The sequence below is a fragment of the Delftia sp. K82 genome (genome assembly GCF_002193035.1).
Lineage (GTDB): Bacteria > Pseudomonadota > Gammaproteobacteria > Burkholderiales > Burkholderiaceae_C > Comamonas > Comamonas acidovorans.
This window is the reverse complement of sequence record NZ_MYFL01000001.1, coordinates 2999006-3055982: the sequence shown is the minus strand read 5'-3', so window position 1 is coordinate 3055982 and position 56977 is coordinate 2999006. Positions and strand designations below refer to the sequence as shown.

The 56977-nt window shown below is 67.8% G+C and carries 48 protein-coding genes (2 of these 48 cut by a window edge); 21 read left to right on the top strand and 27 right to left on the bottom strand.

What is annotated here, in order from left to right:
• Positions 1 to 1310, bottom strand: partial view of a DNA cytosine methyltransferase gene (locus KDK82_RS13415; protein ID WP_088165177.1) — the 5' portion only. It extends 355 nt beyond the left edge of the window; only the first 1310 of its 1665 coding nucleotides appear in the window; the start codon lies at positions 1308 to 1310; its stop codon lies off the left edge, out of view.
• A gap of 381 nt (positions 1311 to 1691) precedes the next feature.
• Between KDK82_RS13415 and KDK82_RS13410 the strand changes: the two genes are divergently transcribed.
• Both KDK82_RS13410 and KDK82_RS13405 read left to right on the top strand, forming a co-directional pair.
• Positions 1692 to 2108, top strand: a complete 417-nt coding sequence (locus KDK82_RS13410; protein ID WP_088165530.1) for a very short patch repair endonuclease — start codon at positions 1692 to 1694, stop codon at positions 2106 to 2108.
• A 134-nt stretch (positions 2109 to 2242) separates the two neighbouring features.
• On the top strand, positions 2243 to 3529 hold the full coding sequence (locus KDK82_RS13405) for a pitrilysin family protein (RefSeq protein WP_088165529.1): 1287 nt from the start codon (positions 2243 to 2245) through the stop codon (positions 3527 to 3529).
• Between the two features lie 88 nt (positions 3530 to 3617).
• Here the strand turns inward: KDK82_RS13405 and KDK82_RS13400 are convergent, their stop codons facing one another.
• Complete coding sequence (locus KDK82_RS13400) at positions 3618 to 4019, bottom strand: 5-carboxymethyl-2-hydroxymuconate Delta-isomerase (RefSeq protein ID WP_088165176.1); 402 nt, start codon at positions 4017 to 4019, stop codon at positions 3618 to 3620.
• Positions 4020 to 4031: 12 nt separating this feature from the next.
• Entirely contained in the window at positions 4032 to 5012 is a 981-nt protein-coding gene (locus KDK82_RS13395) for a tripartite tricarboxylate transporter substrate binding protein (protein ID WP_088165175.1), read from the bottom strand.
• Between the two features lie 105 nt (positions 5013 to 5117).
• Here KDK82_RS13395 and KDK82_RS13390 point away from each other — a divergent pair, with 105 nt between their 5' ends.
• Positions 5118 to 6062, top strand: a complete 945-nt coding sequence (locus tag KDK82_RS13390) for a LysR family transcriptional regulator (protein WP_230590755.1) — start codon at positions 5118 to 5120, stop codon at positions 6060 to 6062.
• Between the two features lie 40 nt (positions 6063 to 6102).
• Here the strand turns inward: KDK82_RS13390 and KDK82_RS13385 are convergent, their stop codons facing one another.
• Genes KDK82_RS13385 through KDK82_RS13375 form a run of 3 tightly spaced genes read right to left on the bottom strand, consistent with a single transcriptional unit; the run spans position 6103 to position 8591 of the window.
• Positions 6103 to 6402: a putative quinol monooxygenase gene (locus KDK82_RS13385; RefSeq protein WP_013802999.1), complete on the bottom strand. Its 300-nt coding sequence runs from the start codon at positions 6400 to 6402 to the stop codon at positions 6103 to 6105.
• 3 nt (positions 6403 to 6405) lie between these two features.
• Positions 6406 to 7425 (bottom strand): zinc-binding alcohol dehydrogenase family protein, encoded by a 1020-nt coding sequence (locus KDK82_RS13380; protein ID WP_088165174.1) that lies wholly within the window; start codon positions 7423 to 7425, stop codon positions 6406 to 6408.
• 59 nt (positions 7426 to 7484) lie between these two features.
• Positions 7485 to 8591: an alkene reductase gene (locus tag KDK82_RS13375; RefSeq protein WP_088165173.1), complete on the bottom strand. Its 1107-nt coding sequence runs from the start codon at positions 8589 to 8591 to the stop codon at positions 7485 to 7487.
• 220 nt (positions 8592 to 8811) lie between these two features.
• On the opposite strand from KDK82_RS13375, the gene KDK82_RS13370 reads away from it, so the two are divergent.
• Positions 8812 to 9372: a dihydrofolate reductase family protein gene (locus tag KDK82_RS13370; RefSeq protein ID WP_088165172.1), complete on the top strand. Its 561-nt coding sequence runs from the start codon at positions 8812 to 8814 to the stop codon at positions 9370 to 9372.
• A 29-nt stretch (positions 9373 to 9401) separates the two neighbouring features.
• On the opposite strand, the gene KDK82_RS13365 is transcribed toward KDK82_RS13370, so the two are convergent.
• From KDK82_RS13365 to KDK82_RS13355, 3 genes are all read right to left on the bottom strand, one after another.
• On the bottom strand, positions 9402 to 10352 hold the full coding sequence (locus tag KDK82_RS13365) for a LysR family transcriptional regulator (protein ID WP_034398359.1): 951 nt from the start codon (positions 10350 to 10352) through the stop codon (positions 9402 to 9404).
• A 133-nt stretch (positions 10353 to 10485) separates the two neighbouring features.
• On the bottom strand, positions 10486 to 12000 hold the full coding sequence (locus KDK82_RS13360) for a 4-hydroxyphenylacetate 3-hydroxylase family protein (RefSeq protein ID WP_088165528.1): 1515 nt from the start codon (positions 11998 to 12000) through the stop codon (positions 10486 to 10488).
• Positions 12000 to 13148, bottom strand: a complete 1149-nt coding sequence (locus KDK82_RS13355) for a branched-chain amino acid ABC transporter substrate-binding protein (RefSeq protein ID WP_088165171.1) — start codon at positions 13146 to 13148, stop codon at positions 12000 to 12002. The genes KDK82_RS13360 and KDK82_RS13355 overlap by 1 nt, the downstream gene beginning before the upstream one ends.
• 287 nt (positions 13149 to 13435) lie before the next feature.
• Here KDK82_RS13355 and KDK82_RS13350 point away from each other — a divergent pair, with 287 nt between their 5' ends.
• From KDK82_RS13350 to KDK82_RS13320, 7 genes are all read left to right on the top strand, one after another.
• Positions 13436 to 14353, top strand: coding sequence for a branched-chain amino acid ABC transporter permease (locus tag KDK82_RS13350; RefSeq protein ID WP_088165170.1), 918 nt, complete (start codon positions 13436 to 13438; stop codon positions 14351 to 14353).
• Positions 14353 to 15534 carry a branched-chain amino acid ABC transporter permease gene (locus KDK82_RS13345; RefSeq protein ID WP_016452302.1) on the top strand — a complete coding sequence of 394 codons (1182 nt, stop codon included), beginning with the start codon at positions 14353 to 14355 and terminating at the stop codon, positions 15532 to 15534. Before KDK82_RS13350 ends, KDK82_RS13345 begins: the two co-directional genes overlap by 1 nt.
• The gene (locus KDK82_RS13340; RefSeq protein WP_088165169.1) at positions 15524 to 16351 is read left to right on the top strand and encodes an ABC transporter ATP-binding protein; all 828 of its coding nucleotides are present in this window, start codon (positions 15524 to 15526) and stop codon (positions 16349 to 16351) included. Before KDK82_RS13345 ends, KDK82_RS13340 begins: the two co-directional genes overlap by 11 nt.
• On the top strand, positions 16344 to 17042 hold the full coding sequence (locus KDK82_RS13335) for an ABC transporter ATP-binding protein (RefSeq protein WP_013802990.1): 699 nt from the start codon (positions 16344 to 16346) through the stop codon (positions 17040 to 17042). The genes KDK82_RS13340 and KDK82_RS13335 overlap by 8 nt, the downstream gene beginning before the upstream one ends.
• Before the next feature lie 115 nt (positions 17043 to 17157).
• Positions 17158 to 18441 carry an NAD(P)/FAD-dependent oxidoreductase gene (locus KDK82_RS13330; RefSeq protein ID WP_088165168.1) on the top strand — a complete coding sequence of 428 codons (1284 nt, stop codon included), beginning with the start codon at positions 17158 to 17160 and terminating at the stop codon, positions 18439 to 18441.
• Positions 18442 to 18501: 60 nt separating this feature from the next.
• Complete coding sequence (locus tag KDK82_RS13325; RefSeq protein ID WP_013802988.1) at positions 18502 to 18936, top strand: RidA family protein; 435 nt, start codon at positions 18502 to 18504, stop codon at positions 18934 to 18936.
• Between the two features lie 54 nt (positions 18937 to 18990).
• Positions 18991 to 19668, top strand: coding sequence for a DUF1028 domain-containing protein (locus KDK82_RS13320; protein ID WP_088165167.1), 678 nt, complete (start codon positions 18991 to 18993; stop codon positions 19666 to 19668).
• A 67-nt stretch (positions 19669 to 19735) separates the two neighbouring features.
• On the opposite strand, the gene KDK82_RS13315 is transcribed toward KDK82_RS13320, so the two are convergent.
• Entirely contained in the window at positions 19736 to 22705 is a 2970-nt protein-coding gene (locus tag KDK82_RS13315; protein ID WP_088165527.1) for a diguanylate cyclase, read from the bottom strand.
• A gap of 317 nt (positions 22706 to 23022) precedes the next feature.
• A complete protein-coding gene (locus tag KDK82_RS13310) occupies positions 23023 to 23994 on the bottom strand; it encodes a LysR family transcriptional regulator (protein WP_088165526.1) in 972 nt (323 codons plus the stop codon).
• A gap of 118 nt (positions 23995 to 24112) precedes the next feature.
• On the opposite strand from KDK82_RS13310, the gene KDK82_RS13305 reads away from it, so the two are divergent.
• Together KDK82_RS13305 and KDK82_RS13300 are read left to right on the top strand one after the other, a co-directional pair.
• Positions 24113 to 25363, top strand: a complete 1251-nt coding sequence (locus KDK82_RS13305) for a serine hydrolase (protein WP_088165166.1) — start codon at positions 24113 to 24115, stop codon at positions 25361 to 25363.
• Entirely contained in the window at positions 25360 to 26532 is a 1173-nt protein-coding gene (locus KDK82_RS13300) for an MFS transporter (RefSeq protein WP_088165165.1), read from the top strand. Before KDK82_RS13305 ends, KDK82_RS13300 begins: the two co-directional genes overlap by 4 nt.
• A 10-nt stretch (positions 26533 to 26542) precedes the next feature.
• On the opposite strand, the gene aspA is transcribed toward KDK82_RS13300, so the two are convergent.
• The 8 genes from aspA to KDK82_RS13260 form a co-directional block, all read right to left on the bottom strand.
• Positions 26543 to 27961: an aspartate ammonia-lyase gene (aspA, locus tag KDK82_RS13295; RefSeq protein ID WP_088165164.1), complete on the bottom strand. Its 1419-nt coding sequence runs from the start codon at positions 27959 to 27961 to the stop codon at positions 26543 to 26545.
• Between the two features lie 14 nt (positions 27962 to 27975).
• Entirely contained in the window at positions 27976 to 29406 is a 1431-nt protein-coding gene (locus KDK82_RS13290) for an amino acid permease (protein ID WP_179217903.1), read from the bottom strand.
• 120 nt (positions 29407 to 29526) lie between these two features.
• The gene (locus tag KDK82_RS13285) at positions 29527 to 30546 is read right to left on the bottom strand and encodes an amino acid ABC transporter substrate-binding protein (RefSeq protein WP_088165162.1); all 1020 of its coding nucleotides are present in this window, start codon (positions 30544 to 30546) and stop codon (positions 29527 to 29529) included.
• 21 nt (positions 30547 to 30567) lie between these two features.
• Positions 30568 to 31884, bottom strand: coding sequence for a dicarboxylate/amino acid:cation symporter (locus KDK82_RS13280; protein ID WP_088165525.1), 1317 nt, complete (start codon positions 31882 to 31884; stop codon positions 30568 to 30570).
• Between the two features lie 132 nt (positions 31885 to 32016).
• Positions 32017 to 33015, bottom strand: a complete 999-nt coding sequence (locus KDK82_RS13275) for a C45 family autoproteolytic acyltransferase/hydolase (protein WP_256974478.1) — start codon at positions 33013 to 33015, stop codon at positions 32017 to 32019.
• A 22-nt stretch (positions 33016 to 33037) separates the two neighbouring features.
• Positions 33038 to 34495: a biotin carboxylase gene (locus KDK82_RS13270; protein WP_013802977.1), complete on the bottom strand. Its 1458-nt coding sequence runs from the start codon at positions 34493 to 34495 to the stop codon at positions 33038 to 33040.
• Positions 34492 to 37395 (bottom strand): aminotransferase class I/II-fold pyridoxal phosphate-dependent enzyme, encoded by a 2904-nt coding sequence (locus tag KDK82_RS13265; protein WP_088165160.1) that lies wholly within the window; start codon positions 37393 to 37395, stop codon positions 34492 to 34494. Before KDK82_RS13265 ends, KDK82_RS13270 begins: the two co-directional genes overlap by 4 nt.
• Positions 37396 to 37486: 91 nt before the next feature.
• Positions 37487 to 38359 (bottom strand): carbon-nitrogen hydrolase family protein, encoded by an 873-nt coding sequence (locus KDK82_RS13260; RefSeq protein WP_088165159.1) that lies wholly within the window; start codon positions 38357 to 38359, stop codon positions 37487 to 37489.
• A gap of 232 nt (positions 38360 to 38591) precedes the next feature.
• Between KDK82_RS13260 and KDK82_RS13255 the strand changes: the two genes are divergently transcribed.
• Positions 38592 to 40079 carry a PLP-dependent aminotransferase family protein gene (locus KDK82_RS13255; protein WP_353175103.1) on the top strand — a complete coding sequence of 496 codons (1488 nt, stop codon included), beginning with the start codon at positions 38592 to 38594 and terminating at the stop codon, positions 40077 to 40079.
• 35 nt (positions 40080 to 40114) lie between these two features.
• Here KDK82_RS13255 and KDK82_RS13250 read toward each other — a convergent pair whose 3' ends face one another.
• The 6 genes from KDK82_RS13250 to KDK82_RS13225 all read right to left on the bottom strand — a co-directional run bounded on the left by KDK82_RS13250 (position 40115) and on the right by KDK82_RS13225 (position 46441).
• Positions 40115 to 42364 (bottom strand): bifunctional diguanylate cyclase/phosphodiesterase, encoded by a 2250-nt coding sequence (locus KDK82_RS13250; RefSeq protein ID WP_088165158.1) that lies wholly within the window; start codon positions 42362 to 42364, stop codon positions 40115 to 40117.
• 28 nt (positions 42365 to 42392) lie between these two features.
• Positions 42393 to 43133: a GGDEF domain-containing protein gene (locus KDK82_RS13245; protein ID WP_034392248.1), complete on the bottom strand. Its 741-nt coding sequence runs from the start codon at positions 43131 to 43133 to the stop codon at positions 42393 to 42395.
• Positions 43133 to 43534, bottom strand: coding sequence for a DUF1987 domain-containing protein (locus KDK82_RS13240; protein ID WP_012204882.1), 402 nt, complete (start codon positions 43532 to 43534; stop codon positions 43133 to 43135). Before KDK82_RS13240 ends, KDK82_RS13245 begins: the two co-directional genes overlap by 1 nt.
• A 68-nt stretch (positions 43535 to 43602) precedes the next feature.
• Positions 43603 to 44175, bottom strand: a complete 573-nt coding sequence (locus KDK82_RS13235) for a SiaB family protein kinase (protein ID WP_013802972.1) — start codon at positions 44173 to 44175, stop codon at positions 43603 to 43605.
• 9 nt (positions 44176 to 44184) lie between these two features.
• Complete coding sequence (locus KDK82_RS13230; RefSeq protein ID WP_088165157.1) at positions 44185 to 45417, bottom strand: SpoIIE family protein phosphatase; 1233 nt, start codon at positions 45415 to 45417, stop codon at positions 44185 to 44187.
• Between the two features lie 79 nt (positions 45418 to 45496).
• Entirely contained in the window at positions 45497 to 46441 is a 945-nt protein-coding gene (locus tag KDK82_RS13225; protein WP_088165156.1) for a GlxA family transcriptional regulator, read from the bottom strand.
• A gap of 121 nt (positions 46442 to 46562) precedes the next feature.
• Between KDK82_RS13225 and KDK82_RS13220 the strand changes: the two genes are divergently transcribed.
• Positions 46563 to 47363: an SDR family oxidoreductase gene (locus tag KDK82_RS13220; RefSeq protein ID WP_088165155.1), complete on the top strand. Its 801-nt coding sequence runs from the start codon at positions 46563 to 46565 to the stop codon at positions 47361 to 47363.
• 20 nt (positions 47364 to 47383) lie between these two features.
• Here KDK82_RS13220 and KDK82_RS13215 read toward each other — a convergent pair whose 3' ends face one another.
• Positions 47384 to 48715: a PLP-dependent aminotransferase family protein gene (locus tag KDK82_RS13215; RefSeq protein WP_088165154.1), complete on the bottom strand. Its 1332-nt coding sequence runs from the start codon at positions 48713 to 48715 to the stop codon at positions 47384 to 47386.
• An 81-nt stretch (positions 48716 to 48796) separates the two neighbouring features.
• Here KDK82_RS13215 and KDK82_RS13210 point away from each other — a divergent pair, with 81 nt between their 5' ends.
• Positions 48797 to 49555, top strand: a complete 759-nt coding sequence (locus KDK82_RS13210; protein ID WP_088165153.1) for a sulfite exporter TauE/SafE family protein — start codon at positions 48797 to 48799, stop codon at positions 49553 to 49555.
• A gap of 59 nt (positions 49556 to 49614) precedes the next feature.
• Here KDK82_RS13210 and KDK82_RS13205 read toward each other — a convergent pair whose 3' ends face one another.
• A complete protein-coding gene (locus tag KDK82_RS13205; RefSeq protein ID WP_012204886.1) occupies positions 49615 to 49872 on the bottom strand; it encodes a DUF2789 domain-containing protein in 258 nt (85 codons plus the stop codon).
• Between the two features lie 189 nt (positions 49873 to 50061).
• On the opposite strand from KDK82_RS13205, the gene KDK82_RS13200 reads away from it, so the two are divergent.
• From KDK82_RS13200 to KDK82_RS13180, 5 genes are all read left to right on the top strand, one after another.
• Positions 50062 to 51102 (top strand): ligase-associated DNA damage response exonuclease, encoded by a 1041-nt coding sequence (locus tag KDK82_RS13200; protein ID WP_088165152.1) that lies wholly within the window; start codon positions 50062 to 50064, stop codon positions 51100 to 51102.
• Entirely contained in the window at positions 51099 to 52790 is a 1692-nt protein-coding gene (locus tag KDK82_RS13195; RefSeq protein WP_088165151.1) for an ATP-dependent DNA ligase, read from the top strand. The genes KDK82_RS13200 and KDK82_RS13195 overlap by 4 nt, the downstream gene beginning before the upstream one ends.
• A gap of 44 nt (positions 52791 to 52834) precedes the next feature.
• A complete protein-coding gene (locus KDK82_RS13190) occupies positions 52835 to 55723 on the top strand; it encodes a ligase-associated DNA damage response DEXH box helicase (RefSeq protein ID WP_088165524.1) in 2889 nt (962 codons plus the stop codon).
• A gap of 34 nt (positions 55724 to 55757) precedes the next feature.
• Positions 55758 to 56459 (top strand): ligase-associated DNA damage response endonuclease PdeM, encoded by a 702-nt coding sequence (gene pdeM / locus KDK82_RS13185; protein ID WP_088165523.1) that lies wholly within the window; start codon positions 55758 to 55760, stop codon positions 56457 to 56459.
• A 108-nt stretch (positions 56460 to 56567) separates the two neighbouring features.
• A protein-coding gene (locus KDK82_RS13180) for a hypothetical protein (protein ID WP_088165150.1) crosses the window boundary here: on the top strand, positions 56568 to 56977 show its 5' portion. It continues 208 nt past the right edge of the window; the window shows 410 of its 618 coding nt (coding positions 1-410); it begins with the start codon at positions 56568 to 56570; its stop codon lies beyond the right edge, outside the window.

Genomic DNA, 56977 nt, shown 5'->3' with positions numbered 1-56977 from the left:
TCGTAAGGGATGCGCCATGCCGTTATGTAGGAACTGACGTCTGGGTTCCGTGGATCTGTGGACAGCCCGTGCTTCTTGCGGTTGGCCAGCCAAGTAGCGATCTTCTGCTCGACATAGGCATGGACCTGCGGGTACTCCCAGCCCGGCTGGATCTCGGCAAAAATCTTGTAGTCCCTGGGGAGGTATCTGAAGACGTGGCCGGTCGTCGACTTGGTTGCAAATCCCTTCCACTCGCGCATCAGACGTGAGTAGGCTGTTGCCGGGTCTTTTGTCGTGTACTCGACAGGCTCTGCTGGATCCTTGGCACCGCGGCGGATTGTGCCGCTGCTCAGCATTTCTCTAGCAAACAGTGGCGGGAGATCCGCAAGGGCGTCGGATGCAGAGGTGGCGGCGGGAGAGTCGGGTGCCGGGTCCGGGATCCAGCGATGGTGCGCTGAGCCTTCGGCCTTAAGTACGCGGCGTGCGGCGTTCTTTGAACTGGTATAGCCCGAGGGCAGAACGAGGTGGTGCGTCGGCACCGGAAACCGGGGTTTAATGCCGGCAGACCGGTGGATGCCAACAAGAATCATCCGCTCCCGCATCTGAGGAACCCCGTACCAGGCGGAGTTCAGCAGCGTGTAGGCAACGTCGTAGCCCTCATCAGCAAGGCTCTTTGAAACGAGCTCGGCAACGTTGGTGCCGCCATGGTTGAGGATGTCCGGCACGTTCTCCATCAGGAGCGCAACAGGTTTTGTCGCACGGATAAACGCGACGTACCGCTCCCACAAACTCACCCGACCGTCTACGAGGAATGCCTGGTCTGCCGTTACCTCTTCACGCAGGCGCGCCTGTTCGCGGAGCTTGGCCCGACCCACGCGAGCGAACGCCTGACAGGGTGGCCCGCCGACGAGGACATCGATCTGGCGGTCCGTGGCGCCCTGCAGTCCGAGATCGCCGAAGACGGTTTCTGCAGTTTCGGTGACCGCATTGCGCGGGGCGTGGTGCGCTTCCTTGTCACCTCCGACAGAGCGCGAGCCGAAGTTGGCGCCGTGTGACTTTGCGGCCCATGGGTCCATCTCGATGGATGCCACCGGCGTGAAGCCGGCAGTCAGGAAGCCCAATGAGATGCCGCCACATCCCGCGAACATGTCCATGTAACGAATCTCTCCGCCGTGCTGTATGCGCTGCAACTTGTCGTAGATCAGCTTGTCGTCGGATGTCGAGGCGCGGAAATTCTTGCCAGTCGAGGAGGGCAGGTCGGCAGCCGGGGTGCTTTGCTTTTCGTAGGTCTTGCTGGGCTGCGACTTTCGCAGCTCGGTTTGGATGGACATCCGGTATCTCTCATATGGAACATGCGCCAGGACCACCTGTACAGAGCGCAGGGCGACGGCGTCTCAGGCCTGTTCATCCCACGCACTGCAGCCCGGTTTGACGATTCGTCAATCGGGCGCCAAATGTTGCGTCGTGTCAGAGTGTAATGTAGCCGTCGACAAGTCTTGCCTGGACGCCGTCGAGGGTCAGGTTGAATGTATGCTCATGGCTGCATGAATTTTACCCGGATATATATTCTCCGTTTTCGGGAGGCGTTTGGTAAGCTCGACTGAATCAACGAGGATGGTGCTGATGACGAAATTGATCAAGGAACGGCCGCCCGGCAGCATCAGGGATTTCGCACCGATATCTTCGGATATGTGGTGTCGGCAGAGGTGCTGATGGATATCGTTCCTCCCGAAAAGCGCTCTCGGATGATGGCAAGCATCAAGGGTAAGAACACCAAACCGGAGCTGATCGTTCGAAAACTGGTTCACGGAATGGGCTTCCGTTATCGGCTGCACCGCAAAGATTTGCCGGGCTCTCCAGACTTGGTTTTTCCGCGCCTGAAGAAAGTAATTTTTGTCCATGGCTGTTTCTGGCACCGGCATCCTGGATGCAGATTTGCCTATACGCCAAAGTCAAACGCGCAGTTCTGGTTGAACAAGCTGGAGGGCAATAGCCGACGCGATGGTCAGGTAGTGTTGGCTCTGGATGCCCTTGGCTGGCAGGCTCTGATCGTTTGGGAGTGCGAGGTTGCCGATCTGTCTGAGCTGACCCGGAAGGTGAGTTCGTTCCTGGCGGCTGACTATCACTGATCATCAGGTCGTTTGCCGACTGGTCCCGTGCGGGCACTGGTGGATTTCATTCGGGTCTGACGGTGCCGGCTGCACGACAATAGCCCATGATTCAAGAAAAGCCCTTGGCGGCAACCGAACTGGAGCGGCCTGCCATGGCCTTGCGCACTCTTGCGAACGGAGTGCGACTGCTGGCGCTGCCCATGCCGCATTTGCAGAGCGTCAGCGTGGGTGTGTTCCTGCGCGTGGGCTCCCGCGACGAGACCTCCACCAGCAACGGCATCAGCCATGTGCTGGAACACATGGCGTTCAAGGGCACGCACACGCGTTCCGTGCAGGAGATCAACCTGGATGCGGAGCGGCTGGGCGCGGAGGTCAACGCCTTCACCGGGAAGGACATCACCGGCTATTTCATGACCGGCTTGGGCTGGCATGCGCAGGCCTTGCTGGGAATGATTGCGGACATCGTGCTGAACAGCGTGTTTCCCGAGCATGAGCTGCAAAGGGAGCTGCAGGTGATCCGGCAGGAGGCCATCGAGTACGAAGAGGACCCGGAGGACAGCGCCGGCGATCTGCTGGACCGCGCCATCTGGGGCGACGACCCCATGGGCATGCCGGTGATCGGCACGGTGGCCAATATCGAAGGCTTCACGCGGCAGGATCTGGTGCGCCATGTGCAGTCCCACTACGTGGGAGAAAAGACCGTCGTCGTTGCGGCCGGAAACTTCGATGTGCCGGCCTGGCTGGAGCAGGCGGCGCAGCTGTTCGCCGGCATGCCTGCTTCGGCCGATCCCGCTGTGGCGCTGCCCCCTCAGCCCGCAAAGTATGTGGGGCAGGCCCTGGCGCAACGCTTCACGCAGGTGTCCCAGGTGTTCGTGAACCTGGCCTATCCCCTGGTGTTCGAGCAGTTGCAGGGCGAGCATCCGCAGCGTGCGCGTCTCGTGGCCTCGCTGGCGGCCCATCTGCTGGGCGAGGGGATGTCGTCGCCCCTGGTCGATACCGTGCGTGAACGGCTCGGACTGGCTTATACGGCCTATGCGGCGATGGAAGGCGGTGACGTCTGGGCCAACTTCATCGTGCATGCCGTCACGACGCCGGACAAGCTCGAAGCGCTGGTGGCCGCGACAGGCAGCCTGTTGCGCGCCCAGGCTACCGGCATCGACCCCGTGCATCTGGAGCGGGCCAAGAACCAGCTGGCGGTCTCGCGGGTGCGCGCCGGCGAGCGGACCTACGCCACCATGGAGCGGGCTGTCGAGGACCTCTTTGCCCATGGCAGCGTGACATCCGTGGCCGAAACGCTGGCGATGATCGATGGCATCGGGGCCGAGGAAGTGCGCAAGGTCTTCGAGCGCATGCTGGCCCACCCTCCGGCGGTGGCCATCACCGGCAAGGGCGCCAGTGCCCGGACCGTGCGGCAACTGGCCGCAGGCCTGGCGGCCTGAGCCGGCAGCGCGCGGTCAGCGGCCAGCGGCCAGCCGCCAGTCGCCAGTCGCCAGTCGCCAGTCGCAACACATGGCGCTTTTCCCGTTGTCATGGAGTTGAGGGAAGAGGCGGCGGCGCGTTCCATTGCCGCTTGAGGTAGTGCGACTTCGGGTGCTCCTGAAGGAACACGCAGCACTGCACCCACGCCGCTGACTCCGGGGGCACGCCGATCGCACCGATCGCGCGCGAGAGATGCCCGAGCACGACCTCGGCCATGGCCGAGCACATCTGCGGCGGGCGCGGGTTGGTCAGCGTCAGGGTGGCGATCAGTTGCTGCGCGTGGGGGTCCTCGCCGCACAGTCCGACGGCGATGGGTGCCACGCGCGACTTCAGGTCCGCGAGCCGTGCCCATCCGCGCTCGGCCAGCGCAAGGTGCATGGCGTGCAGGACCGGCTCCCACTGGATCGACGGGAGCAAGGATGGCGATACCTCGATGGCGATGTGCGGCATGGGGCGGCGCCTTCAGTCGAGCTTGATGCCGACTTCGCGGATCAGCGTCTGCCAGCGTGCCCGTTCGCTGTCCAGCAGCCGTGCGAATGCCTGGGGCGAGTTGTCGATGGGCACCGAGCCGAGTTCGGCCAGCCTGTCCTGCGTGGCCTTGGTCGCCAGCGCCGCGCCCATGTGCTTGACCAGCCAGGCCTTGCGGTCGGCCGGGATCGCAGCGGGCGCGAGGAAGCCGTACCAGCCGCTGATCTCGGCGTCCACGCCCGATTCCTTGAGCGTGGGCACGCCGGGCAGCGCGGGAATGCGCCTGGCGGACGTCACCGCCAGCGCCTTGAGGCGCCCGCTTTGCACATGCTGCAGGATGGCCGGCGTGGCTTCGAACACCATCTGCACCGTGCCGCCCAGCACGTCGTTGAGTGCAGGTGCGGAGCCGCGGTAGGGAATGTGCAGGATCGAGGTGCCGGTCTGGCGCTTGACGAGTTCTCCCGCCAGGTGCTGCGGTGTGCCATTGCCGGCGGATGCGTAGGAGAACTTGCCCGGGTTCTTGCGCAGCCATTCAAGCGCCTCCTTGGCCGTGGCCGCCGAGAAGGAGGGATGCACGGCCCAGATCAAGGGCACCGAGGCGGCCCATGCCAGCGGTGTGAAGTCCTTGGCTGGATCGAAGTTGAGCCTGGAGTACAGCGCCGGGTTCGCGGCCATGGGGCCGAGTGCGCCCAGCAGCAGCGTGTAGCCGTCGGCCTCGGCGCGTGCTGCTGCCTCCGTGCCGATGTTGCCGCCCGCACCGCTGCGGTTGTCGACGATCACCGTGCTGCCGCTGTCCGTCTGCAAGGCGTTCGCCATCAGGCGGGAGACGGCATCGGTGGTCGCACCTGCTGGATAGGGGCAGATGATGCGGATGGGCTTGGAAGGGAATGCCTGTGCGCGCGCCAAGGGGCTTGCGCCCAAGGCTGAAATGGCCGTCGCCGTGCTGGCGTACTGAAGGAAGTTGCGTCGTTTCATCGGTGCTCTCGTGACCAGAGTTGTCTCGTGGCCGTAGTGTCGGCAGGCCCTTGTTTGTTCGCAATTCGCATTTTCTGGCCGCGCCTATCGGATAATCCGATGGCCATGTCCGCACGCAGCCGCGACCCCCTCGATCTCGTCTCATTGCGCCAGTTGCGCTACTTCGTGTCGGCGATGCGGGCGCACAGCTTCAGTGCGGCATCGCGCGATGCCTCGATCTCGCAGGCGGCGCTGTCGGAGCAGATCGCCTTGCTGGAATCGACCCTGGACGTGCATCTGTTCGACCGTGCGAGCGGTCGCGCCGTTGCCACGGCCTCCGGACATGAGCTCGACCGCCGGGTGTCGGCCTGCCTCAGGGAGCTGCAGGCGGCGCTGCGCGACGTGCAGGCGCGTGCGAGCACCGTGGCGGGCCTGGTGCGCATCGGCCTGGTGCAGTCCTACGCGGGATGCTGGGTACTGCCCGTCGTGCGCAGTGCCCAGGCGCAGTGGCCGCAGCTGGCGATCGCACTGCGCAGGCGCACCGCACAGGCCTTGGTGGAGGGCGTGTTGCGTGGCGATTTCGATCTCGCCGTCAGCTTCGACCCGGAGCCGCATGCCGACCTGGAGATCCTGGCCTGCTTCGACGAGCCGGTGGTGGCCGTCGGATTGAAGCCCCGCCGGCGGCGACGCCTGCTGGAGCTCAGCGAGGTCGCGAACCACCCCCTGGCCTTGCTGCCAAGCGAATACGCCATGCGGCGCCAGCTCGACAACGCCTTTGCGGCGCAGGGGCTGAAGCCGGGCGTGCATCTGGAGTCCGATACGCTGGAGGACTTGGTGCATGCCGCCCGTGAAAACGGCATGGTTGCGCTGCTCAACGGTGCTGCGGCAATGAGCCTGGATGTGCAGGACGCAGTCCCCTTGGCCGAAAGAAATCTGGGCCGGCAAGCCTGCCTGGTGCGCTCACGCAGCCGTCACCACGGCTTTGCCGCCCAGTACGTATGGGACGAGCTGTCGGCGGCAACCCCCACGCTGCCGCCAGCGTGGGGGCGGCGCGTTGCAGCCGCGCGCTAGTCGTCGGCCGGGTCCGTACCGCCCAGGCCCGTACCGCCCGTCAGGGCACTTCCTTCAGGCCCACCAGTTGCAAGGGGCGTGCCAGCAGTTCGTCGAAGCGTTTCTCGAACGCCTTGAAGTACGGCATGCTGAAGTGCGCATCCAGCGCTGCCTGGTCCCTGAATGACTCCCGCATGTAGAAGGTGCCGGGGGTGTCCGCCAGTTCGAACAGCGTGTAGTCCAGGCATCCGGCCTCTTGCCGGGTGAATGGCACCAGCGCGCGCAGGGCGTCGCGCAGCTGGTCGTGCTGGCCGGCCTTCGCTTCAAGGATGGCCAGGTTGAAAATGGTCTCTGTCTTCATGGCTCAGCCCCAGTTCTCCAGCACCACCTTGCCGCGCGCCTTGCCCGACTCGATCAGGGCATGGGCGCGCTTGAGGTTGTCTGCGTTGATGCTGCCGAAGCGCTCGGCCAGCGTGGTGCGGATCAGGCCGGCATCGACCAGTGCGGCAACCTCGTTGAGCAGGCGGTGCTGGCCGATCATGTCGTCGGTGCCGAACAGGGCGCGGGTGAACATCAATTCCCAGTGCACCGACACCGACTTGCGCTTGAGCTTGGTGATGTCCAGCGACGCGGGATCGTCGATCAGGCCGAGTTTTCCCTGGGGCGCGATCGCCTCGACGATCTGTGCGAAGTGCAGGTCGGTCTGCGTGAGGCTCACGATGAGGTCCACCGTGGGAAAGCCGATGCGCTTGAGTTCGTCGGCAATCGGCTGGCTGTGATCGATCACGTGGTGGGCGCCGAGCTCCTTGACCCAGGCCTGCGTCTCGGGCCGCGATGCGGTGCCGATGACGGTAAGGCTGGTCAGCCGCGTGGCCAGCTGCGTGAGTATGGAGCCCACGCCGCCGGAGGCGCCGATGATGAGCAGCGTCTTGTGGCTGGGGTGCTTGCCCGGCGCGATGCCCAGGCGGTCGAACAGCATCTCCCACGCGGTGATGGCGGTCAGGGGCAGGGCCGCAGCCTGTGCGAAGTCCAGCGACCTGGGCGCGTGGCCCACGATGCGCTCGTCCACCAGATGCAGTTCGCTGTTCGTGCCAGGGCGCGCAATGGAGCCGGCGTACCAGACGCGGTCGCCCGGCTTGAACAGCGTGACTTCGGGGCCCACGGCCTTGACGATGCCGCTGGCATCCCAGCCCAGCACCTTGTGCGTCTGCCCCTCGGCGGGCGCGCCGCTGGCGCGCACCTTGGTGTCCACCGGATTGACGGACACGGCCCTGACTTCGACCAGCAGGTCGCGGCCGGTGGCCACGGGATCGGGCAGGGTGATGTCGATCAGCGATTCGGGTTGGCTGATGGCCTGGGGTTTCTGGTATCCAACGGCTTTCATGGTCGTGCTTTCAAAGGTTGAGGAAGAGGGGAAAGTAAGGAGGGAGAGCAAGGAGGGCTTCAGGCAGTGGCGAGGGCTGCGTAGTCCGAGTAGCCGCGCGCGTCGCCGCCAAACAGGGCCTTCGGATCGAATGCGGCCAGCGGCGCCTGGGCGGCGTACCGCGCCGGCAGGTCCGGGTTGGCAATGAAGGGGCGGCCGAAGGCGACGAGGTCTGCCAGGCCCTCGTGCAGGATGGCTTGGGCGCGCTCCGCGTCGTACTTGCCCGCAACGATCACCTTGCCCTGGTAGGCGCGGCGCAGCGCGTGGCGGAAGTCCTGCGGAATCTCGGGCGCATCGTCCCAATCGGCTTCCGACAGGTGGATGTAGGCCAGGCCGATCTCGTCGAGCCTGCTGGCCAGATGCAGGATGGTCTCAATGATCTGCGGGCAGTTCATGTTGCGCTGCGTGATGAAGGGCGCCAGGCGGATGCCGGTGCGCTCGGCCCCGACCTCGCCCGCCACGGCGGCCGCGACCTCTTCGGCGAAGCGCGTGCGCTGGGCGATGCCGCCGCCGTAGGCGTCGGTGCGGCGGTTGGAGGTGGTGCGCAGGAACTGATCGATCAGGTAGCCGTTGCCGCCGTGGATTTCCACGCCATCGAAACCGGCACGCATCGCATTGGCCGCGCCCCTGCGGAAGTCGCCGATCACGTCCTGGATGTCCTGTGCGCTCAGTGCGCGCGGTACGGGGCAGTCGACCATGCGGCCGACACCGTCGTCGCCGACCACCCAGACCTGGGCTTCGGGCGACAGCGCCGAAGGCGCGACCGGCAGGCCATCGGCGTGAAAGCTGGCATGCGACATGCGGCCAACGTGCCACAGCTGCAGCACCATGCGCCCGCCGGCGGCGTGCACCGCGTCCGTGACGCGGCGCCAACCGTCCACCTGCGCCTCTGAATAGATGCCGGGGGTGAAGCTGTAGCCTTGGCCCTGGCGGGAGATCTGGGTGGCTTCCGAGACGATCAGGCCGGCGCTGGCGCGTTGTGTGTAGTAGGTGGCCATCAGTGCATTGGGCACGTCGCCTGGCTGGCTGGTGCGGCTGCGCGTCATGGGGGCCATCACCATGCGGTTGGGCAGGCTGAGTGGTCCGAGCTGCAGGGGGCGAAACAGGGGCGTGGAGGCGGTGGTCATTCGGTTTCTTGGCGGAGCTGTAGAGGTGTTGGGGCGGTAGCGGAAATCCGGTTCGCAAGTCGTCTGGGCATGGAGCGATGTTGACCTGGGCGTTTCAATTGAAAAAGACCCGCAAGACTGAAGGCGGCTTCAAAAGAAATTTGACGATGAGCTCAGAGCGCGGCCTGCACGACACCCCGGCGGATGGCCGTGCCGCGCCTGCCTGGCTACCATCTCCCCCATGAAAACCCAATACTTCGCCGCCACCTCACTCGACGGATTCCTGGCCACCGAGGACGACGCCCTGGACTGGCTGTTCCCGCTGGGCGACATGCAGGCCACGGGCTACCCGGAGTTCATTGCCGGCGTGGGCGCGCTGGCCATGGGTTCCGCCACCTACGAATGGATGCTGCGCCACGCGGACACTGTGGCCAGGGAGACCGGGGCGGCGTGGCCCTATACGCAGCCTGCCTGGGTGTTTTCCAGCCGCACGCTGCCTGGTATCCCGGGTGCCGATATCCGGTTTGTCAGCGGTGATGTGCGTGCCGTGCATGCGCAGATGCAGGCGGCGGCCGGTGGGCGCAACCTTTGGATCATGGGAGGCGGGGACCTGGCGGGGCAGTTCTACGATGCGGACCTGCTGGACGAGATGATCCTGTGCGTGGGCTCGGCCACGCTGGGCCGGGGCAAGCCGCTGTTCCCGCGCCGGGTGCTGCATCCGGTGCTGAGCCTGCTGTCGGTTCGGCAGATTGGCGAGGGCATGGCGGTGCTGCATTACGAAGTGCGCAAGAGCACGGCCTGACAGGCTCCCTGATTCGGTCTGCGCGCCGCTCAGTTCGCCTCCCCGCGCCCAGGCGCCGTCATCCCCGGAATGTATTCATTGGAGATGAAGCTGCGGCAGCGGTGCATGAAGGCTTCCACCACATGGCGGGGCTTTTGTTCGCGGGCCCAGGCCAGGCCGAGTTTCATGGGGCGGTGGTTGCCGTTCAGGTGCAGGTTGACGATCTTCTTGCCGTCCAGCGCGTGGGAGTTGCGCGGGCGCACGTTGACCAGGGAGTAGCCCACGTCGTTGGCGACCAGGGAGCGCACCACGTCGGGGCTGGCGCTGCGGGCCGCGATCAGGGGCGAGACGCCGGCTTCGCGGAACAGCGACATGAAGTATTCACGGCTCAGGGGCAGGTCCAGCAGGACCATGGGCAGCTGGGCCAGCGCCTCCAGCGTGGTGGAGCGGTGGTTGGCCAGCGGATTGAGTTCGCTGACGATGACCATGGGCGGCAGCTGGGCCAGCGGCTCGAAGCAGATGTCCGATTCGGCCACCAGCAGGTCGTAGGTGATGGCGACATCGATCTGCGCGGTGCGCAGCTTGTGGATCAGGCCTTCCTGGTGGTCCTCGATCTGGGTGACCGTGGCCTTGGGGTGGGCGCGCGCGAATCCCTGGCACAGCTCGGGGGCGACCATGGCCGCCAGCGTGGTGAAGCAGCCCACGCGCACGGGGCCGCGCACCTGGCTTTGCGCGCTGCTGGCCACGTCGTACAAGGCCATGGCCTGGTCGAGCAGGCCGCGGATCTCCCGCAGGACTTCGGCGCCTGCGGGCGTGACGGACAGGCCCTGCGCATGGTGGCGCACGAACAGCGGCACCTGCAGCTCGGCCTCCACCTGGGTGATGGCCGATGAGATGGACGAGGGTGAGACGTGGATGCGGTTGGCGGCCTCGGCAATGCTGCCGAATTCGCCCGCTGCCACGCAGTATTCCAATTGTCTGAAGGTCAGTCGTGTCAGCACGGTGTGCAAGAGGTGGAGAGGGGGAGGGCGGCCAGGGTGACCTGCCGCGTAGTTGACCAAGCGGCGGACCGCGCTGCAAGAGGCCCTTCCCGCAAGGCGCCTGCATTGTGCGGTGGTCGGGCCCCGGCAGCCTTCAGTCGCTGGCGTTGTGATTGCGGAACCATTGCGCCACCGCACCGTCGCCCTGGGCCGGCGCCTGCGTGGCCTTCACGCGGTCCGTCAGGCCGGCGGACTTGCCGACAAAGTCCAGCGGCGCATCCCAGTTGAAGTGCCGGTACACGGCCGCCGTCTGGGCGTAGGGCGGGCATTGCGCAAACAGCTGGAAGCTGAGCCGGTGGCCGGCGTGGTCCGAGTCGAGCAGGTCGCGCGCATAGGCCAGCAGCCTGCGGCGGTCGTCGGCCTGCCATTGCGGGCCGAGGGTGTAGAACTTGCGCAGCCAGGGGCCGGTTTCCTCGTTCTCGAAGCTGGCGTGGTCCGGCGTCAGGCAGACCTGGCCGCCGCACAGCTCGCGCACGGTGTTCATCATGTGGTGCAGCTGGCTGGTGGCCAGCGACCTTCCTGTGAACAGCAGCGACTGGTTGGGCATCATCAGGCCGGCCGGGCTGCGCTCGGCCAGCGCGATGGCGGCCGTGAGGTGGGCGTTGATGCCTTCGCGGTAGCAGGCCAGGCCGGCCAGCCTGTCCTGCACGGCCTGCAGCTTCTCCACGCCGGTCTGGCGCGCGTTGTGCAGGGCCGTGCCTATCAGCATGTCGGCCAGCTTGAGGCTGCGCTGCAGGAAGGTGAAGGCCGAGTAGCGGTGCAGCGTCTCGCGCAGGAAATGGGCGGCCCGGGTGTGGCGGTAGAACAGCACGTTCTCCCAGGGAACCAGCACGTCGTCGAAGACCACGATGGCATCCACTTCGTCGAAGCGATGGCTCAACGGTTGGTCCTGGGCCGATGCGCGGGCGGCCAGGCCCGGGCGGCAGATGAAGCGCAGGCCGGGCGCACCCAGGTCGCAGATGAAGCCTATGGCGTATTCGGACTGCGCCGCGTCGCCCCAGTGCGCCAGCCCTGGCTTGGTGAAGGCCTGGTTGGCATAGGCGGCAGCGGTCTCGTACTTGGCGCCGCGCACGATGACGCCTGCATCGGTCTCCTTGACCACGTGCAGCAGCACGTCGGGGTCCTGGTCCTGCGGCAGGCGCGAGCGGTCGCCCTTGGGGTCGGTGTTGGCCGATACGTGGAACAGGTCGCCACGCACCACGCGGCGGATGTGGGTGCGGATGTTGGCGGAAAAGCGCGGGTCCAGCTCGTTGAGCACGTCCTGGCCGTCGAACAGCGACCACATCTCGTCCACGCTCTCGTCGCCCACGCGCATGACCACGCCGCCCATGTCCTCCAGCAGCAGGTCGGTGGCGCGGCGCTTGTCCCACCAGTCCTGGCGCGTCAGCGGCAGCTTGTGGGCGATGGGGTGGCGCTCGCCGTCGCCTTCGTCGTAGGTGAGCGCGTCGCGCAGCGCGGCCTCGTGCTGCAGGTCGTACATGCGTGCGCGGATGTCCACCAGCGGCTTGAACATGGGGTGGGTGGTCACGTCGTTGACGCGCTCGCCGTTCATCCAGACCCGCCGGCCATCGCGGATGGAGTCGCGGTACTGGCTGCCTGTCCTGATCATCAGCGGCTGGCCCACTTGCCGTCTTTGACCTCGTGCAGCTGCAGCTCCACGGGCACCTGCGTCTGGCCGTTGGCATCAAAGGTCACGGTACCGGTCACGCCGTCGTAGCGTATGGCGCGGATGGCCTTGGCCACGGCCTGCCGGTCCTTGGTGCCGGCCGTCTTGAGCGATTGCAAAAGGATGCCGGTGGCGTCGTAGGCGTACTTGGTGTACGGGCTTTCGGAGTCGGCATAGCCCTTGGCGGCATAGGCGCGGCTCATGGCGTCCAGCCGGGGGTTGGTCTGCGATTTGGGCGTGCCGACGATGGTGCCGTCCGCGGCCGGGCCGGCGATCTGGATGAGCTGCGGGTCGAAGATGCCGCTGATGCCCAGCATGGGCTGCTTCATGCCCAGCTCGGCCATCTGCTTGCGCACGATGCCGGCCTCGGTGATCACGCCGCCGAAGTAGACCGCGTCGGGGTTCAGGCTCTTGATCTTGGTGAGGATGGAGCGGAAATCCGTGGTGCCCACGGGATAGCTTTCCTCGGCCACCACGCTGCCTTTTTCTGCCTTGTAGAAGCTGCCGAACGAGGCCAGGTTGGCGCGCCCGTAGTCGCTGGTGTCGGCAATGATGGCGATCTTTCTTGCGCCCAGGCCCGTGGCGGCCCAGGCGGCCAGGGGCTTGTTCTCGTTGACCAGGGTGGGCGTCACGCGCGTGGTGTTGGCGAAGTTCTGGTCGGTGATCTTGGGGCCGATGGCGCCCCAGACGATGAAGGGCATCTGCACGCGGTTGAACACCGGCAGCGTGGCCAGGGCCACGGGGCTGTTCCAGTGGCCGATGGCGCCCACCACGTCGCGGTCGTTGACCAGCTTGAGCGCGGCGGACACGCCGGTCTGCGGGTCGGAGGCATCGTCCAGCACCACGCCCTCCACCTTGAACGGCACGCCGGCCGTGGCATTCCACTGGTCGATGGCCAGCAGGAAGCCGTTCTTCGCCCCCAGGCCCTGCTGTGCGTTGCCGCCGCTGACGGGGCCGATGAAGCCCAGCTTCACGGTGGACTGGGACCAGGCCGCGCCGCAGGCCAGCGTGGCGGCGGCCAGCGCCAGGGCGGATGCGGCAAGGCGCCGGCGCGATTGCAGGAGGGCGGTGGTTGTCGTGAAGGCTTGCATGGTCGGTCGGTCCTGTTCAGGTGAAGACGAGGGGCAGTCATGGCGGCCCGGGGGGGCCGGGGCGGCGGGGCGCCACGGTGCATGGCGGGCTGGCCGGCGCTGTCTGGCAACGCCGCCGGATCAATGTATCGCCGCACCTGCCCGGGACTGGATCGCGTTTTCCGAAGCAGCGCCTCGGCAAAAGCGACGCAGGTTTTGCGCGGTTTCTTGCTTCAATGGTTGCGTGACATGGAGACAAGCGAAGCCCCGCCAACCCGGCCGAACCCGACACAAGAGGAACCCTATCGATGCATGACGCGCTGTTCCAGCAACTCATCAACTGGCTGACCCTGGGCTGCATCTACAGCCTGCTTGCCCTGGGTTTCAGCCTGTTGTTTGGCGTGCTGCAGGTGATTCACTTTTCCCATGGCGACGTGGCCATGGTCGCCCCCTTCATCGCCCTGGCGGCCGTGCAGGCCCTGGCCGCCGCGCTGGGCGGCTCGGCCCCCTGGCTGGTGCTGGGCCTGGCCTGCCTGGCGGCCATTGCGGCCGTGGGAGGGCTGGGCGTTGCCCTGGACCGGCTGGTGATCAGCCGCTTTCGCAATGCGCCGGCCATGATGCCGCTGGTGGCCACGGTGGCTCTGGGCATCGTGATCCGCGAGCTGATCCGCCACCTGTACCCGCAGGGCAGCAATCCGCACGCGTTCCCGGCGATTGCGCAGGGGGCCGTTCCCACCCCGTTCGGGCCGCTGCCCCTGATCAGCGTGGTCTCGGTGCTGGTGGCGGTGGCGCTGGTGGGCGTGCTGCTGTACGTGCTGCACCACACGCCCATGGGCATGCGCATACGCGCCGTGTCGCAGGACCGCGAAACCGCGCGGCTGTTCTCCATTGCGCCGGGGCCGGTGTTTCGCAACACCTTCTTCATTGCCTCGGCCACCGGCGCGGTGGGCGGCATCTTCCTGGCCAGCTATGCGGGCGTGGTGCGCTTTGACTTCGGCGTGCAGGCAGGGCTGATCGGCTTTTCCGCCGCGGTGGTCGGCGGCCTGGGGCGGCTGGGGGGCGCCATTGTCGGCAGCCTGCTGATTGCGGCCATCGAGACCATCGTGCAGGGCTATGTGCCCAACGGCACCTCGTACCGGCTGGTTTTCGTGTTCGCGCTGGTGATCCTGGTGCTGATCTTTCGCCCCGCCGGCCTGTTCGGCGTTCAGAAAATGGAGAAGGTGTGATGCAGACAACGACGATACAGGCGCCGCCGCAGGCGGCTCCACGGAGTGCGGGCTCTGCCGCCATCGTGCTGGGCGTGGCTCTGGCGGGCGCCGTGCTGCTGCGCCAATTCCTGCTGGCCGAAAGCTGGATCACGGTGCTGGCGCTGCTGGCCTGCTTTGCCGTGGCCCTGGTCGCGGTGCAGAAACGCCCGGTGGTGGAGGACCGCATCGTGGCTGCCTTCGGCCAGTGCAGGCCGCTGGCGGTGGGCACGGGCGTGGTGCTGGCCCTGGTCTTTCCGTGGGTGCTGGGCGGTGACAGCTACGCCATGCACCTGATGATCATCGCCTGCCTGTACGCGGTGCTGGCGCTGGCGCTGAACTTCCAGCTGGGCAGCGCCAACATACCGAACTTCGCCACCGGCGCGTCCTACGGCATCGGCGCCTATGCATCGGCCCTGCTGGCCATCCACTTCGGCGTGAGCTTCTGGATCTGCCTGCTGGTGGCCGCCGCCGTGGCCACGGTCTTCGGCTTTTTGCTGGGCCTGCCGTCCATGCGCACCCGCGACAGCTACCAGGCGCTGGTGACGATTGCCTTCGGCATCGTCGTGCACCAGCTGCTGATGAACCTGGAGTGGACGGGCGGCGCCAACGGCCTGGTGGGCATTCCTTCGCCGACATTGTTCGGGCATTCGTTCAACGACCCCATCACGCTGTGGGGCCACAGCCTGCCGGGCCAGGCCAACTTCTACTACGTGGCCGTCGCCCTGCTGGGGCTGGCCATCGTCTCGGCGCAGCGCCTGCACAGCTCGCGCGTGGGACTGGCCTGGAATGCCCTGCGCGACGACGAGATCGCCGCGCGCGCCTGCGGCATCAACGTCACCTGGTTCAAGGTCAAGGCCTTTGCGGTGGACGCCTTCCTGGCGGGCTTCGCGGGCACGGTGTATGCGTTCTATGTGAGCTTCATCTCGCCGGACAACTTCACCTTCCTGGTGTCGGTGACCATCATGACGCTGGTGATCGCAGGCGGCATGGACAACACGCTGGGCGTGATCGTCGGCGCCTTCCTGCTGACCATGCTGCCGGAGAAGCTGCGGGCGTTTTCCGACTACCGCATCCTGTTCTACGGCCTGGTGGTGATCGCCTTCCTCATCATCCGCCCGCGCGGCATCTTCCCCCAACGGGTGCGCAACCATGAGCATTGATTCCCATCCCACCCACCATGCCGCGCCCGCAGGCCCGCGGGTTTTGGAGGGGCGTGGCCTGACCATGCGCTTTGGCGGCCTGACGGCGGTGCAGGGCGTGGACATCCACCTGGCGGCGGGTGAGGTGCTGGGCATCATCGGGCCCAACGGCGCGGGCAAGTCCACGTTGCTGAACCTGCTGACCGGCATCTACCAGCCCACCGAGGGCGAGGTGCTGCTGCAAGGCCGCTCGCTCAAGGGCATGGCCGCGCACGACATCGCGGGCGCCGGCATTGCGCGCACCTTCCAGACCAGCCGGCTGTTCGGCTCGCTGAGCGTGCTGGACAACGTGATCATCGGCATGCACGCGCGCACCCGCTGCGGCGTGCTCACCGCGCTGTTGCGCCCGGCCGTATCGCGCGCCGAGATGAAGCGCTGCGCCGAGCGCGCCTGCGCGCTGCTGCAAAGCGTGTCCAGCGACCTGCACCAGCGCCGCAACGTGCTGGCCAGCAGCCTGCCGCAGGCCGACCGCCGCCGCCTGGAGATCGCGCGCGCCCTGGCCGCCGAGCCCCGCATCGTGCTGCTGGACGAGCCCTCCAGCGGCATGGACGACCGCGACACCGATGCGCTGATCGCCGACATCCAGCGCCTGCGCGAAGGCAATCCGGCGCTGGGTTTCATCATCATCGAGCACGACATGCGGCTCATCGCCACCTTGCCCCACCGCGTGATGGTGCTGGACTACGGACGCAAGATCGGCGACGACAGCTTCGAGGCCGTGCGCCGGCTGCCGCGCGTGCAGGAAGCCTATCTGGGCAGAAAGGCCAGCCATGCTTGAACTGGACTCCATCAGCACACGCTATGGCGTGGTGAACATGCTCAACCAGGTCTCGCTGCAGGTGCCCGAGCACAGCATCGTCTGCCTGCTGGGCCCCAATGGCGCGGGCAAGACCACCACCTTCAAAGCGATTGCGGGCCTGCTGCCCGTGCACCACGGCGCCATCCGCGTCATGGGCCAGCCGCTGGCGCGCATGCGCACCGAGGACCTGGCCGGGCTTGGCGTGGGCTTCGTGCCCGAAGGGCGGCGCCTGTTTGCCGAGCTGACCGTGCAGGAGAACCTGAAGATCGGCCACGACGCGCTGCGCCCGCAGCAGGGCTTTGCCCAGGCGCTGGAGCGCGTGGTGGCCCTGTTCCCCCGGGTGGGCGAGCGCTTGACGCAGGCGGCCGGAACCCTGTCCGGCGGCGAGCAGGCCATGGTGGCGCTGGGCCGCGTGCTCATGGGCGAGCCGCGTCTGGTGGTGATGGACGAGCCCACGCTGGGCCTGTCGCCCAAGCTCATCGAGGAGTACTTCGAGACGGTGCAGCGCATCCACAGCCAAGGCATCACCGTGCTGCTCATCGAGCAGAACGCCGAGGCAGCGCTGTCCATCGCCCACACGGGCTATCTGCTGCTCAAGGGCCAGCTGGTGGCCTCGGGCACGGCCAGCGAGCTGCTGGCCAACGACGTGGTGAAGCACCTGTACCTGTAGCGCCGCACGGGCGGCCTTCACCTTCTTCCCTTTTTTGTTGCGGACCACACCAAGGCAGTCGGCACCGCGCCGATGCGGGACGGCCTGCGCCTTTTTTTCCTGAGAGACCCACACCATGACAGCTGAAATCCAAACCATCAACACGCTCGTGGTCGGTGCCGGGCAGGCCGGCATTGCGGCCAGCGAACACCTGAGCCAGCTTGGCGTAGAGCACCTGGTGCTGGAGCGCCAGCGCATCGCCCAGGCCTGGCGCACGGGGCGCTGGGACTCGCTGGTGGCCAACGGGCCGGCCTGGCATGACCGCTTTCCGGGCCTGGAGTTCAAGGGCGACCGCGACGGCTTTCCCGGCAAGGACGAGGTGGCCGACTACTTCGAGGACTATGTCTGCCAGATCAAGGCGCCCGTGCGCACCGGCGTGGAGGTCAGGCGGGTCACGCGCAACCAGGGCCGGCCGGGCTTCACGGTGGAAACGTCCGAAGGCGTGATCGAGGCCCGCAACGTGATCGCGGCCACGGGGCCGTTCCAGGTGCCGGTGATCCCGCCGATAGCGCCGGCTGCGCCCGCTGCACCCGCCGATGGCAGCCTGCTGCAGATCCATTCCGCGCACTACCACCGCCCCGCGCAGCTGCCCGAAGGCGCCGTGCTGGTGGTGGGCGCAGGCTCCTCGGGCGTGCAGATTGCCGATGAACTGCAGCGCGCGGGCCGCAAGGTGTTTCTCTCGGTAGGCGCCCATGACCGGCCGCCGCGCGCCTATCGCGGCCGTGATTTCTGCTGGTGGCTGGGCGTGCTGGGCGAATGGGATGCGGCCATTGCCAAGCCCGGCCGCGAGCATGTGACCATTGCCGTCAGCGGCGCGCGCGGCGGCCACACCGTGGACTTTCGCGCGCTGGGCCACCAGGGCATCACCCTGGTGGGGCTGACCGAGTCCTTCGCCGATGGCCGGGTGCGCTTCCGGGACGACCTGGCCGAGAACATCGCCAACGGCGACGCCAACTACCTGGCCATGCTCGATGCGGCCGACGACTACATCCGCCGCAACGGCCTGGACCTGCCCGAGGAGCCCGAGGCGCGCAGGCGCCTGCCCGATCCGGAGTGCGTGACCCATCCGCTGCGCGAACTCGACCTGGCCGCCGCAGGCATCACCTCCATCATCTGGGCCACGGGCTACAGGGTGGATTTCAGCTGGCTGCAGGTGGACAGCTTCGAGCCCGGCGGCAAGCCGCGCCACCACCGCGGCGTGGGCCATGAGCCCGGCATCTACTTCCTGGGCCTGCCCTGGCTGTCGCGCCGTGGCTCGTCCTTCATCTGGGGCGTGTGGCATGACGCCAAGTTCGTGGCCGACCACATCGCCAAGCAGCGCCGCTACAGCGACTACGACGCCGCTGCCCGCAGCAGGTAGCAGGTAGCAGGTAGCGCGCTCTGAGACACCTTCCCATCCACCCCCTGCAGGAGCCAGACCATGCCCACCCATACCCGCATCCGCATGTTCAACACCAAGGACACCTATCCCAACCAGTCGCTGGATAACGACCTGTGCCAGGCCGTGCGCGCCGGCAACACCGTCTATGTGCGCGGCCAGATCGGCACCGATTTCGAGGGCAATCTGGTCGGCCTGGGCGATCCGCAAAAGCAGGCCGAGCAGGCGATGAAGAACGTCAAGCAGCTGCTGGAGGAAGCGGGCAGCGACCTGTCGCACATCGTCAAGACCACCACCTACATCATCGACCCGCGCTACCGCGAGCCCGTCTACCAGGAAGTGGGCAAGTGGCTCAAGGGCGTGTTTCCCATTTCTACGGGGCTGTGCATCTCGGCCCTGGGGCAGCCGCAGTGGCTGATGGAGATCGACGTGATCGCGGTCATCCCCGATGACTGGCAGCCGCCGGCCAGCGCCTGAACGTCGACCACAGCAAGCACCTAGTACAGCCGCATAAGGCAGGAGGCAGAAACCATGACTTTTTCGATTGTGGGGCGCTGCGAGCGCACCGGGCAGCTGGGCGTGGCCATCAGCTCGTCCAGCATTGCGGTGGGCGCGCGCTGCCCCTGGGTGCGCGCGGGCGTGGGCGTGGTGTCCACGCAGAACATCACGCTGCCCGCCCTGGGCCCGCGCGTGCTGGACCTGCTGGAGCAGGGCGCCGACCCCCAGGCCGCGCTGCGCCAGGCGCTGGACGACGGCAGCTGGCCCCAGTACCGCCAGGTCACCGTGGTGGACGCGCAGGGCCGCACCGGCGTCTTCAGCGGCAGCCAGGCCCTGGGCATCTTCACCAGCGCCGTGGGGCGGCAATGCGTGGCGGCCGGCAACCTGCTGGCCAGCGAACGAACCATCGAGGCGATGGTGCCGGCCTTCGAGCGCAGCGCCGACCTGCCGCTGGCCGAGCGCCTGCTGGCCGCCATGCGGGCCGCCATGGCCGCGGGCGGCGAGGCCGGGCCCGTGCATTCGGCCGCGCTCAAGGTGGCGGGCGAGCACAGCTGGCCCATGGCGGACCTGCGCGTGGACTGGTCCGAGCACGATCCCATCGGCGCGCTGCAAGGCCTCTGGGCCGCCTACGCGCCGCAGATGCAGGACTACCAGACGCGCGCCATCCATCCCACGGCCGCGCCCAGCTACGGAGTGCCCGGCGATGAGTGAGGCGGCCGGGTAGCTGACACATCGCCTTGCCCGGGCGTGCGGGCGTGTTGCGGCACTGGCATCGCGCTCACTTGGCGTCCGAAATCACGGGGGTATCGGGCGTCCAGCACGTGGTGCGATTGCGGCCATTGCGCTTGGAGAAGTACATGGCGGCGTCGGCCCGCTCCAGGCAGCGCTCGACCGATGCCTCGCCCTCGTCCATGAGGCATACGCCCAGGCTCACGGTGAAGCGGATCGGGCTGTCCTGGCCCTGTACGGACACGGCCAGCGCCGCCACGGCCTCACGCAGGTTCTCCGCGCGCCGCAGTGCGGTCGTGGCGTCCACGTCCGTCAGCAAGACAGCGAATTCCTCGCCGCCCAGGCGGCCCAGCATGTCGCCCTGGCGCAGCTGCTTGGACACCGCGATCACCAGATGCCTGAGCACCTCGTCGCCCACGCCATGGCCGAAGCTGTCGTTGACGCGCTTGAAATGGTCGATATCCAGCATGATCAGCGCCGACGAATGGCTCAGTCCCAGGCGCAGGTGCTCCAGCTCCGACTCCATGCGCGTGATGAAGGCCCGCCGATTGCTGGCACCCGTGAGCGCATCGGTCAATGCCAGGGCTTCGAGCTGCGTTTCGCGCCTCTTGTAGTCCGTCACGTCGTGGAATACCCAGCAGTAGCCAAGCAGCCGCTCCTGCCTGCGAAGCGGCAGCAGCTCCGTTTCTATATGGCGGCCGTTGGACAGGGCAAAGATCGTTCGTTGCGACAGGGCACCTGCCCCCGGTTGCGGCGCAGGTTGCAAGGCCCTTGCCATGGCCGGGGGCAAATAGGACAGCAATGTCTGCAGGCTTTTCCCCACAAGGCACGCGGCGGACAGCGGCAGCTCGAACAGGTCCACCAGCATTGCGTTGCTTGCCCTGATGCACTGCCCCGCGTCGTCGGTCACCAGGATGCCCGCCGGAAATTTCTCGATGATGGCCTCCAGCCGCTGCTGTACCTCGTGCAATGCGCTCTCTGCCTGATGGCGGGCATCTACGTCGAACAGTGTCCAGATCACATTGCCCTGGGGATCTTCGGGGTCCAGCAGTGCGCCCTGCATGTCGAACCAGCGCATGTGTCCGCCCTTGACCTTCAGTGCCCACTCGGTACGCACCGTGCCCTTCAGGCTCAGGCGCTCATACAGCGATGCGAAGCTGTGGAAGCTGTCGCTGGACGGATGCAGTTGCTGGAATGAGCACTGCGGCTCCAGTGCGCCCGCCGCAAGGCCAAAGCACTCGGCTGCCTGGGCATTGGCGTAGACGATGCTGCGGCGATGGCTGGCGACAAGCACCAGGGCGCTTCCGCGCTCCAGCAGGGCGCCCACCATGTGGGTCTGCTCCACCCGTTCCTGGATATCGGTGTGCATTCCCAGCATGCGCAGTGCCTTGTTGTCGGCATCGCGCAAGGTGACTTCCCCGCGCGATTCGATCCATCGCCAGGAGCCATCGGCCTGCCTTATGCGCATCTCGACACGGAATGGGTCGCCGTGTTCAAGGTGGCGCCTGAGCCGTTCCTGGACGCGAGGCTGGTCCAGTGGGTGCAGCAGATGCATGAAGCCGGCCACGGTGAACGAACCGAGTGCCTGATCCGGCATGCCCAGCATCTGGTAGCAGCGGGCATCCCACAGCACCTGGTCCTGTTCGCGGTCCCACTGCCAAAGTCCGTCACGCACGGCGCCGATGGTCAGCCGCAGACGCTCCTCGCTCTCGTGAAGCGCCTTGCGCAGGCTTTCGTCCTGGGTGACATCGAGGATGTAGCCATGCCAGAGCACGGTTGCGTCGTCAGTGCGTTGCGGGCGTGCATGGCCCTGCAGCCAGCGCACGGAGCCATCGGCGGACTGTACGCGGTACTTGCAGGCCCAGTCCCCCTGGCTGCGCATCGCTTCGTCGATGGACCGCCTGAGCGCCGAGATATCTTCCGGATGAACCCGCTGTGCCAGGTCCTGCAAGGCGGTGTCTGCCGTATCCGGATCGATGCAGTGCATGGCATAAAAGCCGGGGTTGGCAAACGACAGAGCGTAGTGGCCGGCAGGGTCCCAGCTGTACTGGAACAGGCCGCCCGGCACTTCCTGCGACAGGAGATGAAAGCGCTCTTCGGACTGGACCCGCTGGTCCTCCTCCCGCCAGCGCTGGAACGCCAGCCAGGCCGTCAGCATCCCGCCCAGAAAAATCAGCAGCGTGCCTATGCCGTTGCGCCACAGGCTCTGCCGTATGGTCTCGTTGAGCGGGCCGAACACGGCCTCGTGGTCCAGCCCCGTGCTCACCAGTATCGGAAAGCCGCTGACGCGGCTCCAGGCATACATGCGCTGTATTCCGTCGGTGCTCGCCAGCACCTCGTAGGTGCCATGCGTGACATCGGGGGCAAACAGCGCCACCCGCTTCGCGGGCAACTGGCGCCCGAGCACCCGATCCTGGTTCTGCGAGCGCGCAAGATAGGTGCCGTCCTCGCGCAGCAGCAAGATCACGTCGCGCGGGCTGTCGAAGATGGCCTGCAACTGCCGCGACAGGTACTGCGGCGACAGCGACACCACCAGCACGCCCGCAAACGCGCCACGGTGGTGCAGGGCGCGGCTCAGCTGGATACCCCATTGCCCGGAAACCCGTCCCTGTACCGGACGGCCAATGAAGGTTCCCTGCGTCAGGCCCTTCAGATGCGCCTGGAAATGTTCGCGGTCGAAAATGGATACGCCCTGCGCAGGCGGCTCCGAGGCTGCCAGGCTCGAATACACCACCTGGCCCTTCGCATCGGCCACGGCCACCTGGACGATGGTGCCGGGCGGATAGGCCTCCTGGACGCTGGCGACGGCCCGCTCGAACGCCTCGGAGTCACCCGACTCGTAGTCCTGGGCCAGGTCCCGCAGGGAATAGTTCAGGCCCGACAGCATGGTCCCGGCCTGCGCGGAAACCGCCTGGGACATCTGCGAGACGCGCAGCCATGCCTGATCCTGTGTGTAGCGCTGCATGTACTGGTGGCTGGCCAGCAACGCGGCCCAGTACAGCCCCGCTGCGAGCGCCATCAAGCAGACGCCTGCAATGACGGCCAACGATGTTCTTGCGTGCGAGCGCGAGGAAAGGGCGGGACGATGGATAGCGGTGGAACGAGAAGACATGCAACGCAGCGAGACAAGAAAAAAGATCTGCAACGCCAGCTGTCAACCGCAATGGCCCACCGATACAGCGCCCCGCACGCCACAGCGCTCGAGACGCAGGTCCTGCCTGCCGGTGGGCCAGAGCAACCGATATGACTCTGTGAATACGTCGCTCTATAAGCATGCTAACTCAGATAGGGGCCCGCGCGATAGCCAGCAAGTCAGGGCAGCAGCCGGCGCGCAGCCTATCTGCGCATCCCGGATGTCTGGGGTGTCTTGGGTGTCTTGGGCGCCCCGGTCCTGGCAGCGTCCTGGACCTGCCCGGGCTGCGCCTGTGGAAACACCCGCGCGCACAGGAAGTCCACCAGTGCCCGCAGCTTGGGCGAGGGGTGCTTGCTGGCGGGCCACAGCACATGGAAGACATTGGTGTGCTCCATCCAGTCCGCCAGCACGGGCTGCAGCCGGCCGTCGGTCAGCGGCTCGCGGATGGAGAACTCCGGCAGGTAGGCGATGCCCAGGCCCTGCAGCGCAAAGCACAGCCGGGTTTCGATGTTGTTGCAGATCATGGAGGTGGGCAGCTGCAGCTCGGGCGCGCCCGCTGCGCGCCGCAGCACCCAGGGCTCCAGCTTGCCGCTGTGGGGGTAGCGGTAGTGCAGGCAGCTGTGCTGCAGCAGATCCTCGGGCACCCGGGGCGTGCCGCGCTGCGCCAGGTAGCCGGGCGAGGCCACCAGCAGGTATCGGAAGTCGCCCAGCCGGCGCGCGGACAGGCGTGAGTCGGCGGGCGCGCCCGTGCGCACCACGGCGTCGAAGCCGTCCTCGATCACATCGACCAGCTGGTCGGTGAAGTCCAGGTCCAGTTCGATCTCGGGATAGGCGCGCATGAACTCGCCCAGCACCGGCAGCACCAGCGAACTGACCAGGGGCAGGCTGACCCGCAGCCGGCCGCGCGGCGCGGTGCTGGCCTGCGACAGCTCCAGCTGCGCGGCCTCGATCTCGGCCAGGATGCGCCGGCTGCGCTCCAGGAACAGCGCGCCCTCGGCCGTCAGCGTGATGCTGCGCGTGCTGCGGTGGAACAGGCGCACGCCCAGCCGGTCCTCCAGCCTTGCCACGCTCTTGCCGATGGCCGATGCCGATACGCCCAGCAGCCGGCCGGCCGCCACGAAACTGCGGGTCTCGGCGACCTGCACGAACACCACGAAACCGTTCAGGCTGTCCAAACACCGCTCCTTCATTGCGGACATCCAGTTCCGCACAAACCGGAAATCTACCCCACTTTTTCTTTAATCGCGGGCTTTCTATCGTCGGAACCCTGTTCATTTGATCCCGGGAATTCCCATGACGATTGCCCTTTCTGCAGCGCCTTCAGCACCTGCGGCACCCGCTGCGCTGCCTGCGACCCTGTTGTCCTCGCCCCTGTCCGACCGCATCCAGGCCGTGATCCGGCAGGCGATTGAGGCGCAGCGCCTGGTCGGCGCCGTGGTGCTGGTGGCGCGTGGCGGCGCGCTGGTCCACCGCCAGGCCGCGGGCTGGGCCGACCGCGAGCGCGGGCTGCCCATGGCCGTGGATGCGGTGTTTCGCCTGGCCTCGGCGAGCAAGCCCATTGTTTCGGCGGCGGCTCTGGTGCTGGTGGCGCGGGGACTGCTGGCGCTGGACGAGGGGGTGGAGCGCTGGCTGCCCCGGTTCCGCCCCCGGCTGGCCGATGGCCGGCCCGCCCGCATCACCGTGCGGCAGCTTCTCAGCCACACGGCGGGGCTGGGCTACCGCTTCTTCGAGGCCGATGCACAAGGCCCCTATGCGCGCGCTGGCGTATCGGACGGCATGGACCGTCAGGCCATCGACCTGGCAGAGAACCTGGAGCGCATCGCCGGCGTGCCGCTGCTGTACGCGCCGGGCACGGCCTGGGGCTACTCGCTGGCCACCGATGTGCTGGGCGCCCTCATTGAACAGGTGCACGGCAGGCCGCTGGACCAGGCCGTGCGCGAGCTGGTGACCGGGCCGCTGGGCATGACCGATACCGGCTTTGCCGTCACCGATGCGCTGGCCGCGCAGCGCGTGGCCACGGCCTATGTCAGCGATGTGCCGCAGCCCCATCCGCTGGCCGAGGGCGAGACCGTGTCGCCCTTCGAGGGGAGCATCGGCATTGCCTTCAGCCCTTCGCGCATCTTTGACACGCAGGCCTTTGCCTCCGGCGGCGCCGGCATGGCGGGGACGGCGGGCGATTTCCTGCGGCTGCTGGAAGCCCTGCGCCAGGGCGGCAACACCCTGCTGCCCGACGCCCTGATCGCCGAGATGGCGCGGGACCAGACCGGCGGGCTGGCCCTGCCCAATGCGCCGGGCTTCGGCTTTGGCCTGGGCTTTTCCGTGCTGCGCGATGCGTCGCAGGCGGCATCGCCGGAGTCGGTGGGCACCTGGCGCTGGGGCGGGGCCTACGGGCATTCCTGGTTCGTGGACCGGGCGCAGGAGCTCAGTGTCGTGGCCTTCACCAACACCTTGTACGAGGGCATGTCGGGGCGCTTCGTCAACGATTTGCGCGACGCGGTCTACGGGGTTTGTGAGGTCCACGGGGTTTCGGGAGAGCTGCAATGAACGGAGCAAGCCAGGACCGCCTGCCCGTTGCCTCCCTGCTGGCGCTGGCCATGGCAGCCTTCATCACCATATTGACCGAGGCGCTGCCGGCGGGCCTGCTGCCGCAGATGGCCCAGGGCCTGGCCGTGACCGAGGCCTGGGTAGGCCAGACCGTCACCCTCTACGCCATAGGCTCCCTGGTGGCCGCCATACCGCTGACGGCCGCCACGCAGGGCATGCGCCGCCGCCCCCTGCTGCTGGCGGCGATCGCGGGCTTTGTCGTCGCCAACACGGTCACGGCCTTGTCCACGCACTTTGCGCTGACCCTGGTGGCGCGCTTTCTGGCGGGGGTCTCGGCCGGGCTGCTTTGGGCGCTGCTGGCCGGCTACGCGGCACGCATGGTGCCCGGCCATCTCAAGGGCCGCGCCATCGCCATTGCCATGGTGGGCACGCCGCTGGCGCTGTCGCTGGGTGTGCCGGCCGGCACCGTGCTGGGCCAGTGGGTGGGCTGGCGGCTGTGCTTCGGCCTCATGAGCGTGCTGGCGCTGGCGCTCATGGTCTGGGTGCGCGCCCGCCTGCCCGACTTTGCGGGGCAAGCGGCAGGCAGCCACCTGCCGCTGCGGCGCGTGTTCACCCTGGCGGGCGTGCGCCCCGTGCTGTTCGTGGTGCTGGCCTTCGTGCTGGCGCACAACATTCTCTACACCTACATCGCGCCCTTCCTGGCGGTGGCGGGCATGGCCGCGCGCACGGACCTGGTGCTGCTGGTGTTCGGCGCCACCTCCGTGCTGGGCATCTGGATCACCGGCGTGCTGATCGACCGCCACCTGCGTGCGCTCACGCTGGCCAGCATTGCGCTGTTCGCCTTGTCCACGCTGATGCTGGGCGTGGCCGCAGATGCGCCGGCCCTGGTGTATGCGGCGGTGGCCGTCTGGGGCCTGGCCTTTGGCGGTGCCGCCACGCTGCTGCAGACCGCCATTGCCCACACGGCGGGCGAGGCCGCCGACGTGGCGCAGTCCATGCTGGTCACGGCCTGGAACATGGCGATTGCCGGCGGCGGCATCGTGGGCGGCCTGCTGCTGGCGCGCATGGGCGTGGGCGCCTTCACGCCCGTGCTGCTGGCGCTGCTGGGCGCATCGCTGGCCGTGGTGTGGGCGGCCAGGCGGCATGGGTTTCCTGCGGTGTGCAGGTAGGGCAGACCGGTCATCCGAGTTTCAGTGCCGAGGGCCGCGTGAGGATCTCGGGCCGCAGGATGGTGTCCAGCTGCGTTTTGCTCAGCAGGCCCCGGGCCAGCACGATGTCGTAGACGCTGCCGCCGCTGGCATGGGCTTGCTGGGCCACGGAAGTGGCGTTGGCGTAGCCGATGTAGGGGTTGAGCGCGGTCACGATGCCGATGGAGTTCTCCACCGCCGCGCGCAGGTGTTCGCGGTTGGCGGTGATGCCCTGCACGCAGCGCTCGGCCAGTGTCAGGCAGCCGTTGCGCAGGTGGCTCACGCTTTTGAAGATGCTGTGGGCGATGATGGGCTCGAAGGCATTGAGCTGCAGCTGCCCGGCCTCGGCCGCGAAGCTGACGGTGATGTCGTTGCCGATGACCTCGAAGGCGATCTGGTTCACCACCTCGGGGATCACGGGGTTGACCTTGCCCGGCATGATGCTCGATCCCGCCTGCATGGCCGGCAGGTTGATCTCGCCCAAGCCTGCACGCGGGCCGCTGGACAGCAGCCGCAGGTCGTTGCAGGTCTTGGACAGCTTGACGGCCACGCGCTTGAGCACGCCCGACAGCTGCACGAAGGCGCCGCAGTCCTGGGTGGCCTCGATCAGGTTGGGCGCGGTCTGCAGCGCAATGCCGGTGATCTCCTGCAGGTGCTTGAGCACCAGGGGCGCGTAGTCGGGATGGGCGGTGATGCCGGTGCCTATGGCGGTGGCGCCCATGTTGATCTCGCAGATCAGCAGCACGGCCTCGCGCAGCCGCGCCTGGTCCTCTTCGATCATCACGGCATAGGTGCTGAATTCCTGGCCCAGCGTCATGGGCACGGCATCCTGCAGCTGGGTGCGGCCCATTTTCAGCACATCCCGGAACTCCTCGGCCTTTTGCGCGAAGGCCAGGCGCAGCGTGTCCATGGCGTCGATCAGCCCGTGGATGCCGAACCAGGTGGCGATCTTGAGCGCGGTGGGGTAGACGTCGTTGGTGCTCTGGCCGATGTTCACCTGCTCGTTGGGATGCAGGTACCGGTACTCGCCCTTGTGGTGGCCCAGCAGCTCCAGCGCGCGGTTGGCGATGACCTCGTTGGCGTTCATGTTGGTCGAGGTGCCGGCGCCGCCCTGGATCACGTCCACCACGAACTGCTCGTGCAGCCGTCCGCCCTGCACCTCCTGGCAGGCGCTCACGATGGCATCGCAGCGCCGCTGGTCCAGCAGGCCCAGTTCATGGTTGGTCAGCGCCGCCGCCTGCTTGATGCTGGCCAGGGCGCGGATCAGTTCGGGGTAGATGGAGATGGGCGTGCCGGTGATGCCGAAGTTCTCCCGGGCGCGCAGGGTGTGCACGCCGTAGTAGGCGTCGGCGGGAACCTCGCGGTCCCCGAGCAGGTCGTGTTCAATGCGGACGGATGGATCGGTGCTCATGCTTGTGTCTCCAGTTATTCGGACTTGACGATCAACGGACCCAGGCCTTCCTGAACGGCCTGCTCCTGCTCCACGCGGCCGGGCTTCGGGCGGCCCCAGTGGAGCTTTTGCGCCAGCATGCCCAGGGCGACCAATGCACCGCCCAGCACGCTGGTGTAGAGCACTTCCTTGCGGTAGGTGCCCTCGGCCACCATGACCACCATGGAGGCGACGATGAAGAAGATGGTGGCGTAGGTCAGCGCCGGGAAGCACCACATCTTCAGGCGGATGGGCGTGCCGCTGGCTTCGAGCTTGCGGCGCATGTGCAACTGCGACACGGCGATGCACAGGTACACCAGCAGCGCGATGGAGCCGGTCGCGGCCATGAGCACATCGAACACGTCCATCTGGCCGGTGGCGGTGAGGGCGACCGTCAGCAGGGCCAGGGCGCTGGAGGCGATGACGGCCATGTAGGGCGCGCTGGTGCCGCGGCCCAGGGTCGTGAACACGCGGGGGGCGTCGCCGCGGCGCGCCAGCGAGAACAGCATGCGGCTGGAGGTGTAGAGCGCCGAGTTGAAGCAACTGCACACGGAAGTCAGCACCACGAAGTTGACGATCTGGCCGGCGAAGGGAATGCCCAGGTGCTTGAGCGCGACGGCATAGGTGCCTTCGGTGGAGAGGATCAGGCCCGGGGTGTCGTACGGAATCAGGCAGACCACGATGAAGATGGAGCCCACGTAGAACAGCGAAATGCGCCAGACCACGGACCGGGTGGTCCGCACGATTTCCTTGCCCGGGTCCTGGGATTCGGCCGCCGCCACGGTGACGATCTCGGCCCCGATGAAGGCGAACATCGCGCCCAGCAGCGCCACCACCACGGCGCCGGGGCCGTTGGGCATGAAGCCCTTGCTGGTCAGGTACGCCATGCCTGCGACATCGCCCGCAGGCCAGAGCCTGGCGATGGCCAGCGCTCCGATGGCGATGAACAGCACAATGGCCACGACCTTGATCAGAGCGAACCAGAACTCGAACTCGCCATAGTTGTGCACCGGCAAGAAGTTGACGGCCATCAGGCCGAAGACCACCACCAGCATGTAGCCCCAGATGGGAACGGCCGGCATCCAGGCGTTGAGGATGGCCCCGGCCACATAGGCCTCCCAGCCCATCAGCAGTGTCCAGAAGCACCAGTACAGCCAGCCGATCGTGAAGCCGGCCCAGCGCCCGATGGCGCGGTCTGCGTAGGTGGAGAACGAGCCGCTGTCAGGCTGCGCCACGGCCATCTCGCCCAGCATGCGCATGACCAGCACCACCAGGATGCCCCCGCCCATGTACGCCAGGATGGCTGCGGGGCCGGCACTGGCAATCACCTTGCCGGAGCCGACGAACAGCGCACCGCCGATCACCCCCGCAATGGATAGCATGGTGAGGTGCCGCGGCTTCAGCCCACCTTCGAGTTGCTGACTCATTTCATGTCTCCTTGTGTTTGCTGTTGCAAAGTGGGCGCGACCCGCGTGCTGCATGCCGTGCGCAGAGCAAGGCCGGGCGAGGCGCCATCCGGCGCGCAATGGGTGCAGGCAGCAACTGCCTCAACGGGGTTGGACGGCCATGGTCTCGATGAGGGTCTGCAACTGGGCGCTCATTGGCAGGTCCAGGCTGGTGCCCGAGGGCAGGCGGCGCAGGAACCAGCGCCTGTACTGGCGCTCGATCTCGCCGTCCTCGGCCAGCGCCTGGAAGCTGCTCCTCACCACCTGGGCCAGCTGGGGGTCGTCCTTGCGGAACATGATGGCGTAGGGGTCGTAGGAGAGGTAGTCGCCCACCACCTGGAGCCTGGCGCCCTGGCTCGCGCCCGTGCCGCCGTTGCCCTCCGCCTTGCCGGCGTTCTCCGCGATCAGGCCGTACAGCAGCACGTCGTCGGTGGCGAAGGCGTCGGACTGGCCGCCGGCCACCTGGGCAAAGCCCTGGGAGTGGTCGGGCACCACCTGCAGCTGCATGCCCAGGTGAAATTTCCTGTCCAGGTCGCGCATGGCTTTTTCATTGGTGGTGCCGGCCGTCACCGCCACCTTCTTGCTGGCCAGGTCGCGCAAGGAGCGGATCTGCGTGTCCTGCCGGACCATGACCTTGGTGCCGGCCACGAACATGATGGGCGAGAAGGCCACGCGCTTTTGGCGCTCCAGGTTGCTGGTGGTGGAGCCGCATTCCAGGTCCACCTGGCCGCTGGCCACGGCGTCCACGCGGTTGTCGGCCGTGACGGGCACCCAGCGGATGGCCAGGCTCCTGTTGACCGCATCCTCGATGCTGGTCACCAGCGCCTTGCACAGCTCGATGGAGTAGCCGATGGGCTCGTTGCGCGCGTTCAGGTAGGAAAACGGCACCGAGGCCTGGCGGTAGCCCAGCGCAATGGAGCCGCTGGCGCGCACCTTGGCCAGCGTGCCGCTGAGCGTGGCGGGCGCGCGGCTGGCGGCGGTGCGCTCTGGCGTGTCGGCTTCCTGCGCGCCGGCCGTGGCGGCCAGCAGCGCAAGGGCCGCCACGCCCGCTGCCGCTGCCACCCGCGCCGGTGCCCGCAGCGCCCATGGCTGCCCGGGCCGTGATCTGGGTTCGGGTTTCATGGCGTTTCCTTGTGCGGGTTGTCAGGAATGGGCCGGGGAGGCGGGATGGGCCAGCGCGGCCCTGGCCTCCGAATCCAGCCGTGCGGCGTTGGCGGCGGCTTCGGTCTCGGGCAGCAGGTCACCCTCCCACTTGGCGACGACGGCGGTGGCGATGGAATTGCCCACGGCGTTGGTGGCCGAGCGGCCCATGTCCAGGAAGGTGTCCACGCCCAGGATGAGCAGCAGGCCGGCCTCGGGGATGTTGAACTGGTTGAGCGTGGCGGCGATCACCACCAGCGAGGCGCGCGGCACGCCGGCCATGCCCTTGGAGGTCAGCATCAGGATCAGCAGCATGGTGATCTGCGTGCCCAGCGACAGGTGGATGTCGTAGGCCTGGGCGATGAACAGCACGGCGAAGGTGCAGTACATCATGGAGCCGTCGAGGTTGAACGAGTAGCCCATGGGCATCACGAAGCTGGAGATCTTGCGCTTGACGCCGAAGCGGTCCAGCGCGTCCAGGATCTTGGGGTAGGCGGCCTCGGAGCTGGCGGTGGCGAACGAGAGCATGAAGGCCTCCTTGATCAGCACCAGCAGCCTGAAGATGCGCGGGCCCAGGAACAGGAAACCGGCGATCACCAGCACTCCCCACAGCAGAAACAGGCCCAGGTAGAAGTCCCCCATGAAAACGGCAAACTTCAGCAGGATCTCCAGGCCGTTGACCGACACGGTGGCCGCCATGGCCGCCAGCACGGCCAGCGGCGCGAGCTTCATCACATAGCCGGTGATCTTGAGCATGACGTGGGACAGCTCGTCGATGGCGGCCACCAGCGTCCTGCCCTTTTCACCGAGCGCGGCCAGGGCCACGCCGAAGAACATGGAGAACACCACGATCTGCAGGATCTCGTTGTTGGCCATGGCCTCGGCAAAGGACTTGGGCACCAGGTGGCTGACGAAGTCCTTGAGCGTGAATTTGGCGGTGGCGAGGTTGGCCGAAGCGCCGATGTCCGGCAGCGGCAGCCCCAGGTTGTGGCCCGGCTGCAGCACGTTGGCCAGGACCAGGCCCATGACCAGCGACACCAGCGAGGCGGTGACGAACCAGCCCATGGCCTTGAGGAACACCCGGCCCACCGAGGCCGCGTCGCCCATGTGCGCGATGCCCACCACCAGCGTGGAGAACACCAGCGGGCCGATCAGCATCTTGATCAGCCGCAGGAACACGTCCGACATGATGGAGATGTAGCCCGCGATCTGCGCGGCCGCCTTCTTGTCGGGAAAGTTGATGAACACCATGTAGCCGATCACGATGCCCAGCACCATGGCAACCAGAATCCAGATGGCGGGCGGAAGTCTTCTTGTCATTTCCATGTCTCCTTTGGTAGTCGTCGTGTATGTGTGGCAAGAGGCAAGAGGCAAGAGGCAAGAGGCAAGAGGCAAGAGGCAAGAGGCTGGACCTGCGCCGGCGCATGCAGGGGCCTGGCGCGCGGGGTCCGCTCACGGCGGGCGCTGGCCCGGGTAGGCGATTTCGCGCTGGCCTTCCTCGAAGGCGTGCAGGCTCTGGAGCCAGGTCTGGCCCGGCCACGACAGCTCGATGCGGCCTGCTCCTGGCGCATAGGCGGCCGTGTACAGCGTTCCGTATCCGCGCCGCCAGGCGGGCTGGTACAGGGGCTCGCGCAGCAGCGCGGCCTGGGCGTCACGGGCCGGCGTGCCGGCGTCGATCTGCTGCTGCAGGGCGGCCAGCCGCTCGCAGGCGCTGGTGGCGCGTGCATGCTCGGGCCACTCCACCGTGTGCTGGAAGTTGGTCACGGCCCGGCGCCGGGTCACTTCCACGGGGCGGTCGGGGTTCAGGAACACCGTGGCCCATTCGCCCCGGGCGTCCAGCAGCGTGACGCTGTAGCACATGTGCACGGGCACGCGCTGCAGGATGGCCACGGCCGATGCGGTGTCCTGCGCAATCTCCAGCACATAGCGCAGCACCAGCGGAATGCCGAAGCCGTCGCCATGGGCCGTGCGGCCGCCAAAGGACAGCGAGGCGGCCAGGCCCGACTCGTTCATGCCGTCCAGTGCGCCCCACAGGCAGTCGCCCATGGCGGCCACGCGCTGCCCGCTCCAGCGCGTGGCCAGCCAGTGGCCCTCCAGCAGCGCGGGCGCGAAGTCGTAGTTGCGCAGCAGCATGGGTTCCTGCTGGCCCACCGCATCGAGCCAGACTGCCTGGGAGCAGCCGGTGATGTAGGGCGGCGGGCACCACAGCGACAGGAAGCGCGCCTCGATGTCGCCGCCGCCGGCCAGTTCCACCAGCCGCTCCCAGGTGGGCACCAGTTCCGGCATGTGCTGGCGCAGGGCGCGGCGGCACTCCAGGAAGCCGGCACGTGCCACAGCGCCCTGGCGCAGGAACCAGGCCCGGTAGTAGGGCCAGGCCTGCTCGCACAGGGCCTGCCATTTCCTGCCGGGCTGGTCTTCGGCGATGGCCTGGAAGCGGATGCGGGAAGGCATGGACAAGGGCATGGGAGTGCCTTCAGAGGATCTTGAACGAGCCTGGCGCCGGCGCTGCGCCGGGCTGGGTGGCCAGGATGGGCTTGCCTGCGTAGTAGTTCTTGATGCCGCGTATCCAGTCGCGCGCCCGGATGTTGAGCTTGAAGTTGTCGTCCATCGAGCGGCCGCGCGTGATCAGGATGCCCAGGTCGGCGCCCTCGTAGCGGTAGTCGCCGGGGCCGGTGATGCGCAGGAAGAAGGCCTCGCGCTCGGTGTCTATGGCCTTGCGGTTGTAGTCGAAGCGCTGGTAGGCGACGCTGCCGTCCTCGCCCATGCGGTAGATGCCGGTGGCCGGAGCATGCGTGACCTGGTCGATGCGGTCCTCGTTGAACTTGAGCACCACCTGAGACCAGGAGTCGATGAAATGCGGCTGCGCCCAGCGCTCGTTGATCTCCTTGACGTTCAGGTCGAACGGCACGCCCGAGAATTCGAGCAGGTGGAACAGGAACAGCGGCGCATCGGCGTAGGCGAAGGCGGCATGGTTGGTCATGGGGCTGGCGCCGCAGATGCGCGGGTTCAGCTCGCCCAGGTAGACCTCGCCGGTGTCGGTGTCGATCAGGAAGTCCAGGTCGAAGTAGCCGCGGTAGCCCTCGGCCAGCAACTGGTTGCCGAAGCGCTCGGCCATGTCGCGCGCCCTGGCGCGCACCTCCTCGGAGAAGGCGCCCGGGAACACCTCGTTGCCGCACCAGCCGCCCTTGTAGGGCGTGAGTTCGCGCGCGCCCACCACCTCGGTCAGCAGCGGCCCGACCAGGGTGCCCGACTGGGTGGCGCAGGCCTCCAGCGTGGCGCCGCGGCAGTTGATGCGCTTCATGATCTTGACCTCGGGGTCGTTGACGATCTCGTCCTTGTGCTTGTCGAAGTCCTCGCGCGAGGCGATGAAGAAGGTGGTGTGGCCCGAGTCGCCGAAGGCCGACTGCACCACCAAGTCCTTGCCCAGGCCGTGGCGTTCGGCGATCTGCATCAGGTGCTCGTAGCTGTCCACCTTCTCCAGCGCGTTGGGCACCGAGTACACGCCGGCCTTGTTGCCTATGCGCACGGTCTCCATCTTGTTGTCGCAGCGCTGGCGCAGCGCGGCTGGCGGAAACCAGACCTCCATGCCCAGCTCCCGGGCCAGGGCCTCGGTCTTCTCGTCGAACATCAGGAAGGTGGCGACCGGCTTGCCGCCGCGCCGCTCGATCAGGTCCACCACGTCCTTGTGCTGCAGCAGGTAGTTGTTGATGTCCTCGATGGACTCGAAGGGCTCGTGCGGCAGCTCCTGCGGCACGAAGGCGTTGGGGTGGCGGCCGTCGAAGCAGTCGATGTAGTTGATGTAGCGGAAGCGGTTGACCCAGCGGTCCATGCCCAGCAGGTTGAAGTTGGTGGCGCTGATGAAGTAGATGGGCCGCTCGTTGCGGTGGAACATCAGCAGCAGATCGGCAACGCTTTTGACTTTGTTGTTCACTTCTTGCTCCTCGTCGTGGTCTTCTTCGGGGTGGGGGAAAGCGTGATCAGTTCAGGTTCGGGCTCGGGTCGGACCAGGCCCAGGCCTTCGTCGCCCGCCTGCGGCTGCGCCGCGCGGCCCGACAGCGCCAGCGCGGCGCGCGCGGCCGTGGCCTGGGCGGCGCGGTCCAGCGCGGCCCGGCTGAAGATGCGAAAGCCCAGTTCGGGCCGGAAGCCGTGGATCTCGCGCACATCGAGCGCGGCCATGAACTGCAGGATCTCGGCGCTGATCACCTGCCCGGGCACGAGGATGGGAAAGCCCGGCGGGTAGGGGATGACGAAGAGCGCGGACACCAGCTCGCGCCCCTCGGCAATGGCGCGCGCGGCCTCTGCCATGTCGATGTATTCGCAGTTGGTGTCGTCGTACGAGAGGAAGAAGGCGCTGCGGATGTCGCCGTCGCGCGTGCCTGCGCGGCCTTCGACGCTGCGGCCCCGGAAGGCGAAGTGAAAGCTGGAGAAATTGGGCAGCGGCGGCTGCTCCAGCGTGAGCGAGCGCACGCGCCTTTCATGGATGCGCCGCTCGATGGCGCTCAGGTCGGCCACGCGGGCGTCCACGTCGCGGGCAATCTTGATCAGCACCTCGATCAGGTAGGCGATGGCCGAGCGCGTGCTGCCGATGTTGGTCATGAACAGCACGGTGTTGCGCGAGGTCTTGTTGATCTGGATGCCGTACCTGTCCATCAACTCCTTGTTCTTGAAGGTGTCGCCGTCCATGCCCGTGGTGCCGATGACCAGGGTGGCGCGGCTGGGGTCGAGCACGAACTCGTCGCTGCGCCATGCCACCTCCAGGTTGTCCCAGCCCGTCTCGTCGTTGTAGTAGTTGTCCACGCCCGACTCGCGGTAGGCCAGCGGCACCAGGTCGCCGATGCGCAGGAAGCGGAAGTAGCGTTTGAGCAGTGGGTGGTGCAGCACCTGCTCGCGCAGGCTCATGGCCAGCTCCAGCTGGCGCTGGATCAGCTCGTAGCCCTCCAGTTCCACCTGGCGGCGGCCCACGTCCAGCGAGGCGAGGATCTGGTAGTTGGGCGAGGTCGAGGTGTGCGTCATGTACGCCTCGTGGAAGGACTCCTCGGCCTTGTCCTTGAAGTCCTGGTCCCAGATATGGATCATCGAGCCCTGGCGCAGCGCCGTCAGCGTCTTGTGCGTGGAATGCGTGGCGTAGACCCGGATGCGGGCCTTGGCGGGGTCGGGGATCAGCCGGGTGTCCAGCAACTGCTGCTCGTCCTCCCAGTCGATGCTGGCGGCGAACTCCGCGTGGCGCCTGGCGTAGGCCGGGTCCTTGAAGGTCTCGCACAGCTTGGCGGCGCTGGCCATGGCCGTGCGCGGGCGGTAGATGGGATGGCAGCGCGCGAAGGCGAACCAGGCCTCGTCCCAGAGGAAGACCAGGTCGGGCTTGATGGCCAGGCATTCCGTCATCACGCGCTCCACGTCGTAGACGATGCCGTCGAAGGTGCAGTTGGTCAGCAGCACCATGCGCACGCGCTCCAGCGTGCCCGCGCGCCGAAAGCCCAGCAGGGTCTCCTTGATGTGGCGCAGCGGCACGGCGCCGTACATGGAGTACTGGTCCAGCGGATAGGAGTCCAGGTAGGCCACCTGGGCGCCGGCCAGCACCAGGCCGTAGTGGTGGGACTTGTGGCAGTTGCGGTCCACCAGCACGATGTCGTCGGGCCGCACCAGGGCCTGCACCACGATCTTGTTGCAGGTGGAGGTGCCATTGGTGGCGAAGTAGGTGCGCCTGGCGCCGAAGGCGCGGGCCGCGTACTCCTGGGCCAGCTTGAGCGGGCCCACGGGGTCCAGCAGCGAGTCCAGCCCGCCCGAGGTGGCCGAGGTCTCGGCCATGAACAGGTTCATGCCGTAGAACTGGGCCAGGTCCCCGATCCAGTTGCTGTTCATGATGGACTTGCCGCGCGCCAGCGGCAGCGCATGGAATACGCCCGTGGGCTGCTTGGCGTAGTCGCGCAGCGCGTGGAAGAAGGGCGTCCTGTGGCGCTCGCCCACGCCTTTCATGATGGCGCTGTACAGCTCGATGTGGTCTTCCTCGCCGAAGAAGATGCGCTTGAAGACCTCGCCCACGCGCGCGGCGATCTCCTCGACGCTGACATCGGTGACCAGGTACAGGTCCAGCTCGGGACGCAGCTGCGCGATCTGGCGGCCCAGCAGCGGGCCCCGCTCGAACTCGGGCATGGCCTCGCTGTTGTCGTCCATGCCTTCCAGGAAGCGGCGCAGCATGCCGTTCCTGTTGACCGAGCGGAATGGAAAGCCATGGCGTATCACCACGGCCTGCAGGTTGAAGTTGACCAGGGTGGCGATCAGCGCGTCCTCGAAGCTGGGCACCACCACGATGTCGAACACGAAATCATCGTCGGCGCTGCGCTTGCGCTGCACGCGGCGGCGCAGCGCGTCTTCCTCGCTGGCCGACATCTCGTCGACGATCAGCACCTCGAAGTAAGGCCGCGTCAGCTGTGCCTGGCGCTCGCTGTCGGTCTCTATCTGCGAGGGCAGCTCGTTGTCGTTGTCCAGCGTGTTGGCGTCATGGCGGTAGGTGCGCGCAGCCAGCACGCGGTGGATGCGCCGCGCCGCCTGGTGAGCGCGTGCCAGCTCCTCGCGCTCTATCCACTGGCACAGCTCGCCGAAGACCCGGCCCCCGGGAAAGGCCCAGTAGCTTTCGACCGGGGCCATCGCGTCGATGATGGTCTGCACATGGGCCAGGCGGCTGGCACGCTCGGGGTGCTCGGGCGCCAGGATGGCCAGCCGGCTGAGATCGTCCACCAGGCTGATCCAGCCATCGGCACGCATTTCCCAGACGCTGCGGTGGCGGCTGAGGGAGGCACGGGCGCGCGTTTCGCTCGGGGGGCGGGATGTCATCGTTGTCTCCTGGTTTTTTGCCGCATCGCCCGGTGGCTTGCGGCTTTGTGGTGCTCGTGATGTCGATCGCTGGGAAAAGGGGCGTGTCAGGTCATTGGGGCTTGTCCAGTGCTCCCAGGCTGTGCAGGTAGGGGAAGTCGGTGCCGTCCTTGCGGTAGACGGTGAAATCGCAGTCGCGGTCGCGGAAGCTCTTGAGCGGCTGGCCCAGGTTGCTGCGCAGGCCGTGTTCGCGCTCGTGCCGCAGCCGGGCGAAGTCGACCTCGATGGGCATGATCTGGGCGCCGCTGTCGGCCTGGTGGAGCACGTAGCCCGAGGGGTCCACGATGATGGAGCGGCCCACGCCGCCGTCGCCCACGCCGTTCACATCGAAGAAATAGACCTGGTTGGTGACGGCCGAGGTGCGTGCGATGCACAGCTCCACATCGCGGTCGATGGTGTCCGTCATGGTGGGGTGCAGGATCACCTCGGCGCCCATGGCCACCAGCGTGCGCGTGGTTTCCGGAAACCACATGTCGTAGCAGATGGACACGCCGAAACGGCCCGCTCCAGGCACGTCGAACACGCAAAAACCGGTGCCGCCGGCCACATCGCGCTCATAGGGCCTGAAGGGGAAGAGCTTGCGAAAACGCGTGACGACCTCGCCCTGCGGGTTGATGACGGGCGTGGTGTTGTAGACCACGGTGCCCTCGGGGCCGGCCACGCTCTCGAACAGCGAGCCGGGAATCAGCCACAGGCCGGTTTCCCGGGCCAGCCCGCACAGCCGGTCCTCGGTGGGGCCGGGCAGCGGCTCGGCCCTGTCGTGCTTGGGGCCCAGCGCCGCCAGCTCGGAGAACAGCACCATGCGGACCCAGGGAAAACGCGAGCGGATGTGGCGCAGGTAACCGGCCATGCGTTCCAGGTTGCTGTCGAAGGCGCAAACCTCCATCTGGACGCCGGCAATGCCGAAGGTGGTGGCCGTGCTCATGGCTGCACCTCCTGGCAGGCGGCTTGCCGGGCCGGCAGGATGCCGCAATGAAAAGCATTCAACTTCAAGGACATAGGCTGACTGAGGGGCGAATGGAACCGGGCGGAAGGCACAGGTCTTTGAAGTGTCTGGAGGCGGATCATTGAAAAAATATTCGGCTTTCACGCCTTCGATAGCTATACATGGGGGCGAGTCTATGTTCACATTGATCCCAACAAAAGAACCAAATACCGTGAACAAAAGAGAACCAATTTCCCGCGTTGGAAGTGCCACGCTGCCGGACTTTGTCAATCGGCATTTCCAACGTAGCGATGCCGAGTACAACCACCGCCAGCTCTACCGCATCGTCAAGGAAGGCATCCTGCGCAAGGCCCTGCCGGCGGGCTCGCGGCTGCCCACCAGCCGCGAGCTGGCGCAGACGCTGGGCATTGCGCGCAACACCATCGTCCAGGTCTATGAGCAACTGGCGCTGGAGGGCCTGGTGCAGGCCGGCGTGGGGCGGGGCACCTATGTGGCCGAGGTGGCGCCGGCCTTCGTGAGCCAGCCACCGTTGCCGCGCCGCCGGGGCACGCCGCTGTCGCGGCGCGGCAGCGCCATCGTGGGCGGGGCGCGGGCCAGCCACCTGCAGTGGGGCGCCTTCGCGCCGGGCGTGCCCGAACTGCGGCAGTTTCCGGCCGCGCTATGGAGCCGCCTGCACGCCCAGGCCTGGCGCGATCACAACCCGCTGCAACTGAGCTATGCCACGGGTGCAGGCCATCCCGCGCTGCGCGAAGCCATTGCCGAGCACTTGCAGGGCACGCGCGGCGTGGCCTGCAGCGCGGACCAGATCCTGGTGACCAGCGGCGCCCAGCAGGCGCTGCACCTGATTTCCCAGCTGCTGGCCGATCCCGGCGACACCGTCTGGCTGGAGGACCCCGGCTACTGGGGCGCGCGCAGCGTGTTCCGCATGGCCGGCCTGCAACTGCAGCCCATCGCGCTGGACGGCGAGGGCCTGGCGCCCACGCCGCAGCAATTGAAGACACCGCCGCGGCTGATGTTCATCTCGCCCTCGCACCAGTACCCCAGCGGCGTGCTCATGGGCCATGGCAGAAGGCGCCAGCTGCTGGACTACGCGGTGGCCCAGCGGGTCTGGATCGTCGAGGACGACTACGACAGCGAGTTCCGCTTCACCTCGCGCCCGCTGCCGGCGCTGCAGGGCCTGGACGAGCACGGCCGCGTGATCTACCTGGGCACGTTCTCCAAGACCATGTTCCCCTCGCTGCGTCTGGCCTACCTCGTACTGCCCAGCGACCTGGCCGACAGCTTTGCGCGCGCGCTGAGCGAGCTGTTCCGGGAGGGGCAGATCATGCAGCAGATCGTGCTGGCGCAGTTCATGCGGCAGGGCCACTACGTCAACCACATCCGCCGCATGCGCCAGGTCTACGGCGAGCGCCGGCGCGTGCTCATCGACGAGATAGGCCAGCGCCTGGGCACGGCGGTGACCGTGCAGGGCGGAGACGCGGGGCTGCACCTGGTGCTGGGCCTGCCGCCCGGCTCGGACGATGACGCCATCGCGCGGCAGGCACGCAAGCTGGGCGTTCTCACGCGGCCGCTGTCCCTGTACTCGCTCAGGCCCGATCCGGCCCGGGGCCTGGTGCTGGGCTACGGTGCCGTGACGGAGCAGGAGATCCGCCACAGCTTCGGCCTGCTGGCCGAGGTGATCGCGCCCCATCTGCCGTGAATGGGCGACAGGGCCCCTTCACTCCGGCACGCCATTCACTCCGGTGCGCCAGTGCGCCGGTGCAGCCAGCCCAGCAACTGCGCCTTGTCCATGGGTCGGGCAACGTGATAGCCCTGTCCCTCCTGGCAGCCCATGGCGCGCAGGGCCTGCCAGGCGCTGGCGTCCTCTATGCCTTCGGCCAGGACCTGCAGGCCGAGCTTGCGGCCCAGCTGGGCGATCATTTCGGCGATGCGGGCTTCCTGTGATTCGCCAAGCTGGCGCACGAAGCTGCGGTCGATCTTGATGCGGTCCAGCGGCAGGCGCTCCAGGTAGCTCAGCGAGGAGTAGCCGGTGCCGAAGTCGTCGATGGCAATGGTCACGCCCAGCGTGCGCAGGGCGCTGAGCGTGGCCTGCAGCAGCTGGGTGGGCAGGACCGCGACGGATTCGGTGATCTCCAGTTCCAGCTGCGCGCCCTGCAGGCCGTGCTCTGCCAGGGCGTTGCTCACGGTCTGCAGAAAGCCCGGGTCCTGCAGCTGCACGGTGGAGACATTGACGGCCATGCGCCTGGGGGCGCGGCCGGCGTCCAGCAGTTCGCGCATGGTGCGGCAGGCCGTGGCCAGCACCCATTGGCCCAGCGGCACGATGAGGCCCGAATGCTCGGCCACCGGAATGAAGCGGTCGGGCGGCACGAAGCTGCCGTCCTGCCGGCGCCAGCGCAGCAGGGCCTCCAGGCCGACCAGGGCATGGGTTTCCAGGTCCACCTGGGGCTGGTAGACCAGGAAAAGCTGGGCGCCGTCGATGGCGGCGCGCAGGTCGGACAGCAGCAGGGCGCGGTCCCGCGCCTCCATGCCCATCTGCTCGGAGTACTCCAGCAGCTGGCCGCGGTGATCGCGCTTGGCGCGCTTGAGGGCGATGGTGGCGTCCTTGACCAGGTCGGTGCCGGCCTGGCGCTCATGGGGCAGGTGCACGTAGCCGCAGGTCAGCGAGACCTTGTGCGGCACGCCGTCCACGGCCAGGGGCTGGCGGGCGCAGTCCAGCAACTGGGCCAGGGCCACCTCGTCGGTGGGGCCCAGGATGCCGAAGGTGTCCGATCCCACGCGCGCCAGCAGGACGCCTGCGGGCAGCGCGCTGGCCAGGCGGCGGGCCATGGCTTCGAGCAGGCGGTCGCCGAAGCGGTGGCCCATCACGTCGTTGGTGGCGCTGAAGTCGTCGATGTCCACCAGGGCCAGCACATGGTCCCGTGTGCCGCGCCACACGCATTCGTCCACTTTTTCCACGAAGTGGGCGCGGTTGGGCAGGCAGACCAGCGGGTCGAAGTAGGCGGACTGGTGCAGGCGCTCCAGCAGGCCGCGGTTGTGCAGCAGCGTGCGCAGGTTGGCGCAGAAGACTTCGAGCAGCTGGCGGTCCAGTGCGCTGTGCGAGGCTGGTGCGTCGATGAAGACGGCCATGTCCTGCTCGTCGCCCCGGCCTATGTACAGGGCCACGCCGCGCTGCACGCCGTAGATGTTGCGCCGCGCCTGCAGCGCCTGGCGCAGCAGGCGCAGTCCGCGCGAGGCCAGCACGGTGGCGATGGGCTGGTCGATGAGCCGGGCGAATGGCCCCGTGGCCGCGAGCACGCGGTAGGGCTCGGCCGGGTGCGTGCCCTCCGAGCAGACCAGGCCTTCGCTGGCCACGCCCAGCAAGGTGGCCAGCTGTGTGATCACGCCCCGCGCGAAGGCGTGCAGATTGGTTTCCTCCAGCAGCGAGGCGCTGGAGCGCACCATCAGCTCCAGGCTGCGGCGGTTGGCCTCGATGGCGCACAGCTGCTCGTAGGAGCGCACGGCGGTCACCACGATGGCCAGCAGCCGGTCGGGCGTGAGTTCGGTCTTGGTGCGGCAGTCGTTGATGTCGTAGCGCAGCAGGGTTTCCAGATCGGGCGCCTGGCCCGGGCGGCCGGTGCGCAGCACGATGCGGCTGTTGCGCAGGCCGGCCGTGTAGCGGATGAAGTCCACCAGGTCCAGCCCGGCGCCCGTGCCATCGGTCACGGCGTCGAGCACCACCACGGCCAGGTCCTGCTCGCTGCGCAGCAGATTGCGCGCCTGTGTGCCGGAGCGGGCGTAGAGGAACACCAGCGGCCGGCCGAACAGGCTGTGGCCTTCCAGCGCCAGGCGGAAGGCGGCGTGTACGTCGGGGTCGCTGTCCACGATCAGCACCCGCCATTCAGGCCCGGGCACGGGCGATGGCGGGGGCGGCTGCAGAGCCGGCTGCAGGAGGGCGGAAGCAGGGGCGGGCGCCCTGGGCGCCCGTGCGCGCATCACGAAACTCATGCCTCAGCCCTGTCTGTGTCCGCGCCGCTCAGGCCGTGGCATGGTCTGCCGCGCGCACGACCTGGTTGCGCCCGCTGCGCTTGGCGGCGTACAGCGCCTCGTCGGCCAGGCTGTAGGCGTCGTCGAAGCGGCCGCCGCTCGGGCGCCAGCTCACGCCGAAGCTGGCCGTGATGCAGCTGGCGTCGGGCAGGCCGAAGGGATGGGCCTCGATGGCGGCGCGCACCTGCTCGGCCACGCACACGGCGCCGTCGCTGTCGTGCTGGGGCAGCAGCACGGTGAATTCCTCGCCGCCCACGCGGCCGATGTGGGCCGTGGCCGGCACGGCGGCCTTGAGGCAGCGCACCACGCCCAGGATCACGCTGTCGCCCACGGGGTGGCCGAAGCTGTCGTTCACGCGCTTGAAGTGGTCTATGTCCAGCACGATCAGGGCCAGCCCCTGCTGGGTGAAGTGGCGGTTCACGCGCTCGATGATGGCCGCGCGGTTGAGCACGCCGGTCAGCGGGTCGTGCGTGGCGCGGTATTCCAGCTCGCCGGCCAGGTCCTGCAGGCGCTGGTTGAGCTGGGTCATCTCCAGCTCGGCCCGGTCGCTGCGGCGCACCAGCCGGCGCGTTTCGCGCAGCAGGCGCTCATAGGCGGTCAGCAGCACGCCCAGGGCCTGGTGGCAGGCCTGGGCGCCGGCTTCTTCGCCCCGGTCGTGGGCGGCGCGGGCCGCCAAAAGGGCCTGGTGCTCGGCATCGAAGAGGTCCGCGGGAGCGGCCACGGTGTCCATCACGCCGCCTTCACGGGGTGGCCGGTGAAGGCGATGGCGGGAAAGTCGTCGCGCAGCTCCTCGCCAAACTCGCAGATGGTGTCGTCTTCCTCGTCGTGGTACCAGTGCAGGGCCACGGGGCGGCCGGCCTCGGCGGCGCCGCTCAGTGCCTCGATCAGGTTGAACAGCATCTTGGTGCTGGAGCTGTTGAAGTAGGCCAGCGCGATGTGCACCTCGATGCGCGCCTGCTGCTGCGCCGGCTGCGGCTGGGCCAGGTAGTCCTTGAGGCGGGCCAGGATGCCGCCGTAGAAGGCGGCGGCGTTCTCGGGATAGGACTCGCCACGCAGGTGCAGCGTGTGCGTGTCGAACTGGAAGTCCACTTCCGGGGAACTGGGAGTCGGTGCGATGTAGAGGTTGTCCATGCGTGATCTCGGTGCGTTGTCCGTGCCTGCGGGCCGGGCCTGTCCAGGCCTGGTGCCGGAGCGACGGCTCAGAGCGTGGCTTTCAGGTAGAAGACGGGCCGGCCGTCCACGGTCTGGGCGGGATCGAAGTCGAACTGCAGCGGCTCGCGCGCATCGCGGGCCAGGGTCAGGAAACCCATGCCCGCGCCCTTGCTGCCTTCGGGCGCGTCATCGCGCAGCGACTGGCGGCAGGCCTTCTTGATCTCGTCCAGCGTCATGCTGCGCAGGGCGTCGAGCTTGGCGCGCAGTGCCTCGCCCATGCCCGGCTCGATGGGGTTGGCGCACAGCAGCACGAAGCTGCCGTCGTCCTCGCGGCGGATGCAGACCGCGCCGTGGCGTAGCTCGCCATCGTCCTGGTGGGGCGGGGTCAGGGCATCGGCCGAGTAATGGATGATGTTCTGCGCCATCTCGACAAAGGACGAGAACAGCTTGCGCCGCGTGGGGCCCGGCACGCCGGCCACTTCCAGCTGCAGCCGCACGGCCTCGGCCATGGCCGCGACGATGTTCTGCGAGAAGTAGCCCACGTAGTAGAAGATCACCTGGTGCTGGCGCGCCAGGTGGAAGAAGCTGCCGTACTTGTCGGCGATCTGTGCGGAGGGCATGGGAGGCATTCAGGTTCTGAAGCAGAAAAAGGTCAGGTCGTCGCGGCGGTGGTGCTCGCCCTGCCAGGTCTGCAGGGCGGCCAGCAGGGCGCGGTTGATCTCGGCGGGGGTGCGGCCGGCCTGCTCCAGCAGCAGCTCGCGCACGCGCTTCTTGCCAAAGGTGATGCCGCGCGGGCCGCCGACCTGGTCGATCAGGCCGTCGGTGGTGATGAAGACCAGGGTGGCGGCGGGCAGCTCCAGGTCGATGTTGTTCCAGGCGAAGTCGAACTCGCTGTCCACATAGCCCACGCCCTTGCGCTGGCCGTCGAGCACCTCCACCGCCTCGGCGCCGGGGCGCAGCACGAACAGCGCAAGGCGCGCGCCCGCAAAGCGCAGGCGCCGGTGCGCGGGCTCGAACCAGAAGCAGGCCGCGTCCAGCCCGTCGTCGGAGCCGGGCGTGCCATCCTTGCCATCGAGCTGGCCCAGCATCTGCTTGACGCTGCGGTTCACATGGCCCAGCAGCGCGGCCGGGTCGCGCGGGCCGTGCTCCTTGATGGCCTGGCTCAGGCTGCTGGTGGCGATCAGCGTCATGAAGGCGCCGGGCACGCCGTGGCCCGTGCAATCGGCCACGGTGGCAAACCAGCCATCACCGTCCTGGCTGAACTGGTAGAAGTCGCCGCCGACCACATCGCGCGGCTCCCAGACCAGGTCTGCCCCGGGGCAGGCGCGGGCCAGGGAGTCGCGCGAGCTGCGCAGCAGCGACTGCTGGATCACGCTGGCGTATTCGATGCTGTGCATGATCTGGCGGTTGCGCGCCACCTGCATGTCCGCCACCGCGCGCATCAGCTGCAGACCGTTGCCCACGCCCGCGAACAGGCCGCCGCGCGTGATGATGAAGCCGTCGGTCAGCGCCTTTTCGCCGTACTCCACGGTCTTCACGGTCAGGGTGTCTATGTCGGTGGAGGCATCGACCACCAGCGGCTCCTTGTCCATGAAGGCGATGCAGCTCTTCTTGCCGTACAGCTCCATGCGAAACGGCTTGCTGAACTGGGACAAGAAGATGCTGCGGTTGATCAGGCCGATGGGGCGGTTGCCCTCCACCACGGGCAGGCTGATCAGGTCCCGGTGGCGCGTGAAGACCTCGAGCACCTTCTCGTTGGTCTCGTCGGCGGTCATGCAGGGAACGGGGGTACACAGGTCCGCAGCGCTGGGTAGGCGGAAACGTGGCCTGGAATCGCTCAGGTAGGCGCGGGACTCATCCATGGAAGGCACATCGCAAAATTGTTAAGGAATGTTACTTTTTCCTTGTTGCAGTTTTGTGACGCGCGGCGGGTGAAGGGGTCTATGCGGCTATCCGCGACTGTCTGCGCAGGGCCTGCGGCGGCATGCCATAGCCGCGCAGAAAGGCCTCACGCATATGGCGCCGGTCCCGGAAGCCGGTTTCCCTGGCCACGGTGTCCAGCGGATGCCGGCTGCTTTCCATCATCAGCCGCGCGGCTTCCAGGCGAAGGCCTTCTATGGCCTTGGCGGGGGACTGGCCCGTTTCGGCAGTGAACACACGGCTGAACTGGCGCGGGCTCAGGCTGGCGGCCTCGGCCAGTTCTTCCACGCTCAGCGGCCGGGCCAGGTGGTTGCGGGCATGCTCCAGCGCCTTCTGGATGCGGTCGGACCTGGGCGAGAGCCTGAGCATTTCCGAATGCTGGGACTGGCCGCCCGAGCGCCTCTGGTGCATCACCAGGCGGTGTGCCACCGCGCGTGCCACCTCCTCGCCCAGGTCCTTTTCCACCAGTGCCAGGGCCAGGTCGATCTCCGCCGTCATGCCGGCCGAGGACCAGACGGCTCCATCGGCGATGTGGATGCGGTCGGCCTCGACCTGGACCTGGGGGTGGCGCTGCTGCAAGGCTTGCGCCCAGAACCAGTGGGTGGTGGCGCGCCGCCCGTCCAGCAGGCCGGCATCGGCCAGGATGAAGGCGCCCGTGCACAGCCCGGCGACGCGCCGTGCATGCACCGCCACCTTGGCGAGCAGCCTTGCCAGTTCAGGGTCCGGTGGCGGGGCCAGCGGTGCAAGCGTGCCCGCCACCAGCCAGGTGTCGGCTCGGCTGCGCGCCGTCAATGGCCTGGCCTGCAGGCAAAGGCCCGTGGATGACTGCACCGAGCCGGCCGGCGCATAGGTCTGCACTGAATAGAAAGCTTGGCCGGCCAGCAGGTTGGCCAGCTCGAAAACGGTCTGGGTCCCCAGCGCCATGACCTGGAAGCCATCGGGGAGCAAGTAGCCGATGCGGTGCATGGAATCCTTCCTTTGGAAATGATGTCCTGATTCATCACTATATACGTCATTTACGACATGGTCTCCGCGCCGCAACATTCATGCCATGGACGGCATCCCGCCGTTCCCAAGGAGTTTCCCCATGACACAGAACCATCCCGGCACCGCCCTCGTCACCGGCGCTTCGAGCGGCATAGGCGCGCTGTACGCCCAGCGCCTGGCAGAGCGCGGTCACGACCTGATCCTGGTCGCGCGCAACCGAGAGCGGCTGCGCCTTCTGGCCAGCGACATCAGTACCCGCACCGGCCGCTCCGTGCAGGTCCTGCCCGCAGACCTGAACGACCGCGCTGCGCTGGCAAAGGTGGAAGCGCTGCTGCGTGAGGACGCCAGCATCACGGTGCTGGTGAACAACGCCGGCATGGGGACGCACACACCGTTGCTGCAAAGCGATGTGGAGCGCATGACACGCATGGTGGAACTGAACGTTACCGCGCCCATGCGGCTGGCCTATGCCGCTGTCCCCGGATTCGTGCAGCGCGGGCGGGGCACGGTCATCAACATCGCCTCCATCGTGGCGATCGCGCCGGAAGTGCTCAACGGCGTGTACGGCGGCAGCAAGGCCTTTGTGCTGGCCTTCAGCCAGTCGCTGCAGCATGAGCTGGCTGGCACGGGCGTGCAGGTGCAGGCCGTGCTGCCCGGTGCCACGGCCACCGACTTCTGGGCCACAGGCGGGCTGCCCGTGGAAAACCTGGATCCGGGCATCGTAATGCGTGCGCAGGACCTGGTCGATGCCGCCCTGCTGGGCTGGGACCGTGGCGAAGCGATCACCATCCCCTCGCTGCATGCGGGCCAGGAGTGGGATGCCTACGAAGCTGCGCGCAAGGCCATGGCGGGCCATCTGTCCAGCAGCACCGTTGCGCCGCGTTATGCGGCTGCGCGTTGAACGGACTGCGGCCAGCCGGCTCAGTACCCCAGGTTGCCGACGACTCGCGCCACGACCTCCAGCGCCTGTTGCAGGCTGGCGTGTGAGACCGAACCCAGCGCCAGCCGGATGGCGTGCGGAGGCTGGCTGGTCATGGCGTAGGGCTGGGAAGTGGACACCAGGATGTTTTCCTCCCGAAGCCGCATGGCGACGGCATCCGCCCGTACTTCCTGCGGCATGGGCATCCAGATGAAGTAGGACGCAGGATGGCCTACGGTCCTGAATTGCGACAGCACCCTGCCCGCAATGGCCTGGCGTGCGCTGGCGTCGCGGCGCTTGTCCCTCTCCAGCCGGGCCACCGTGCCGTCCTGCAGCCATTGGCAGGCAATCGAGGTCACCAGGCTGGGTGTGTTCCAGACCGTGGCACGTATGGCGCGGTTGATCCTGGGGATCAGGGCAGGGGGAGCACTCACGAAGCCGAAGCGCAGTCCCGCCGCCACGCTCTTGGAAAGGCTGGAGACATGGACCGTGATGTCCGGCGCCAGGGCCGCCAGGGCAGGAGGCGCCCTTTTTTCCAGGAAGGCATAGGTGCCGTCCTCCACCAGCAGCAGGCCATGGCGGCGGGCCAGGTCGATGAGGGCATGGCGCTGTGACGGCGGCATCACCCAGCCCAGCGGATTGTGAAGCGTGGGCATGCAGTACACGGCACGCACCCTGCGGGAGCGGCACAGCGCCTCCAAGGCATCCAGGTCGGGTCCCATGCCCGCTGCGGGGATGGCCACCAGCTCCAGCCTGCACTGCTCGGCCACCACCTTGATGCCGGGATAGCTCAGGGCATCCACCGCAAGCACATCACCGGGCTGGAGCAGGGACATGGCCACGGTGGCCAGCCCATGGATGGCTCCGCTGACGATCAGCACCGTATCGGCACTGACAGCGAGGCCCCGGCTTTTCAGGTGCTCCGCGACGACGGCACGCTCGTGCGGGCGGCCACCATGCGGCTGGTACCGCAGAAGGGAGTCCAGCTCGCCTGCGGACGCCAGTTGCCTGAGCGCCGTGCGCAGCGCCTCCGTCTGGGCGGGCAGGGCCGGATAGTTGAATGTCAGGTCCACCAGATCGCCGCTGGCCACATGCATCTCGGCATCCTGGCCCAGGGGAAGGGGTTCGCGCACAAAGGTGCCGCGCCCGACTTCGCCGGCCACCAGGCCCATGGCCTGCAGCTCCGCATAGGTGCGTGTGGCCGTGGCCAGCGAAATGCCCTCCTCGGCGGCAAGTTGGCGGTGGGTGGGCAACACCGTTCCGGGCTTGAGCCGGCCCTGGCGGATGTCGGCGGCCAGGCGGTCCACCAACTGCTTGTAGCGTGCTTGGGGCATGCGGCATTGTATCCATGACAATAATTTGATTGTACTGGATGTGCCGTCTAGGATACCGGTTCCTTTCCTTCATTGAACGCCATGGAACTGAGCGCCACCACCATCCTCGTCACCTTCGCGGGTGTCTTTCTGATCTGCTTCATGAAGGGGGCCTTTGGCGGCGGCTTCGCCATCGTCGGCATTCCATTGCTGTCGCTGGTGATGGATCCGGTGACGGCGGGCGGCCTGCTGGCGCCGCTGTTCATTGCCATGGACCTGTTCGGCCTGCGCTACTGGAAGCCCTCCACATGGTCCAAGCCCGATCTCGTCCTGCTGGTACCCGGTCTGGTCGCGGGCATAGGCGCCGGATACCTGCTCTTCACGGTGCTGGACCACCGGGCCATCGCCATCCTGATGGCCGCCATCACGCTGGCCTTCGTCGGCCTGTGGCTGCTGCGCGGTGGGGAAGTCGTGGTGCGGCCACGCTCCTCGACCAAGGCGGTGGCGGCCGGCGTGGCTTCGGGCATCACCACCATGGTCGCGCATTCGGGTGGACCTCCACTGGCGATGTACCTGTTGACCCTGGGCCTGGGCAAGCAGGTCTATGCAGGCACCACGAGCATGTTCTTCACCGTGGGCAACCTCATCAAGGCCGTGCCTTGGCTGGCTCTGGCAAGGCCGCAGGGCAATGTGTGGATTCTGATGGCCATCTGCCTGCTCGCCATTCCCTCGGGCGTGTGGCTGGGCTGGCGCCTGCATGCGCGCCTGGACCAGCGGCAGATGTACAAGGCCTGCTATGGGCTGCTGGTGATCACGGCCGTGAAGCTGCTGTGGGACGGAGTGTCGGGCTACCTGGGCTGAGGTGCCGGTGCCTTGCTTCGTATTTTGCGCATATCACCTGGCCTGCCTGACTGCCCGTGCTATCGGGCAGCGCGCTGCCTGACCGCGTCTTCGTGCAGCGACTCGCTGAGCTGGTCCACGACGATGGACCACGACGCATCGGCCTTGAGCTGCTCGGCCAGGAACTGGCGCTGCGCATCGCTCCAGTAGGGCGCATCCACCACATCCACATCGGCGGCCAGCTGGTGCGCGCGGATGAAATCGGCAATGGCCTGGTCACTGGCATCCAGGCCCAGCTGCAGGAAGAGATTGGACATGCGTACGACGGAGTTGTTCATGAAGGCGTGTGGATGTGTGTGGGATGAGAGGGCGCTATCTTCCTCGATTTGACCGGCCCTGCAGCCCGGTTGCGGTCATTCGTTGAGCGGGTAGGTGCAGGCTGACAGCCTGCCGCGCTCCGGGCCAGCGTGCGCGCGGCGACCGCCCCACTAGCATGGGGCCATGAGCATTCCCGCCCCTGATCCAGCATGGCCGCCGACCTGATCGTGGCCCGCCCCGAAGGCCTGTACTGCGCGGCCGGCGACTTCTACATCGACCCCTGGCGGCCCGTGGACCGGGCCGTGATCACGCATGGCCACTCCGACCACGCGCGCGCCGGCCACGCCCATTACCTGGCCCATGACGACAGCGCAGGCGTGCTGCGCGCACGGCTGGGCGCGGACATCACGCTGCAGACCCTGCCGTATGGCGAAGCCATCGATCATCACGGCGTGCGCATCTCCCTGCACCCGGCCGGCCATGTGCTCGGATCGGCCCAGGTGCGGCTGGAGCATGGCGGCCAGGTCTGGGTGGCATCGGGCGACTACAAGACCGAGGCCGACGGCACCTGCACCCCCTTCGAGCCCGTGCGCTGCGACACCTTCATCACCGAATCCACCTTCGGCCTGCCCATCTACCGCTGGCCCCGCCAGCCCGAGCTCATGGCCGACATCAACGCCTGGTGGCAGGCCAATGCGGCCCAGGGCCGGCCCTCGGTGCTGCTGTGCTATGCCTTTGGCAAGGCCCAGCGCATCCTGCATGGGGTGGACCGCCGCATCGGCCCCATCGTCGTGCACGGCGCGGTGGAGCCGCTCAATGCCGTGTACCGCGCCGCAGGCGTGGACCTGCCGCCCACGCTGCGCGTCACCGACCCCGGCGTGGATGCACAACTGCTCAAGACCGCCCTGGTGCTGGCGCCGCCTTCGGCGCAGGGCACGCCGTGGATGCGCCGCTTTCCCGGCCATGCCGATGCGTTTGCCAGCGGCTGGATGCAGCTGCGCGGCACGCGCCGCCGCCGTGGCGTGGACCGGGGCTTTGTCATGTCCGACCACGCCGACTGGCCCGGCCTGCAATACGCCATAGGTGCCACGGGCGCCGAGCGTGTCTTCGTCACGCATGGCAGCGTGGCGGTGCTGGTGCGCTGGCTGCGCGAGCAGGGGCTGGATGCGCAAGCCTTCCAGACCGAATACGGTGATGAGGACGAGGCCGCCGCCGCCCAGGCTGCACCGGATGAGGCGCCCGCTCCATGAAGGATTTCGCCGCCCTCTATCGCGCGCTGGACGCCAGCACCGCCAGCCGCGACAAGCAGGCCGCGCTGCAGGCCTATCTGCGCGCCGCCGCGCCTGCCGATGCGGCCTGGGCCGTTTATTTCCTGGCCGGTGGCAAGCCGCGCCAACTGGTGCCCACCAAGGTCTTGAAGGAGCTGGCGCGCGAGGCGGCCGGCCTGCCCGAATGGCTGTTCGACGAAAGCTACGAGGCCGTGGGCGACCTGGCCGAAACCATTGCGCTGCTGCTGCCGCCACCCGGTGACGCGCACGACCTGGGCCTGGCCGCCTGGGTCACGGACCACCTGCTGCCGCTGCGCGGCATGGCGCCCGAGGCGCTGGCGGAAACGCTGCGCATGCAATGGGCGCGGCTGGCGGCCGATGAGCGGCTGGTCTACTTCAAGCTGATCACCGGCGCCTTCCGGGTCGGCGTGTCGCGGCTGCAGGTCACGCAGGCGCTGGCGGCCGTCAGCGGCGTGGATGCCAAGCGCATCGCCCAGCGGCTCATGGGCTACACCCACATCGGCGCGCGGCCCGGGGCGGCCGACTACCTGCGGCTGGTGGCAGGCGAGGAAGAGGGCGATGACGCGCATTCGGGCGAAGCCCGTGGCCACCCCTATCCCTTCTTCCTGGCCCATCCGCTGCAGTTGCCGCTGGAGCAGTTCGACGCCGTGCTCGGCCCGCCGTCCCAATGGGTGGTGGAGTGGAAATGGGACGGCATACGCGCCCAGATCGTGCGGCGCGGCAGCGGTGACGCGCTGGGCACCTGGATCTGGTCGCGCGGCGAGGAACTGGTGAGCGAGCGCTTCCCCGAGCTGCAGGCCATGGGCGATGCCTTGCCTGCGGGCACCGTGATCGACGGCGAGATCGTCGTCTGGGCCGCGCAGCAGGGTGAGGCGCCCGCCCATGTGCGCCCCTTTGCCGACCTGCAAAAGCGCATAGGCCGCAAGACCCTGGGCCCCAAGCTGCTGCGCGAGCTGCCCGTGGTGCTGCTGGCCTATGACCTGCTGGAGGAGGGCGGCCAGGACCTGCGTGCGCTGCCCCAGCATGAACGGCGCGCGCGGCTGGAGCAGCTGGTGGCCTTGGTGGCGCACCCGGCGCTGCTGCCCAGTCCGGTCCTTGCGGGCGATAGCTGGCAGGCCCTGGCCGAACTTCGCGAGCAGGCCCGCTCCCTGGGTGTGGAGGGCATGATGCTCAAGGCCCGCGATGCCTCCTACGGCGTGGGCCGCACCAAGGACAGCGGCGTGTGGTGGAAGTGGAAGATCGATCCGCTGAGCGTGGATGCCGTGCTCATCTACGCCCAGCGCGGCCACGGCCGTCGCGCCAGCCTCTACAGCGACTACACCTTTGCCGTCTGGAACGCGCCGCCCGGCACCGAGGGCCGCGCCCTCGTGCCCTTCGCCAAGGCCTATTCGGGCCTGACCGATGCCGAAATGGCGCGCGTGGACGCCGTCATCCGCAAGACCACGGTGGAGAGCTTCGGCCCCGTGCGCAGTGTGCGGCCCACCCTGGTGTTCGAGCTGGGCTTCGAGGGCATTGCGCGCAGCGCACGCCACAAGAGCGGCATTGCCGTGCGCTTTCCGCGCATGCTGCGCTGGCGCGAGGACAAGCCTGTGCAGGAGGCCGACTCCATCGACACGCTGGCCGCCCTGCTGCCGCATTCCGACCCTTGATCAACCCTTGACCGACCCGTGACCCACCCTTGACGCACCGCGCCATGGCCACCCGTTCCGCCCACCCCCTCGCCACCGCCTGGCTTGCCGCACGGGGCTGGAAGCCCTTTGCCTTCCAGCGTGCCGTGTGGAAGGCGCTGGCCCAGGGCCACAGCGGCCTGCTGCATGCCACCACGGGCGCAGGCAAGACCTACGCGGTCTGGCTGGGCGCGCTGCAGGCCTTTGCGCAGGCCTCCAAGGTGCCTGCCCAGGCCCCTGTCCAAGCCGCATCCAGCAGGAGAAAACCCGCCGCCGCGCCGCTGACCGTGCTGTGGATCACGCCCATGCGTGCCCTGGCGGCCGACACGCTCAAGGCGCTGCAGACGCCCTTGCAGGCGCTGGCCCAGGGCCATCCCGCGCTGGCGCGATGGACCGTGGGCGCACGCACGGGCGATACGGGAAGCGCCGAGCGCAGCGCCCAGTCGCGCCAGCTGCCCACCGTGCTGGTCACCACGCCCGAGAGCCTGTCCCTGCTGCTGGCGCGGGCCGATGCGCGCGAGCTGCTGGGCTCCGTGCGCCTGGTGGTGGCCGATGAATGGCACGAGCTGCTGGGCAACAAGCGCGGCGTGCAACTGCAGCTGGCCCTGGCGCGGCTGCGCGGCTGGAGCCCGCAACTGAGCGTCTGGGGCATGTCGGCCACGCTGGGCAATCTGGACGAAGCCATGCAGACCCTGCTGGGCCTGGACGACCATGGCCAGCCGCGGCCCGGCGTATTGGTCCAGGGCCAGGTGGACAAGCGCCTGGTGGTGGACACCTTGCTGCCCGACCGGCCCGAGCGCTTTTCCTGGGCCGGCCACCTGGGCCTGGCCATGCTGCCGGCCGTGGTGCGCGAGCTGGAGGCCACGGCAGGCTCCACCCTGGTCTTTGTGAATGTGCGCTCGCAGGCGGAGCTCTGGTACAAGGCGCTGCTGGAGGCCCGGCCCGACTGGGCCGGCCTGCTGGCCATACACCATGGCTCTCTGGACCGGGGTGTGCGCGAATGGGTGGAGGCCGGGCTCAAGGCCGGCACGCTCAAGGCCGTGGTCTGCACCAGCAGCCTGGACCTGGGCGTGGACTTCCTGCCCGTGGAGCGCGTGCTGCAGATCGGCTCGGCCAAGGGCATTGCGCGGCTGCTGCAGCGCGCGGGCCGCTCGGGCCATGCGCCGGGCCGGCCCTCGCGCATCACCCTGGTGCCCACGCACAGCCTGGAGCTGGTGGAGGCTGCCGCCGCCCGCGCCGCCGTGCGCGCGCAGCAGGTGGAAATGCGCGCCAGCCCCCGCCAGCCCGTGGACGTGCTGGTGCAGCACCTGGCCACCGTGGCCCTGGGCGGCGGCTTCGTGCCCGATGAGCTGTATGCCGAAGTACGCCGCACCGTCGCCTACGCCGGGCTGGCGCCTGCGGTCTGGCAGTGGTGCCTGGACTTCGTGCACCGGGGCGGACCCTCGCTGGCCGCCTATCCCGACTACCAGCGCGTGCGGCCCGACGGGGAGGGCATCTGGCGCATGCCCGACGCGCGGCTGGCGCGCAGGCACCGCGCCAACATCGGCACCATCGTCAGCGACGCCAGCATGAGCGTGCAGATCCTGCACGGCGCGCGGCTGGGCAGCATGGAAGAGAGCTTTCTGTCGCGCCTGTCGCCCGGCGATGCCTTTGTCTTCGCGGGCCAGGTGCTGGAGCTGGTGCGCATCGAGGACATGACCGCCTACGTGCGCCGCGCCGCCAGAACACGGCCCACCGTGCCGCGCTGGGCGGGCGCGCGCATGCCGCTGTCCACCGTGCTGGCCGACTTCGTGGTGCAGCAATTGGCGCTGGCGGCAGCGGGCGACTACCAATCGCCCGAGCTGCGCTGCGTGCGCCCCCTGCTGGAGGTGCAGCAGCGCTGGTCGGCCCTGCCCACGCCCGGCACGCTGCTGGCCGAAACCCTGCGCACGCGCGAAGGCTGGCATCTCTTCCTCTACCCGTTTGCGGGTCGCCATGCCCATACGGGGCTGGCCAGCCTGCTGGCCTGGCGCGCCGCGCAGGGCGAGACGGGCACCTTCTCCATCGCCGTCAACGACTACGGGCTGGAGCTGCTGAGCGCCACCGAGCGTGACTGGGCCGCCATGCTGCCCGAACTGCTGCGCGCCGAGCCGGTGCAGGCGGTGGCGGCGCCCGGACGTGTCTCTGCCACGGAGGCGGGCGCCATGCGCAATACCGCCAATGCCGACCGCCACTGGGACCAGGCCGCCGAGGATGCCCACCTGGCGGGCGATGACGCCCGCCACGCCCTGCTGCACGAAGTGCTGGCCAGCCTCAACGCCACCGAGATGGCAAGGCGGCGCTTCCGCGAGATAGCGCGGGTGTCCGGCCTGATCTTCCAGAGCCACCCGGGCGAGCGCCGCAGTGCGCGCCAGCTGCAGGCCTCGGCCCAGCTGTTCTTCGAGGTCTTTCGCAAATACGACGACATGAACCTGCTGCTGCGCCAGGCCGATGAGGAAGTCCTGAGCCAGGAGCTGGACGTGGCCCAGCTGCTGGCCGCGCTGCGCCGCATGCAGGCCCAGCAGCTGGTGGTGAGCGCACTGCGCCGGCCCAGCCCGTTTGCCTTTCCGCTGATGGTGGAGCGCTTTCGCGAAAAGCTCACCAACGAGCACCTGGCCGACCGCATCGCGCGCATGCTGGCCCAGCTGCACGAGGCGGCAGACGCCGGCGGTGCAGCCAGCGAGCCGCGCACGCAGGACCTGGTCCCGCCCGATCCACCGCTGCGTCCACGGAAAAAGCCCAAGGCAGACCAGCCCCCCGCCGTGGACGAGGACACGGCCGCCGTGCGCCGCACGCTGGATTTCTCGCTGCAGGCCACCGATGGCCCCGAGGCCGATGCCACCAGCCGCCGCCCGCGCCGCGTGCGCAAGCCCTCGCGGCCCTTGCCGCTGCTGTAGAACCATTGCACCGCTGATGAAAGGCCACGCACCGTTGCCAAGTCCTGTTTCCCCCGACGCCCTGGCCGGCAGCCTGGGCATCCTCCTGGCGGGTGAGCCCGTCCACCTGCTGGCCCAGCACGCCCTGTGGTGGCCCGCCCAGGGCACGCTGTTCATTGCCGACCTGCACCTGGGCAAGGCCGCCACCTTCCGTGCGCGCGGCATTCCCGTGCCGGCCGGCACCACCCAGGGCAACCTGGACCGGCTGTCGGCGCTGCTGCAGGGCCTGCCGGTGCGCCGGCTGGTCGTTCTGGGCGACTTCCTGCATGCCGCGCAGGCCCGCACGCCGTCCGTGCTGGTCGCCCTGGCCGACTGGCGACGCCGCCACGCGGCGCTGGAGGTGGTCCTGGTGCGTGGCAACCACGACAGCCATGCGGGCGACCCGCCGTCCGCGCTGGGCATCGGCGTGGTGGACGAACCCTGGCACCTGGGGCCATTCGCGGGCTGCCATTACCCGCAGGAGGCTCCTGCCTGCCATGTGCTGGCCGGCCATGTCCACCCCGCCGTCGTGCTGCGCGGCCCCGGGCGCGATGCGCTGCGCCTGCCGTGCTTTGCCGTCCATGCCGGCTTCACCCTGCTGCCGGCCTTCGGCCTGTTCACGGGCATGGCCAGCCTGCCGCCCGGTCCTGGCCTCCAGTGCTTTGCCGTGGGCGGCGGGCGGGTCTGGGCCGTTCCCGGTGGAGGGGGCGGGATGTAATCAGGCGTAATTTTCTGAAGGATCGTTGTTCCCTACAGTGCGCTTGCGCCCGCACGGCGGGGCAGCAGAAAGCGCCGCAGCGCTTTTTTGATCCATCAGGAGAGATGCATGGGCGTTCAACTCAACTTCGTCAATCAATCGAACGACGCAAACAACTCGCAGATCGTCATCTTCCAGAAGAACGTGGCCAGCGATTTCGAGGAACTGGCCGTGGCGTGGCGGGTCATCAGAAACTGCGGACAAGGCGATAACCATCCTTTCTCATTTCCCCTCTCCATGCAGATCGCTGCCAGCGACAGCTACGGCAACTACACGCCGCAACTGAATGCGCAAGATGGCGAACTGTTCCATATGACTCTGACGGCCTCGGGAGATCGCCTGGTGCCTGCTGGCCGTAGCACCAGTTCCAGGGAAGTGCAGTTGCTCAATGCGCTGCCCAGGGGGGCCATCAATGCCAGTTGCTACAAGGATGGCAAGCTGCTGGCGGTCAAGAACTCGATTGCTCCCCAGCAAAGGGC

Bases quoted from the DNA above. Each gene is read 5' to 3' on its own strand.
- KDK82_RS13305 (WP_088165166.1), top strand. From the start codon at position 24,113: ATGACGATTGCCCTTTCTGCAGCGCCTTCAGCACCTGCGGCACCCGCT.
- aspA (WP_088165164.1), bottom strand. From the start codon at position 27,961: ATGAGCACCGATCCATCCGTCCGCATTGAACACGACCTGCTCGGGGAC.
- KDK82_RS13350 (WP_088165170.1), top strand. From the start codon at position 13,436: ATGCATGACGCGCTGTTCCAGCAACTCATCAACTGGCTGACCCTGGGC.
- KDK82_RS13370 (WP_088165172.1), top strand. From the start codon at position 8,812: ATGAAAACCCAATACTTCGCCGCCACCTCACTCGACGGATTCCTGGCC.
- KDK82_RS13355 (WP_088165171.1), bottom strand. From the start codon at position 13,148: ATGCAAGCCTTCACGACAACCACCGCCCTCCTGCAATCGCGCCGGCGC.
- KDK82_RS13405 (WP_088165529.1), top strand. From the start codon at position 2,243: ATGGCCTTGCGCACTCTTGCGAACGGAGTGCGACTGCTGGCGCTGCCC.
- KDK82_RS13290 (WP_179217903.1), bottom strand. From the start codon at position 29,406: ATGAGTCAGCAACTCGAAGGTGGGCTGAAGCCGCGGCACCTCACCATG.
- KDK82_RS13275 (WP_256974478.1), bottom strand. From the start codon at position 33,015: ATGCCTTCCCGCATCCGCTTCCAGGCCATCGCCGAAGACCAGCCCGGC.
- KDK82_RS13375 (WP_088165173.1), bottom strand. From the start codon at position 8,591: ATGACCACCGCCTCCACGCCCCTGTTTCGCCCCCTGCAGCTCGGACCA.
- KDK82_RS13360 (WP_088165528.1), bottom strand. From the start codon at position 12,000: ATGATCAGGACAGGCAGCCAGTACCGCGACTCCATCCGCGATGGCCGG.
- KDK82_RS13280 (WP_088165525.1), bottom strand. From the start codon at position 31,884: ATGACAAGAAGACTTCCGCCCGCCATCTGGATTCTGGTTGCCATGGTG.
- KDK82_RS13325 (WP_013802988.1), top strand. From the start codon at position 18,502: ATGCCCACCCATACCCGCATCCGCATGTTCAACACCAAGGACACCTAT.
- KDK82_RS13210 (WP_088165153.1), top strand. From the start codon at position 48,797: ATGGAACTGAGCGCCACCACCATCCTCGTCACCTTCGCGGGTGTCTTT.
- KDK82_RS13390 (WP_230590755.1), top strand. From the start codon at position 5,118: ATGTCCGCACGCAGCCGCGACCCCCTCGATCTCGTCTCATTGCGCCAG.
- KDK82_RS13250 (WP_088165158.1), bottom strand. From the start codon at position 42,364: ATGAGTTTCGTGATGCGCGCACGGGCGCCCAGGGCGCCCGCCCCTGCT.
- KDK82_RS13330 (WP_088165168.1), top strand. From the start codon at position 17,158: ATGACAGCTGAAATCCAAACCATCAACACGCTCGTGGTCGGTGCCGGG.
- KDK82_RS13260 (WP_088165159.1), bottom strand. From the start codon at position 38,359: ATGAGCACGGCCACCACCTTCGGCATTGCCGGCGTCCAGATGGAGGTT.
- KDK82_RS13215 (WP_088165154.1), bottom strand. From the start codon at position 48,715: ATGCCCCAAGCACGCTACAAGCAGTTGGTGGACCGCCTGGCCGCCGAC.
- KDK82_RS13235 (WP_013802972.1), bottom strand. From the start codon at position 44,175: ATGCCCTCCGCACAGATCGCCGACAAGTACGGCAGCTTCTTCCACCTG.
- KDK82_RS13315 (WP_088165527.1), bottom strand. From the start codon at position 22,705: ATGGCGCTCGCAGCGGGGCTGTACTGGGCCGCGTTGCTGGCCAGCCAC.
- KDK82_RS13245 (WP_034392248.1), bottom strand. From the start codon at position 43,133: ATGGACACCGTGGCCGCTCCCGCGGACCTCTTCGATGCCGAGCACCAG.
- KDK82_RS13265 (WP_088165160.1), bottom strand. From the start codon at position 37,395: ATGACATCCCGCCCCCCGAGCGAAACGCGCGCCCGTGCCTCCCTCAGC.
- KDK82_RS13285 (WP_088165162.1), bottom strand. From the start codon at position 30,546: ATGAAACCCGAACCCAGATCACGGCCCGGGCAGCCATGGGCGCTGCGG.
- KDK82_RS13240 (WP_012204882.1), bottom strand. From the start codon at position 43,534: ATGGACAACCTCTACATCGCACCGACTCCCAGTTCCCCGGAAGTGGAC.
- KDK82_RS13225 (WP_088165156.1), bottom strand. From the start codon at position 46,441: ATGCACCGCATCGGCTACTTGCTCCCCGATGGCTTCCAGGTCATGGCG.
- KDK82_RS13320 (WP_088165167.1), top strand. From the start codon at position 18,991: ATGACTTTTTCGATTGTGGGGCGCTGCGAGCGCACCGGGCAGCTGGGC.
- KDK82_RS13340 (WP_088165169.1), top strand. From the start codon at position 15,524: ATGAGCATTGATTCCCATCCCACCCACCATGCCGCGCCCGCAGGCCCG.
- KDK82_RS13190 (WP_088165524.1), top strand. From the start codon at position 52,835: ATGGCCACCCGTTCCGCCCACCCCCTCGCCACCGCCTGGCTTGCCGCA.
- KDK82_RS13220 (WP_088165155.1), top strand. From the start codon at position 46,563: ATGACACAGAACCATCCCGGCACCGCCCTCGTCACCGGCGCTTCGAGC.
- KDK82_RS13200 (WP_088165152.1), top strand. From the start codon at position 50,062: ATGGCCGCCGACCTGATCGTGGCCCGCCCCGAAGGCCTGTACTGCGCG.
- KDK82_RS13300 (WP_088165165.1), top strand. From the start codon at position 25,360: ATGAACGGAGCAAGCCAGGACCGCCTGCCCGTTGCCTCCCTGCTGGCG.
- KDK82_RS13385 (WP_013802999.1), bottom strand. From the start codon at position 6,402: ATGAAGACAGAGACCATTTTCAACCTGGCCATCCTTGAAGCGAAGGCC.
- KDK82_RS13380 (WP_088165174.1), bottom strand. From the start codon at position 7,425: ATGAAAGCCGTTGGATACCAGAAACCCCAGGCCATCAGCCAACCCGAA.
- KDK82_RS13195 (WP_088165151.1), top strand. From the start codon at position 51,099: ATGAAGGATTTCGCCGCCCTCTATCGCGCGCTGGACGCCAGCACCGCC.
- KDK82_RS13335 (WP_013802990.1), top strand. From the start codon at position 16,344: ATGCTTGAACTGGACTCCATCAGCACACGCTATGGCGTGGTGAACATG.
- KDK82_RS13205 (WP_012204886.1), bottom strand. From the start codon at position 49,872: ATGAACAACTCCGTCGTACGCATGTCCAATCTCTTCCTGCAGCTGGGC.
- KDK82_RS13345 (WP_016452302.1), top strand. From the start codon at position 14,353: ATGCAGACAACGACGATACAGGCGCCGCCGCAGGCGGCTCCACGGAGT.
- KDK82_RS13410 (WP_088165530.1), top strand. From the start codon at position 1,692: ATGGATATCGTTCCTCCCGAAAAGCGCTCTCGGATGATGGCAAGCATC.
- KDK82_RS13230 (WP_088165157.1), bottom strand. From the start codon at position 45,417: ATGGATGAGTCCCGCGCCTACCTGAGCGATTCCAGGCCACGTTTCCGC.
- KDK82_RS13395 (WP_088165175.1), bottom strand. From the start codon at position 5,012: ATGAAACGACGCAACTTCCTTCAGTACGCCAGCACGGCGACGGCCATT.
- KDK82_RS13400 (WP_088165176.1), bottom strand. From the start codon at position 4,019: ATGCCGCACATCGCCATCGAGGTATCGCCATCCTTGCTCCCGTCGATC.